The 44,620-nt window shown below is 63.9% G+C and carries 51 protein-coding genes; 46 read left to right on the plus strand and 5 right to left on the minus strand.

All coding sequences use genetic code 11. The features are described from left to right. The first annotated feature begins 632 nt into the window (after positions 1–632). On the plus strand, positions 633–947 hold the full coding sequence (locus tag AC07XM_RS22650) for a DUF736 domain-containing protein (protein WP_014859397.1): 315 nt from the start codon (positions 633–635) through the stop codon (positions 945–947). Between the two features lie 42 nt (positions 948–989). Here AC07XM_RS22650 and AC07XM_RS22655 read toward each other — a convergent pair whose 3' ends face one another. Genes AC07XM_RS22655 through AC07XM_RS22665 form a run of 3 tightly spaced genes read right to left on the minus strand, consistent with a single transcriptional unit; the run spans position 990 to position 2,480 of the window. Next, positions 990–1,886 carry a TIR domain-containing protein gene (locus AC07XM_RS22655; protein WP_062166963.1) on the minus strand — a complete coding sequence of 299 codons (897 nt, stop codon included), beginning with the start codon at positions 1,884–1,886 and terminating at the stop codon, positions 990–992. Beyond that, complete coding sequence (locus tag AC07XM_RS22660; RefSeq protein ID WP_014859395.1) at positions 1,886–2,173, minus strand: YuaX family protein; 288 nt, start codon at positions 2,171–2,173, stop codon at positions 1,886–1,888. Before AC07XM_RS22660 ends, AC07XM_RS22655 begins: the two co-directional genes overlap by 1 nt. Positions 2,174–2,186: 13 nt before the next feature. Beyond that, positions 2,187–2,480 carry a helix-turn-helix domain-containing protein gene (locus tag AC07XM_RS22665; protein ID WP_079390835.1) on the minus strand — a complete coding sequence of 98 codons (294 nt, stop codon included), beginning with the start codon at positions 2,478–2,480 and terminating at the stop codon, positions 2,187–2,189. A 296-nt stretch (positions 2,481–2,776) separates the two neighbouring features. On the opposite strand from AC07XM_RS22665, the gene AC07XM_RS22670 reads away from it, so the two are divergent. The 45 genes from AC07XM_RS22670 to trbK all read left to right on the plus strand — a co-directional run bounded on the left by AC07XM_RS22670 (position 2,777) and on the right by trbK (position 43,991). Continuing rightward, a complete protein-coding gene (locus tag AC07XM_RS22670; protein ID WP_014859394.1) occupies positions 2,777–3,127 on the plus strand; it encodes a DUF2958 domain-containing protein in 351 nt (116 codons plus the stop codon). Between the two features lie 337 nt (positions 3,128–3,464). Next, complete coding sequence (locus tag AC07XM_RS22675) at positions 3,465–4,262, plus strand: DUF2285 domain-containing protein (protein ID WP_102689878.1); 798 nt, start codon at positions 3,465–3,467, stop codon at positions 4,260–4,262. A 75-nt stretch (positions 4,263–4,337) separates the two neighbouring features. Continuing rightward, positions 4,338–4,622 carry a helix-turn-helix domain-containing protein gene (locus tag AC07XM_RS22680; RefSeq protein ID WP_044422143.1) on the plus strand — a complete coding sequence of 95 codons (285 nt, stop codon included), beginning with the start codon at positions 4,338–4,340 and terminating at the stop codon, positions 4,620–4,622. A 26-nt stretch (positions 4,623–4,648) separates the two neighbouring features. Beyond that, complete coding sequence (locus AC07XM_RS22685) at positions 4,649–5,503, plus strand: replication initiator protein A (RefSeq protein ID WP_102689877.1); 855 nt, start codon at positions 4,649–4,651, stop codon at positions 5,501–5,503. Positions 5,504–5,768: 265 nt separating this feature from the next. Beyond that, positions 5,769–6,407, plus strand: a complete 639-nt coding sequence (parA, locus tag AC07XM_RS22690) for a ParA family partition ATPase (protein ID WP_021221525.1) — start codon at positions 5,769–5,771, stop codon at positions 6,405–6,407. Then, the gene (locus AC07XM_RS22695; protein ID WP_031288498.1) at positions 6,404–6,682 is read left to right on the plus strand and encodes a hypothetical protein; all 279 of its coding nucleotides are present in this window, start codon (positions 6,404–6,406) and stop codon (positions 6,680–6,682) included. The genes parA and AC07XM_RS22695 overlap by 4 nt, the downstream gene beginning before the upstream one ends. Then, complete coding sequence (locus tag AC07XM_RS22700) at positions 6,679–7,224, plus strand: DUF2840 domain-containing protein (RefSeq protein WP_021221527.1); 546 nt, start codon at positions 6,679–6,681, stop codon at positions 7,222–7,224. Before AC07XM_RS22695 ends, AC07XM_RS22700 begins: the two co-directional genes overlap by 4 nt. Further along, positions 7,221–7,808 (plus strand): S26 family signal peptidase, encoded by a 588-nt coding sequence (locus AC07XM_RS22705; protein ID WP_102689876.1) that lies wholly within the window; start codon positions 7,221–7,223, stop codon positions 7,806–7,808. The genes AC07XM_RS22700 and AC07XM_RS22705 overlap by 4 nt, the downstream gene beginning before the upstream one ends. A 448-nt stretch (positions 7,809–8,256) precedes the next feature. Next, positions 8,257–10,239, plus strand: coding sequence for a relaxase/mobilization nuclease domain-containing protein (locus AC07XM_RS22710; RefSeq protein WP_003104027.1), 1,983 nt, complete (start codon positions 8,257–8,259; stop codon positions 10,237–10,239). Between the two features lie 110 nt (positions 10,240–10,349). Then, on the plus strand, positions 10,350–10,748 hold the full coding sequence (locus AC07XM_RS22715) for a BlaI/MecI/CopY family transcriptional regulator (protein WP_003104024.1): 399 nt from the start codon (positions 10,350–10,352) through the stop codon (positions 10,746–10,748). After that, positions 10,748–11,743 (plus strand): M56 family metallopeptidase, encoded by a 996-nt coding sequence (locus AC07XM_RS22720; protein WP_020750593.1) that lies wholly within the window; start codon positions 10,748–10,750, stop codon positions 11,741–11,743. The genes AC07XM_RS22715 and AC07XM_RS22720 overlap by 1 nt, the downstream gene beginning before the upstream one ends. 139 nt (positions 11,744–11,882) lie before the next feature. Then, on the plus strand, positions 11,883–13,130 hold the full coding sequence (locus AC07XM_RS22725; RefSeq protein ID WP_010791843.1) for a TolC family protein: 1,248 nt from the start codon (positions 11,883–11,885) through the stop codon (positions 13,128–13,130). Continuing rightward, a complete protein-coding gene (locus AC07XM_RS22730; protein WP_003104017.1) occupies positions 13,127–14,356 on the plus strand; it encodes an efflux RND transporter periplasmic adaptor subunit in 1,230 nt (409 codons plus the stop codon). Before AC07XM_RS22725 ends, AC07XM_RS22730 begins: the two co-directional genes overlap by 4 nt. 10 nt (positions 14,357–14,366) lie before the next feature. Next, a complete protein-coding gene (locus AC07XM_RS22735) occupies positions 14,367–17,510 on the plus strand; it encodes an efflux RND transporter permease subunit (protein WP_010791842.1) in 3,144 nt (1,047 codons plus the stop codon). 177 nt (positions 17,511–17,687) lie between these two features. After that, a complete protein-coding gene (locus AC07XM_RS22740; protein ID WP_228291978.1) occupies positions 17,688–18,353 on the plus strand; it encodes a HupE/UreJ family protein in 666 nt (221 codons plus the stop codon). Positions 18,354–18,374: 21 nt separating this feature from the next. Next, the gene (locus AC07XM_RS22745) at positions 18,375–19,007 is read left to right on the plus strand and encodes a hypothetical protein (RefSeq protein ID WP_010791840.1); all 633 of its coding nucleotides are present in this window, start codon (positions 18,375–18,377) and stop codon (positions 19,005–19,007) included. Positions 19,008–19,133: 126 nt separating this feature from the next. Further along, positions 19,134–19,397 (plus strand): hypothetical protein, encoded by a 264-nt coding sequence (locus AC07XM_RS22750; protein WP_010791839.1) that lies wholly within the window; start codon positions 19,134–19,136, stop codon positions 19,395–19,397. A 74-nt stretch (positions 19,398–19,471) separates the two neighbouring features. Beyond that, positions 19,472–20,416 (plus strand): LysR family transcriptional regulator, encoded by a 945-nt coding sequence (locus tag AC07XM_RS22755; protein WP_010791838.1) that lies wholly within the window; start codon positions 19,472–19,474, stop codon positions 20,414–20,416. After that, entirely contained in the window at positions 20,413–20,691 is a 279-nt protein-coding gene (locus AC07XM_RS22760; RefSeq protein WP_010791837.1) for an EexN family lipoprotein, read from the plus strand. Before AC07XM_RS22755 ends, AC07XM_RS22760 begins: the two co-directional genes overlap by 4 nt. A gap of 236 nt (positions 20,692–20,927) precedes the next feature. Next, entirely contained in the window at positions 20,928–22,937 is a 2,010-nt protein-coding gene (locus AC07XM_RS22765) for a conjugal transfer protein TraG (protein ID WP_003104002.1), read from the plus strand. Then, complete coding sequence (locus tag AC07XM_RS22770) at positions 22,934–23,398, plus strand: ribbon-helix-helix protein, CopG family (protein WP_003104000.1); 465 nt, start codon at positions 22,934–22,936, stop codon at positions 23,396–23,398. The genes AC07XM_RS22765 and AC07XM_RS22770 overlap by 4 nt, the downstream gene beginning before the upstream one ends. Continuing rightward, on the plus strand, positions 23,395–24,447 hold the full coding sequence (trbB, locus tag AC07XM_RS22775; RefSeq protein WP_102689874.1) for a P-type conjugative transfer ATPase TrbB: 1,053 nt from the start codon (positions 23,395–23,397) through the stop codon (positions 24,445–24,447). The genes AC07XM_RS22770 and trbB overlap by 4 nt, the downstream gene beginning before the upstream one ends. Further along, positions 24,444–24,827, plus strand: coding sequence for a TrbC/VirB2 family type IV secretion system protein (locus AC07XM_RS22780; protein ID WP_003103996.1), 384 nt, complete (start codon positions 24,444–24,446; stop codon positions 24,825–24,827). Before trbB ends, AC07XM_RS22780 begins: the two co-directional genes overlap by 4 nt. Then, complete coding sequence (locus tag AC07XM_RS22785) at positions 24,824–25,096, plus strand: VirB3 family type IV secretion system protein (protein WP_003103993.1); 273 nt, start codon at positions 24,824–24,826, stop codon at positions 25,094–25,096. The genes AC07XM_RS22780 and AC07XM_RS22785 overlap by 4 nt, the downstream gene beginning before the upstream one ends. A 15-nt stretch (positions 25,097–25,111) precedes the next feature. Further along, positions 25,112–27,571, plus strand: a complete 2,460-nt coding sequence (trbE, locus tag AC07XM_RS22790) for a conjugal transfer protein TrbE (RefSeq protein WP_010791836.1) — start codon at positions 25,112–25,114, stop codon at positions 27,569–27,571. Next, positions 27,568–28,293 (plus strand): P-type conjugative transfer protein TrbJ, encoded by a 726-nt coding sequence (trbJ, locus tag AC07XM_RS22795; protein WP_003103988.1) that lies wholly within the window; start codon positions 27,568–27,570, stop codon positions 28,291–28,293. The genes trbE and trbJ overlap by 4 nt, the downstream gene beginning before the upstream one ends. A gap of 12 nt (positions 28,294–28,305) precedes the next feature. Beyond that, complete coding sequence (locus AC07XM_RS22800) at positions 28,306–28,638, plus strand: hypothetical protein (protein WP_010791835.1); 333 nt, start codon at positions 28,306–28,308, stop codon at positions 28,636–28,638. Continuing rightward, positions 28,635–30,014 (plus strand): P-type conjugative transfer protein TrbL, encoded by a 1,380-nt coding sequence (trbL, locus tag AC07XM_RS22805; RefSeq protein ID WP_010791834.1) that lies wholly within the window; start codon positions 28,635–28,637, stop codon positions 30,012–30,014. The genes AC07XM_RS22800 and trbL overlap by 4 nt, the downstream gene beginning before the upstream one ends. Before the next feature lie 24 nt (positions 30,015–30,038). Beyond that, complete coding sequence (trbF, locus tag AC07XM_RS22810; RefSeq protein ID WP_003097768.1) at positions 30,039–30,743, plus strand: conjugal transfer protein TrbF; 705 nt, start codon at positions 30,039–30,041, stop codon at positions 30,741–30,743. Further along, positions 30,740–31,732 carry a P-type conjugative transfer protein TrbG gene (gene trbG / locus AC07XM_RS22815; protein WP_010791833.1) on the plus strand — a complete coding sequence of 331 codons (993 nt, stop codon included), beginning with the start codon at positions 30,740–30,742 and terminating at the stop codon, positions 31,730–31,732. The genes trbF and trbG overlap by 4 nt, the downstream gene beginning before the upstream one ends. Positions 31,733–31,734: 2 nt before the next feature. Then, the gene (locus AC07XM_RS22820) at positions 31,735–33,027 is read left to right on the plus strand and encodes a TraB/TrbI/VirB10 family type IV secretion system protein (RefSeq protein WP_003097773.1); all 1,293 of its coding nucleotides are present in this window, start codon (positions 31,735–31,737) and stop codon (positions 33,025–33,027) included. Then, positions 33,024–33,269 (plus strand): DUF2274 domain-containing protein, encoded by a 246-nt coding sequence (locus AC07XM_RS22825; RefSeq protein WP_003097776.1) that lies wholly within the window; start codon positions 33,024–33,026, stop codon positions 33,267–33,269. Before AC07XM_RS22820 ends, AC07XM_RS22825 begins: the two co-directional genes overlap by 4 nt. Positions 33,270–33,609: 340 nt before the next feature. Beyond that, positions 33,610–34,776 (plus strand): phage tail sheath subtilisin-like domain-containing protein, encoded by a 1,167-nt coding sequence (locus AC07XM_RS22830; protein WP_102689873.1) that lies wholly within the window; start codon positions 33,610–33,612, stop codon positions 34,774–34,776. Positions 34,777–34,788: 12 nt separating this feature from the next. After that, a complete protein-coding gene (locus AC07XM_RS22835) occupies positions 34,789–35,298 on the plus strand; it encodes a phage major tail tube protein (protein ID WP_102689872.1) in 510 nt (169 codons plus the stop codon). 45 nt (positions 35,299–35,343) lie between these two features. After that, complete coding sequence (locus AC07XM_RS22840) at positions 35,344–35,634, plus strand: phage tail assembly protein (RefSeq protein WP_102689871.1); 291 nt, start codon at positions 35,344–35,346, stop codon at positions 35,632–35,634. 137 nt (positions 35,635–35,771) lie between these two features. Beyond that, positions 35,772–39,311, plus strand: coding sequence for a phage tail tape measure protein (locus AC07XM_RS22845; protein ID WP_102689869.1), 3,540 nt, complete (start codon positions 35,772–35,774; stop codon positions 39,309–39,311). Between the two features lie 9 nt (positions 39,312–39,320). Next, positions 39,321–40,166: a phage tail protein gene (locus AC07XM_RS22850; RefSeq protein ID WP_102689868.1), complete on the plus strand. Its 846-nt coding sequence runs from the start codon at positions 39,321–39,323 to the stop codon at positions 40,164–40,166. Beyond that, complete coding sequence (locus tag AC07XM_RS22855; protein WP_024717503.1) at positions 40,141–40,347, plus strand: tail protein X; 207 nt, start codon at positions 40,141–40,143, stop codon at positions 40,345–40,347. The genes AC07XM_RS22850 and AC07XM_RS22855 overlap by 26 nt, the downstream gene beginning before the upstream one ends. A gap of 59 nt (positions 40,348–40,406) precedes the next feature. Further along, on the plus strand, positions 40,407–41,450 hold the full coding sequence (locus tag AC07XM_RS22860; RefSeq protein WP_102689867.1) for a phage late control D family protein: 1,044 nt from the start codon (positions 40,407–40,409) through the stop codon (positions 41,448–41,450). Between the two features lie 36 nt (positions 41,451–41,486). Beyond that, a complete protein-coding gene (locus AC07XM_RS22865; protein ID WP_102689866.1) occupies positions 41,487–42,035 on the plus strand; it encodes a glycoside hydrolase family 19 protein in 549 nt (182 codons plus the stop codon). Beyond that, entirely contained in the window at positions 42,032–42,535 is a 504-nt protein-coding gene (locus AC07XM_RS22870) for a DUF2514 domain-containing protein (protein WP_102689865.1), read from the plus strand. Before AC07XM_RS22865 ends, AC07XM_RS22870 begins: the two co-directional genes overlap by 4 nt. Positions 42,536–42,548: 13 nt before the next feature. Further along, complete coding sequence (locus AC07XM_RS22875; RefSeq protein WP_102689864.1) at positions 42,549–42,773, plus strand: hypothetical protein; 225 nt, start codon at positions 42,549–42,551, stop codon at positions 42,771–42,773. A 73-nt stretch (positions 42,774–42,846) separates the two neighbouring features. Next, entirely contained in the window at positions 42,847–43,140 is a 294-nt protein-coding gene (locus tag AC07XM_RS22880; protein ID WP_086977659.1) for a hypothetical protein, read from the plus strand. Further along, positions 43,137–43,442, plus strand: a complete 306-nt coding sequence (locus tag AC07XM_RS22885) for a hypothetical protein (protein ID WP_102689863.1) — start codon at positions 43,137–43,139, stop codon at positions 43,440–43,442. The genes AC07XM_RS22880 and AC07XM_RS22885 overlap by 4 nt, the downstream gene beginning before the upstream one ends. A gap of 300 nt (positions 43,443–43,742) precedes the next feature. Then, entirely contained in the window at positions 43,743–43,991 is a 249-nt protein-coding gene (gene trbK, locus AC07XM_RS22890) for an entry exclusion lipoprotein TrbK (protein ID WP_023047267.1), read from the plus strand. 115 nt (positions 43,992–44,106) lie between these two features. Here trbK and AC07XM_RS22895 read toward each other — a convergent pair whose 3' ends face one another. Together AC07XM_RS22895 and AC07XM_RS22900 are read right to left on the minus strand one after the other, a co-directional pair. Beyond that, the gene (locus tag AC07XM_RS22895) at positions 44,107–44,376 is read right to left on the minus strand and encodes a DUF3077 domain-containing protein (protein WP_016488006.1); all 270 of its coding nucleotides are present in this window, start codon (positions 44,374–44,376) and stop codon (positions 44,107–44,109) included. Positions 44,377–44,397: 21 nt separating this feature from the next. Next, the coding region (locus tag AC07XM_RS22900) for a hypothetical protein (RefSeq protein WP_102690342.1) at positions 44,398–44,620 on the minus strand (223 nt) is incomplete at its 5' end.

Genomic DNA, 44,620 nt, shown 5'->3' on the forward strand with positions numbered 1-44,620 from the left:
CCGCGGGCGCGCGCGCAAGTGTATTGCGCGCGGTACGGCGATCGGTGCCCGCTGGCGCGGGCAAGGTTTCGATGGCTCCCCGCCGCAATGGGCGGAGCTTGTGGGGCTACGCCCCGGCTTGCTGCGGCAGGTTGTGCCAAGGCGTGCCGTCCTCGACGCTGGCGGTTCGCGCCTCTACGTCACGAAGGGCGGTTCACCGACACGCCGCCCGGCCTTGCCTATGGAACTTCCACGCCACGCCTCAAGTACGTCGCCGCAAGCGGCGGCGGGGGCGTTCTCGCCTGTCGTTGGGAGATTGACCTTGCCCGCGTCAGAGCACAAGCCAGTGCAGCCGTCACGCGGGGATGCCGAGTTGGCCACGTCTCCATTCGGGAGCGGGCGGCCGGTGCGTCCTTGGCTTGTCGTGAATCCTGGCGAGGGAACGGCTGCGCCTTGGGCTTCATGGCCGCAACCTTCCAGCGAAAACAATTTCCCCTGCGCTGCGCGCATTCCTCGCGGCAAAAATTGTTTTCGCTTCCAGGTTCTCCACGGTGTTGCGACCGCTGCGCGGTGCGGCCAGCCCATCCCCCGCCGGCCGGATCACAACAAGGACGCACTGGCGCGACCTTGTTCAACCCGAAAGGAGAAACATCATGGCTAACATCGGCACCTTCACCGCAGAGAAAGACGGCTTCACCGGCACGCTTCGCACCCTGACGCTCAACGTCAAGGTCAAGCTGGTTCCCAACGACAAGGGCGACACCGAGAACGCCCCCGACTTCCACCTTCAGGCGGCCGGCCACGAGATCGGCGCGGCGTGGAAGAAGACCAGCCAGGCCGATCGTCCGTACCTGTCGGTTTCGCTCGATGACCCTTCGTTCCCGGCGACGGTCTATGCCCGCCTGATCGAGAACGAGGACGGCACGCACGACCTGATCTGGTCGCGCAGCAAGCCCAAGGCGGCCTGACGGCCGCCCACCGCGCCCCGCCCATTGCGGCGGGGCGCAACTCTATGCACGCATGACCTTATTCCAGTCGATGCTATGACCGGCAGCTTCAAGCTCACGCGCAAGTGCCTGTTTCCAGCCCCCGCCGCTATCCATCGTCTCCCAAACGACACCGGCGAAATCGCTTGGAATTTCCACCGCCCCGCGTTTGAGAGCACATACCTTGTCTCTGCCCAGGCGACCAATGAAGTACCCCAACTCCAAAAGCACATTCTGACGGGCTCTGGGCTCAGGCGTTCCTCCTTTTACGCAGCCCTCATCGTCTGGCGTAAGCAGAACTACTGCGAAACCAACGTCACTGTGAGCAACCACTTTTTCGATAATCGTTCGTCCTTGGTTAGCCTGTTCGTGCAAGATGATGGCTTCAAGCCCGATTCGCTCAAGAAATCGTGCCACTGTTTCACGAGCACCATCATCGTGACCATGAACAATAAAGACCTTACGCGAAAATTGAGCTTTTAACATGGCATCCGTGCTCCCCTTGGCCTGGATATAACTCTTGTAATCTCGCACAAAGGGAATGATTAGCTGACCAGTAAGTGCGTGGATTCCAGCAATGACCTTTTTTCCGGAATAGAAAAAATGGTGTCCGAAGTTGGTAGCGTAGCCGGGATCTGCCGCCAGCTTTTCGATTAAAAGCAACGTCAACCCCAGCGCCTGTTTGGGCTCATCTGGCCAAGCAAGCTGGGCGCTTCCAACCATGCTGCCCCCGGTCTTTTCACTTTCAGCGATGAACGCCTCAACGTCGAGACCTTCCGTGAGCTCGGCGTTGTATGGCTCAAGGTCGGGATGTCGTAGCAGTTGAGCCAATTTTTTGAGAGGTCTTTCGTACGTTTGAAGCTGTGAGGACTGCAAGTCTAGAACTGCATTGTTTATTTCCGAGAATAAGTCTTTAGCCATCACTCATCCCCGTCCGACTTCAATCTAGCTTCGGCCGCTTTTTCAAGAATACTCTCCCGATACTTTTCCTTCATTTGTTCTGCGAGAGGGCCAACGATAGGGTTCGAAGAATATTCCCCTAAGCGCTCGTCGATCATTCGATTGACCGATTGAATTGCGCCCTCAATGCTGGCGGGATCATTTGGATCAAAGTTTACGACTCCCAGTTCGCCGTCCAACTCGCTCAAGGCGCGCTGCGCATCTTTCAGGTTTTTCTGAAGCTTATCCAGTCCGGTAATTTTGAACACGACTCACCTCCTTTTATTTATTCTGAGGATCGGAAAATGATGAGACTTCCCGAGCAATGTGATCCATTAGTTCGTGGACGCTTTTTGGATCACTACCTGCATACGCAAGGACCAGAAGCGTGAGTGGGTGAACATCCAGCACGGCACAAACATCTTCAATTTTATTCAATGTTGGGCTTTTCAGCCCTCGCTCCAGAGAGCTGAGGTAAGTCCGGCTGGACACATCCGAGAACGCCTCCTGGCTCAGACCACGCGCCTTTCTGATCCGCCGCAGTGCATCGGGCAACGATGGCTTGAACGCTGTCATTCTGAACTTTCCCCAAAATCCAGAATGACAACCTGTTGCGCCCTATAGGGCTACAATCTATAGTGTGCATTTTTATGTCTTTGCTGAAATCCGCAACTGCGGATTTCGCCGGAATCGGGAGTCGCGTCCGTGCCTTTCCTGACCGCCACAATTCCGCTTCTGCGTTTCCGTGCATATACGGATTCGATGGCTTGTGCCTTCGTGCTTTCTCGCCAAAGCACGCATCCGCTTCAGCGGTTCCGCGCTTCGGTGGAAAATCGTATCCGTGCATGCTCGGGTGCGTGGGGATTCGAGTCATGACACAGCCGCTCGTCACCGCTGAACAGCGGGCGCAACTGCTCGCCGTCGGCGAGGCACGCACCGCTGGTCGGAGCATCGACCCGATGCCGACGGTACGGCTGTTCACTCCTGACGCGCACGCCACCTGGCTGCTGGCCGCGCTCGATCCGGTCGATGGCGATACGGCATGGGGGCTGATCGACTTGGGAATAGGCATGCCCTGCCTGGGCCATGTGAAGCTGTCCGATCTGGCGTCCATCGTCGGGCCGCACAAGCAACCTGTGATGCGCGATCGCTACTTCCAGCCGGCGCGGCTGCTGTCGGAGTACCTGCGGCTGGCCGAGGAAAACGGCTCGATCACCGACTGACCAACCCCAGCCAACGACAGCGCATTCTGACTATTTCAGTCTTACCCAAGACCCGGAAGGTCTAAATCCACACTCTTGCACCGAAGCGGTGCGCTTCTGCTGGAAACAGTCATGATCTTTGGCGCGGGCTGCTGCACGGTGCTCCATGCTGCGCACCATTTTCGTGGCGGCGCAGCCGTCGCATTCAGACGATTTCCGCAATGCCCTGGAGCGAATCAGTCTTGACACCAGCAGTTACAGCTTACCCCGATCGCGATGACGACTTGATGGCGACTCGATAGCTCCCGCATGGCGGAATCCGTGGCGACGTTCCTGCTGAATGACAGGAGGTTGCGTCATGGCTGACCCGAGCGCCGAACACTGGTATCCAACCGCCGCGTATCTCTACACGCTGCACCTCGACGGCCCCGCGCTGGCGTGGGAATACCTGCGCCGCCACCCCGACTACCGCCGCGACTGGCTGCGCCGTCGCCGACAGCCAGAGGCCGCCGGACGCTGGGGACTGCGCCTGCTGGAAGATCCTGCCCTGGATGCGCGCGACGCGCACCCGACCTGGTTCCCTGACCATGATGCCGTCGTGCAGCTCTACCCGGACGCCGACCCGCCGCCCGATGCGGCGGCCTTCGCGTTCTGGCGCATTCCCGGCCAGAAGCATCTGATCCACGATGGCAAGCGCTTGGTGGTGCTGGCACGCTGGCCGGGCTGCTGCCTGCGGCTGGTGATCGCTCCCGGCCTGGCCGATGGCATGGCCTACGCCTATGCCATCCGCGCCTGCACCACACCTTGCGTCCGCTATCAGGCGCTGGCGGCCGAGCTGGACAAGCTGGCCACCGCTGGCGACGCCTTACTCGCGGGAATGGCACGGCCACGACCGACACTCGCCACATTGCTGGAGTTGAACACGCTCCAGGCGCTCGACGGCACCCTGGCGGGCGCGTCCTTGCGCGACGTGGCCGAAGGGCTGTTCGGCGCCGATGCGGTCGCGGACGACTGGCACGCGGACAGCGCCTTGCGTGCCCGCGTTCGCCGGCTGGTGCGCCGGGGCGATGCGCTGATGCGCGGCGGCTATCGCCGCCTGGCACAGCTTCCGTCTGTTGCACAGGGACGCGCCGCATCCCCTGCAAAACGTCCCTGAACAGGAAGCCTAGCTTTCTTGAAAGTGCCTCTATCCGGCCGCGTGGTGTGGCTGGGCTTGATGGAGGTACATCCCATGCGACCTGCTCCCTTGCGGTCTGCCGCCGCTGCTGTCGCTGCGCCAGCGCAGCCCCAACGCTACCTGACCAACGACGAGGCCGCCGAGTACCTGCGCCTTAGTCCTCGCACGCTGGAGAAGCAGCGCGTGATCGGTGGCGGCCCCAAGTTCCGCAAGTTCGGCCGCCGCGTCATGTACGCGGTGGCCGACCTCGATGCCTGGGCCGACCAGCGCAGCTACGAGGCCACGTCCGACCCGGAATATGCCGAGCGTCACGCGGGCGACTACCGTGATGGCCGCTGATCGTCGGCTCGCCGGTGGCCATCGTCATGTCCAGCCCATCGCTGCCGTCGGGGCAGCGATTGCAGCAGCGCGAACAGCTCGACCTGTTCCGCGCACTGCCCGGCGACATGGCGCCGCGCGACAGTCAAGACCTCATGGCCTTTCCGTTCTTCTCGCTGGCGAAGTCGCGGCGCACAGCGCCGATCGACTTCCGCAGCGGGAACATCACCATCCGCGTGGAAGGCACGGCCGAGCACGGCATCGCCACGATATGGGATGCCGACGTGTTGATATGGGCCGCCTCGCAGATCGTGGAGGCGCGCGACGCGGGCATTCGCCCGTCGCGCTGGATACGCGCCACGCCCTACGAGATCCTGCGCTTCATTGGACGAGGAACATCCCTCAACGACTACCTGCGCCTGAAAGCTGCGCTGGATCGCCTGCAATCGACCAGCGTTGCCACGTCCATCCGCGAAACCATCGGCCGGCGCTTGCACCGCTTTTCCTGGGTGAACGAATGGCGCGAGCTGGCCGACGCCAGCGGCGTGCCGCTGGGCATCGAATTAATCCTGCCAGATTGGTTCTACGCGGGCGTGCTCGACGCCGCCCTGGTGTTGACCATCGACCCGGCCTATTTCCGCTTGAAGGGCGGCATCGAGCGGTGGCTGTACCGCCTCGTGCGCAAGCACGGCGGGCGGCAGGAACACGGCTGGCAGTTCGACTTCCGGCACCTGCACCGCAAGTCCGGCAGCGCGGCGCGCTTCTCGGACTTCGCCTACGACCTGCGCGTCCTGGTGGCGCGGCAGTCGCTGCCCGGCTACGTCCTCGGCATCGAGGCGATGCCGGAAGAAGGATTGGAACTGCTGACCTTCCGGCCCGTGCTGCATACGGCACGGGGATAACTGCGGTAAAGCCTGTGGACGGCCTCGTGCTATCAGGAGTACCGGGTATCGTGCTATCGGGAGTACGCCTATCGTGCTATCAGGAGTACGAAAACGCCGCAAAGCCAGTAACGGCGCGGGTTTGCGGCCCCTCTAACTTACCTAACTATAAATCTCTAACTTTTAGTAGAAGCGCGCCGTTGCGGTGGACAACCACGAAACGGCACAGCGAACAGCGTTTTGCACGGCAGGCGAAGTCCGGCTTTCCAACATGGGAGGCCGCGTCATGATCGTTGCCTTGCTCAATCAGAAAGGCGGCGTCGGTAAGACCACGCTCGCCACGCACATCGCCGGCGAACTCGCGCTGCGCGGCCAGCATGTCGTCCTGCTGGACGCCGACCCGCAGGGTTCCTCGCTGGACTGGACGCAGCGTAGAAGCCAGCAGGGCTTGCCCCGGTTGTTCAGCGCCGTGGGCCTCGCCCGCGAGACACTGCACCAAGAGGCACCAGAACTCGCCAGGCGGGCCGATCACGTCATCATCGACGGCCCGCCGCGCATCGCCGCTCTGGCGCGCTCCGCGCTACTGGCGGCAGAGCGTGTGCTGATTCCCGTGCAGCCCAGCCCGTATGACCTTTGGGCCAGCGCCGAGATGGTGGCGCTGATCCGCGAGGCACAAGTCTTCCGGCCTGCGCTGCGCGCGGCCTTCGTCATCAACCGGCGCGTCAGCACCACCATCATCGGCCGCGAAGCGCGGCAATCGCTGGCGGAACAGCCGCTGCCAGCGCTGCGCGCCGAGGTTCGGCAAAGGATCGTCTTTGCCGACAGCGTGGCCGCTGGCCGGCTCGCCCGCGAAACCGCGCCAGACAGCGCCGCCGCACGCGAGATCGCTGCGCTGGTCGATGAACTGCTGCGGTGGCCGGCATGAGCAGCGACAGCACCACCCGCAACGGTTCGCGTGCCAGCAAGCGCGTCGGCATCGGTGCGCGTCCACCCGCGAATCCGCACGCCGAGGTGTGGATTCGCCAGGGGGATGCCGATGCGCTCAACAAAGGCGACCTTTACACGGCCCGCCTGACGCTCGACGTGACGCCCGCGCTGCGCGCACGCATCAAGATCGCCGCCTTCGGCCAGGGCGTGACCGTAGCCGAACTGCTGCGCGGCCTGCTGGAGCGGGAGTTTCCCCCGGAGAACACGCCATGAACGCATCCGCTTTGCCTGCGGCGAACGCCCCCACGGCTGCGCTGCTGCACGCGCCTTCGGCACCCGCCGGCTTGGCCGGCAACGTGCCGTTAACGCGCGTTTCGCTGGCCTACATCGAACCGCGCTTCAAGCTCTACCTGCGCTTCGGCGAACCGGCGCGCACGCTCCAGCTTGACCGCTGGCGGCGCTGCGCGGTGTTCTTGCCGAACGCGGTTCTGTGCCGCATCCGCTGGCAGGCCAACGACTACGGCACGATCCGCTGGCAGCTCATGGTTATGCAAGCCGCCACGCCGCTCGATGCCGTACAGCGCATCCCTGGCGTGCAGCCAGGCGCACGCCTGCTGCTTCACGCCGAGGGCGAGAACGCCGTGCGCGCCGTGCTGGAACGCATCGACGGCATCGAGGCGCTGGGCATCGCCCCGTCTGCCGTCTCGCCCGCGTACTGGCGCACGCTGGGCAACCGGCTCGCGGCGCGCTTGCGGCTGCCCGAATACACCGCCGAGCGGCACGCCGCTTGGCTCGCCGGAAAGGTGCTGCCATGACGACCGTTTCCGCTTCGTCCGCCCCGCCGCGTCCTCGCTCGCACCTGCGCGCTCGTATCGTGCTCGCGGGTCTGACCGCCTGCGGCCTCGCTGCGCTGGCCTGGGCGGCTTTCGTGTCGCCGCTTCCGCGTCTGACCTACAACCCGTCCGACAGCGTGGCGGTCGGCTGGTATCGCATCGAACCGTTCGACCCGCGCACCGCCTCGCTGCCACGTCCGTTGTCCGTGGACAGCATCGTGCTGGTGCCGCTGCCCGACAGGGCCGCCATGCTGGCTGCGCAGCGCGGCTACCTGCCGACCCGCGTTCCGCTGCTCAAACGTGTGGGCGCAGTCGCGCCGCAACACGTTTGCATCGTCGCCGGGCAGGTACGCATCGACGGCGTGCCTGCGGCCGCCGCGCTGCCTGCCGACCGGCTGGGCCGGCCACTGCCATCCTTGCAGCTTTGCCGCCGTCTCGAACCGGGCGAGCTGTTCCTGTTGAGCGTGACCAATCCGGCGTCGTTCGACAGCCGCTATTTCGGCCCGGTCAGCGCATCCGCCGTGATCGGCGTCGCGCACCCGGTCTGGCTGGAGACACGCCCATGATGGCCGCCGATTCACTGCACGTTGCCGTGCCTCTCATCGTGCCATCGGGAATGCCGTTCCGGCTGCCGCCGCCGTGTCGTCGCGCGTGCAGCGCGGGCGCATTCGCGCCGCGCTTCGCGCAACATTCGGCGCAGCCGTCCAGCGTGCAGGCGTCTTGCCTCGAACGCGCCCGGCCTGCGGCCATTGGCGCGTTCGCCGGCGGGCTGGCTGCAAGCAGCGCAGCGCCGCCGGGCCGCCGACGCCCGGAGCGACAGCGAGGGGCAAAGGCGGAAGGCAAGACAAAAGGACGCGGCACCGGGCCGCGTCGAAAGCCTGTCTGCACATGGGGTTGGCGCGGCACGGAGCGGCTTCGCCGCCGTGCCGCTTGGGGCGCGAGGCCCACGCCAATGCAGGCATGTCCGCGTGCTTCGCACGACCGGACATGCCAGAGCTTGCAGGGGGCGCAGCCATGACCGACCGCCGCGACGATGATTTCCGCATCCGCCCCAGCGCCCCGAAGAACCAGGGCCAGGGCTTCGTCTCCAAGGTGCTCAAGCAGGCGGGCAAGGCCAGTAGCGGCAAGTCGTCGGTGCGTCGTCCTGGGGGAGCTGGCAAGGGCGCAGGAACCGGGCATCGGCCCGGCTCGCGTCTGGGGCGCGGCCACACGGCGGCGCGCTTCGCCGGGGCGAAGCTGACGCCCATGTCGCGGCGCGTGACCATCAAGACGCTGTTGGTCAATCAGCGCCAGGCCAGCCCGCAATCGCTCGCCAAGCACCTGCGCTACATCGAGCGCGATGGCGTGGGCCGCGATGGCGAGCCAGGCCAAGCCTACGGGCCGCAGACCGATGCCGCCGACCTCGACGCCTTCAAGGAACGCTGCGCCGACGACCGGCACCATTTCCGCTTCATCCTCTCGCCGGAGGACGGCGCCGAGTTGGAAGACCTGCGCACCTACACGCGGCACCTCATGGGCCGCATGGAGGCCGACCTGGGCACGGGCCTCGATTGGGTGGCCGTCAACCACTGGAACACCGACAACCCGCACACGCACATCGTCGTGCGCGGACGCGACGACACCGGCAAAGACCTCATCATCGCGGGCGACTACATCGCCGATGGTTTCCGCCATCGCGCCGCCGAACTGGCGACCGAATGGCTGGGGCCGCGCACCGAGCTGGAGATCCAGCAGACCTTGCAACGCGAGGTGGAACAAGAGCGATGGACGAGCTTGGATCGCACGCTCAAACGCGAGTTGGGCGACGATGGCTTGGTGCATGTCGAACGCCTCAACGAGCCGAGATTGCAACGCCAGCGCCTGCTGCTGATCGGCCGCCTGCAACGCTTGCAGCGCCTGGGCCTGGCCGACGAGATGCAGCCGGGCACCTGGGCCGTCCATACCGATGCCGAAAAGACGCTACGCGCCCTGGGCGAGCGTGGCGACATCATCCGCACCATGCAGCGGGCCATGCGCGGCGAGCCGCGCGAACTGGCGGTGTTCGACCCGGGCGACGATGGCCGAACCATCCTCGGCCGCGTGGCCGCGAAGGGGCTGGCCGACGAGCTGCGCGACCGGGGTTATCTGGTCATCGACGGGGTGGACGGCAAGGCCCACTATGTTGCGCTCAACGCCCGCGACGAACTGGCGAACTATCCGACCGGCGCCGTGGTGGAGGTGAAGGGATCGGCCGACGTGCGTGCGGCCGACCGCAACATCGCCGCGCTGGCGAGCGATGGCCTGTACCTCACCGACCACCACCTCGCCATCGCGCAGAGTCAGGCCGTGCCGGGCCGCGATCCGCAGGAAGTCGTCGCCGCCCATGTCCGCCGGCTCGAAGCCCTGCGCCGAGCCGGCATCGTGGAACGTGTCGCCGAAGGTCTATGGAAGGTGCCGGACAACCTGCCCGAGCAGGGCCGTCAGTACGACGCGCAACGCCTAGGCGGCGTGGCCGTGGAACTGAAATCGCACCTACCCATCGAGCGACAGGCCCGCGTGATCGGCGCCACGTGGCTCGACCAGCAGTTGATCGGCGGCGGCACCGGCCTGGGCGAACTGGGCTTTGGTGGCGAGGCCAAGCAGGCGATGCAGCAGCGCGCCGACTTCCTGGCCGAACAAGGGCTGGCCGAGCGACGCGGCCAGCGGGTGATCCTGGCGCGTAATCTGCTGGGCACGCTGCGCAATCGGGAGCTGGCGCAGGCCGCTAAGGACATCACCGCCGATACCGGCTTGGAGCATCGCCCGGTGGCCGACGGGCAGCGCGTGGCGGGTATCTACCGGCGTAGCGTCATGCTCGCCAGTGGGCGCTACGCGATGCTCGATGACGGCATGGGGTTCAGCCTTGTGCCGTGGAGGCCGGTGGTCGAGCAGCGGCTGGGCCAGCAGCTTGCCGCTACGGTGCGCGGCGGCGGCGTGTCCTGGGAGATAGGACGGCAACGTGGGCCTGCCGTCGGTTAACTTCCCGCGATAGCAGTGCCCGGCATGGGGGTTGCACAATAAACCGATTGACGGTCGGTTTTTCGTGGTGGATACTCTTGAGTTCGAGTCAAAGCTCGGAGCCGACAACATTGACCAACCACAGCGTACCAACACTTGGCGATCTCGAAATCGCCGTGCTCGAAGACATCTGGCGCTTCGGCCCGTCCGACACCAAGGCGGTGTACGCGCGCATTGGGAAGTCTCGCTCGATTTCCTTGAACACAGTGCAATCCACGCTGGAACGTCTGTTTCGCAAGGCCATGCTCCAGCGCGAAAAGATCAGCCATGCCTACGAATACTCGGCACGAGTATCTCGCCGGGAACTGATCCAGAAGCTGGTCGAGTCCACGGTGCGTCGTGTCGCAGGCCCGCAGCCGGATGCGTTGTTGAGTGCCTTTGTCGATCTTGCTGCAAGGGCGGATGATGACCAGCTCAAGAGGCTGGAGGAGTTGATTGCCCGTCGTCGCGCTGAATTGGATCAGCCGTAATGATGAGTTATGGCCCACTACTTCAGTTCGCATTGCTATCCGGCTTCGTGCTGGCAGTAACGCTTACCCTGCTGATTGGAACCTGCGAGCGCCCATTACGCCGTGCGCTGTCAGGAAAGAGCCCCTATCAGCGAGCAAGAGTGTCTTGGTGGATGCTGGTAACACCCGCATTGGCGGGTATTGCCTATACGGCCATGACTATCGCCATGCCGTCGATGTTTGATGATTCGGCCAGATTTGCCGCTGCCTGCTCTGCGCACGCTGACACGCTCCTGCACCTGTGCGTTTGGCACCCGAGCGGCAATGGGCAAAGTGCCTGGCTATGGGGAGCATTGGCATTGTTGGCGGGATACGCGGTTTGGCTGGCATTACGGGCCGTAGTGGGCCTTTGGCGTGCTCGTCGAACCCTTGCCTCGATGGTGCGCCTGAGCTGGCGTCCGGGGTATCCAGACAAACTTCGCGTGCTTGATGTCGATCAGCCTATGGCGCTGGCCTGTGGCGTCGGGAATGGCCACATCCTGCTTTCAACCTCGTTGATGCGGCGACTCGACCCAACGCAATTGCGCGTGGTGCTGGCGCACGAACAGGCTCATATCGCCAATCGAGATGTGCTGCATCGCCTGATCGCTGTCGTGTTGTCGAGCATCCAGTTGCCGGGCACTCGTCGCCGGCTGTTGCGCGATCTGGAACTCGCCTTGGAACAGCGTTGTGATTTCGCTGCTGCAAACGAAGTGGGATGCCCTGTCGCCGTAGCCGAAACCATCGTTGCAGTAGAAAAGATATTTCGGCAACACGCCAAGGAACAGATGCCGTTGGCTATGGCGTTCTTTTCCGATTTCGTCCCTGAGCGTGTCGAGGCGTTGCTGTCGTCCAAGCACACGTCTGTCTCATACCTGGGGCCGATGCTAGGCATTCTTGTTCTGGCGTTTTGCAGCCTATCTACCGGCTGGCTGCATTCCGTGACCGAATCTCTCATCACTGTGATGACGAGGTAAGTCCATATGCGCGCGTGCTGTGTTTTTTTGCCTGAAAAACCGATTGATGATCGGTTTATGACGATTCCACTAAGGCGTGTGCGAGCAGCCGTGACGCGGAATCGTTTGCTCGCCACCTGTCGTCGTCGTGAGGATTTTCATGAATTTGATCCGCTTAGTAGCCTTGGTGTTTGTCGGAGCCTGCGGTACATCCACCGCCCTGGCCGCCGAACCCCTGCGATTGGAGGAGGCTGTCTCCCGCGCACTGGCCGCCCACCCATCCATCGCCGCCGAAACGGCGCAGCTCCAGGCCGTTCGAGCGCGCACACAGCGCGAAGCCCTGCCACCGCCTTACACCATTGGCGGCGAGGTTGAGAACGTCGCTGGGAACGGCAACCTGCGAGGTATCCGCTCGGCCGAAACGACATTGCGCATCGGTCGGGTCATAGAACTCGGCGGCAAGCGCGAGGCTCGCCAAACGCTGGGACAAGCCGAGCTGAGAGAACAAGAGCACCAAGCCACCAAAACACGGATTGACTTGGCTAGTTCAACTACGGCCCGCTTCATTGAAGTGCTCGCCAGGCAACAGCGATTGACCTATGCCGAGGAACGCATCAAGCAAGCGGAGCGCACGCGGCAAGAGGTCGCCGCATGGGTCAAAGCCGCACGCAATCCTGATTCAGATTTGCAGGCCGCCGAAATTGCGGTCGCGGAGGCCCAACTGAATCGTGAGAGTGCTGAACACGAATTGGCAAGCGCCAAGATGACTTTGGCCGCGAGCTGGGGGGCAACGATCCCCGACTTCGGCGAGGTCGTCGGTGACCTCCAAACCTTGCCGACCGTGGCGCCATTCGAGACGCTGGCTGCCCGTTTGCCCATGACGCCGGAACTGTGGGCTTCGCGTTTGCAGGCCGACACCATCGGCGCCCGCCGCCGGCTCGCGGAGGCCGAAGCCAAACCCAACATCGACGTCAGCTTGGGCGTGCGGCGTTTGGAAGACTACAAGGATCACGGCGTAGTGATGTCGATCTCGGTGCCGCTGGGCAGCCCGACGCGCTCTGGATACGCGGTGTCCCAGGCCAATGCGGAGCTTGCTGCGCTTGAAGCGCGGCGTGACGCCGAGCGCTTCGAGCGCCACCAGGCGCTGTTCGACAAATATCAGGAACTCACGCACGCACGGACAGAGGCTGACTCGCTACGCGCACGAATGCTGCCTATGGCTGAAAGCGCTTTGGCAACGACTCGTCGCGGTTTCGAGCAGGGCCGATTCTCCTATTTGTCGTTGGCTCAAGCGCAGCGAACGCTATTCGATCTGCGCGCGCGCGCTGTGGAAGCCGCCACTCGCTATCACCTTCTGCTGGTCGAGGTGGAACGCCTCACCGCCACCGTTGAGGACACCGCACCATGATTCGCATTCTTTCCCTGTTGCTACTTTGTGTGTTTGCCGCTGCATGCAGCCCTGGCGGCGACAAGCCCAAAGAGGCGGCCAGCGCCCAAGCCAGCGGAAGCTATGAGCGCGGCCCAAACAATGGCCGGCTACTCCGCGATGGAGACTTCGCTTTGGAAGTCACCATCTACGAAACCAACGCCCCCCCACATTACAGGCTCTACGCCTATCGTGACGGCAAGCCAGTCGCCCCCGCTGATGTTGCCGCAACGATCAAGCTCTCCCGTTTGGATGGCGAGGTCAACCAATTCACGTTCAGGCCAGAAGGCAACTATCTGGTCGGCAGCGGTGAAGTGACCGAGCCGCATTCTTTCGATGTCGCCGTGTCCGCCGAACACGCCGGAAAGAGGTCCACTTGGTCTTATGAATCCTATGAGGGCCGCGTAAGCATTCCGGCTGGTATCGCCAAGGATGCCGGCATCAAAACCGAATCAGCGGGGCCGGCGGTCATCCGAGACGTTGTGCGGCTGATGGGAACCGTTGTTCTGGATGCCGACAGACACGCAGCGGTTCGCGCACGCTTTCCTGGCATCGTGCGATCAGTGAACGTGCAGCAGGGCGAACGAGTCCGCCGCGGCCAGACACTGGCCATCGTTGAGGGCAACGACAGCATGCGCACCTACCCGATTACCGCACCATTCGACGGCGTGGTACTCGCACGCAACACGAACGTCGGTGATGTGGCCGAAGCAGGTGCGCTGTTCGAGCTGGCTGACCCGTCCTACGTATGGATCGACCTGCGCGCCATCGGCACCGATGCCGAAGCCCTACAGCCAGGGCAGCCGGTACGAATCCGGTCAGCCACCGGGAAGACCGAAGCCAGCGGAAAGATCCAGCGATTGTTGCCGGTGGCTGGCAGCGGCCAGAGCGTCATTGCCCGCGTCAGCATCCCGAACCCGGAGGGGCGCTGGCGCCCCGGCATGACCGTGGCGGCCGAGGTCACAGTAGGCACGCGCAACGTACCGCTGGCGGTAAAAGAGTCCGGGTTGCAGCGATTCCGCGACTTCACCGTGGTTTTCGCACAGGTTGGCGAGACATACGAAGTCCGAATGCTCGAACTTGGCGAGCGTGATGGTGAATACGCCGAAGTGACTAGCGGACTCAAGCCCGGCACGAACTACGTGGCCGAGCAAAGTTTCCTGATACGCCAAGACATCGAAAAGTCTGGCGCAAGCCACGATCACTAAGGACGCGGACATGCTCGAACGTATCATTCGCGCGTCCATCGCGCATCGCTGGCTCGTGCTTCTATTGGTGCTCGCCCTGTCCGGGCTGGGCGTCTGGAACTACAGCCGCTTGCCGATCGACGCGATACCGGACATTACCAACGTCCAGGTACAGATCAATACCGAGGCACCAGGCTACTCGCCAATGGAGGCGGAGCAGCGCGTCACTTTCCCGGTTGAGACGGCGCTCGCTGGCCTCGCCCGGCTGGACTACACCCGCTCGATTTCCCGCTACGGCCTGTCGCAAGTCACTGCGGTCTTTGAGGACGGCACCGACATTTACTTTGCCCGCCAGCAGGTTGCCGAACGCTTGCAGCAGGCATCTTCGCAACTTCCGGCGGGCCTGAATCCTTCTCTCGGCCCGGTGGCAACCGGCCTGGGCGAGATATTCATGTACACCTTGGAACCCGAGAAGGGCTACGAGGAAATCTGGACGCCGACGGCGCTGCGCACATTGCAAGACTGGTCGGTGCGTCCGCAGCTCCGCAATCTGAAAGGCGTCACCGAGGTCAACACCATCGGCGGTTACGTGCGTCAGTTCCACATCACACCCGATCCGGTCAAGCTGCTGGCCTACGAGTTGACGATGAACGACGTGCTGAACGCCGTTGCGCGGAACAACGCCAACGTCGGTGCCGGCTACATCGAACGTCACGGCGAGCAGTACCTGATCCGCATCCCCGGACAGGTAGGCGACATCGAGCGACTGCGGAAAATTGTCGTGGCAACGCGCGATGGGCTGCCACTCCGAATATCCGACGTGGCGGAAGTTCTGGAGGGTAGCGAACTACGAACCGGCGCGGCCACGAAAGACGGCAAGGAGGTCGTGCTGGGAACGGCATTCATGCTGATTGGCGAGAACAGCCGAGCGGTTGCACAGCGCACGGTGGAAAAGCTCGCTGAAATCGACGCGACACTTCCCGAGGGAGTCCGAGCACACGCGGTTTATGACCGCACTCAACTCGTTGACCGCACCATCGCAACCGTGCAGAAGAATCTTCTGGAAGGCGCGTTGCTGGTGATTGCCGTGCTGTTCATGTTGCTAGGCAACCTGCGTGCAGCCCTGATAACCGCAGCGGTCATTCCGCTTGCCATGCTGCTGACGATCACCGGCATGGTGCAAAACCGAATCTCGGCCAACCTGATGAGCTTGGGCGCACTGGATTTCGGCCTGATTGTCGATGGTGCGGTCATCATCGTGGAGAACTGCTTGCGCAGGTTCAGCGAACGACAGCACCAGCTCGGTCGGCTGTTGACCCGCGATGAGCGTTTCTCGCTGGTTTCGAGCGCCAGTGCAGAGGTCATCAAGCCTGCCCTGTTCGGATTATTCATCATCACGGCGGTTTACCTTCCAATCTTCGCGTTGTCGGGTGTGGAAGGAAAGATGTTCCATCCGATGGCGCTTACCGTCGTGATCGCATTGACTGGTGCGATGGTGTTGTCCCTGACTTTCGTGCCCGCTGCGGTCGCGCTGTTTGTCACCGGCAAGGTTTCCGAGAAGGAAACCAAGGTGATGCGCGGCATCAGCCGCTTCTATGCGCCACTTCTCCAGAAGGCAATCAGGCTAAGGGTCGCCGTTGTCGCGGCGGCGTCAGTGTTGGTAGTGCTGTCTGGTTTGCTTGCGACGCGCCTGGGCACCGAGTTCATCCCCAATCTGGATGAAGGCGACATCGCCTTGCACGCGATGCGGATTCCCGGAACGAGTCTGACCCAGGCGATTGGCATGCAGCGCCAGTTGGAAGCGCGGATCAAGGAGTTTCCAGAGGTTGAGGAAGTCGTTGCCAAGATCGGTACTGCCGAGGTTGCGACTGATCCCATGCCTCCTTCGGTGGCTGACACCTTCATCATGCTCAAGGATCGCAGCGAATGGCCTGATCCGCGCAAACCGAGAGCCGTACTGCTTGCCGAACTGGAAAAGGCGGTGAACACCATTCCCGGCAACAACTACGAGTTCACTCAGCCCGTGCAGATGCGCATGAATGAGTTGATCGCGGGTGTCCGTGCCGAGGTGGCGATCAAGGTGTATGGCGATGACATGGAGCAACTGGCCCAACTAGGCTCCAAGATTGAAGCCGTGGCCGAGAGTATCGAGGGATCTGCCGACGTGGCACTCGAACAGATTACGGGCCTGCCGCTGATGACAATCACGCCGAACGTGGATGCACTGTCCCGGTACGGCCTGGCGATCGACGACATACAGCAGACGGTGGCAATCGCTCTTGGTGGTGCCGTCGCTGGCCAAGTGTTTGAGGGCGATCGCCGCTTCGATATTGTGGTTCGGCTGCCCGAAGCGCAGCGCCAAGACCCTAAAGCACTGGCGACACTGCCCATTCCCGTTCCGACCGGCGCTGCTGCCGCACCGGGCCAAGCCGCTTACGTGCCGCTCGGCCAGCTTGCGTCAATCGAAGTGGCTCCCGGCCCCAATCAGATCAGCCGCGAGAACGGTAAACGCCGGATCGTCATTACCAGCAATGTGCGCGGACGCGATCTAGGGTCGTTCGTGGAAGAGCTGCGTGAGCGCGTAAGCCGCGAAATCACACTGCCAGAGGGCTATTGGGTCAACTACGGGGGCACGTTCGAGCAACTCATTTCGGCGAGCCAACGGCTGTCCGTCGTCGTGCCGGCTGTACTGGTTCTGATCTTCGGCCTTCTGTTCATGGCCTTCGGCTCGGGCCGGGACGCCACGGTCGTCTTTAGCGGCGTGCCATTGGCACTGACAGGCGGCATTGCCGCATTGTGGCTGCGCGATATTCCGCTTTCGATTTCGGCAGGGGTTGGATTCATCGCCCTATCCGGTGTGGCGGTGCTCAACGGCCTGGTGATGGTGAGCTTCATTCGCAAGCTGCACCACGAAGGCGCGCCGATTCACGATGCCATCGTGAACGGAGCGATGACGCGGCTACGCCCGGTGCTGATGACTGCGCTGGTTGCAAGCCTTGGTTTCGTACCGATGGCCGTCAACGTCGGAACGGGCGCGGAAGTGCAACGACCCCTCGCAACTGTCGTCATTGGCGGCATTGTTTCCTCGACGCTGCTGACGTTGCTAGTGCTGCCGGCCCTATATCGCCTCATTCATCGGGGGCGCAACGAAAGCCAGGACACCGCGCCGGCGTAAGCACGACGCCAATTTCAACAGTTCGCATGGTGCGGCAAACAGGAAAGGTGCTTGCCGCACCCGAACCGCAAGGGTTTTTAGGAGAGTAATTGAGGTATGAAATTCATGCGTGAAAGATCACTTGAAGTAATGCCGGATCACCATCGACCGACCTGGCAACGGACTTCTTTATTTCTTATGGCGACGATTATCCTGCTGTTCGCGTGCGCGAATCAGGCGCTCGCCCATGCCGTTGCGGAGGGCGATAAGGGCTACATCCAGGAAATATCCGGCGTCAACCTCATCCCTTTTATGTATCTAGGGGCGAAACATATGGCGACGGGATACGACCATATCCTGTTCCTGCTTGGCGTGATCTTCTTCCTGTACCGGATGAAGCATATCGCCCTGTATGTGACGCTATTTGCCATGGGCCACTCAACCACGATGCTGCTTGGCGTGTATTTCAACGTCGGGATAAACAGCTACATCATCGACGCGATCATCGGTCTTTCGGTGGTTTACAAGGCGCTCGACAACATCGGCGCATTTCAGCGATGGCTCGGCTTCCAGCCCAATACGAAAGTCGCAACAGTCGTATTCGGACTCTTTCACGGATTCGGTCTGTCAACCAAGATTATCGAATACAACATCTCGCCTGATGGCCTGATTCCAAACCTGTTGGCATTCAATGTCGGCGTTGAAATCGGGCAGTTGATCGCGCTCGGCACCATTCTGATTGCAATCAGCTACTGGCGCCGAACAGCAAGTTTCTGGCGCCATGCGTACACCGCCAACGTAGCGATGATGTGTGCCGGATTCATTCTGATCGGCTATCAGCTCACCGGCTATTTCGTTTCCTGAATCAAACACGGAGAAAAACCCATGTACAACGTATCCAAGCCAACCCTCGACGACCTTCCATCATCGAAACAACTGCTGCGCTCGACGCTTATTGCACTCGTCGCCGCCATCGCAATTTTGGTCGGCATCGTCCTTCCCTCCGAGTACGCGATCGACCCAACAGGGATTGGTCGCGTACTCGGCCTGAAGGAAATGGGGGAGATCAAGACGCAATTGGCCGAAGAAGCCGCTGCGGATGCCGCGAAGGATGCGGCCAAGCCCGCTGCCGCAACGGCAGGGAACGCAGGCACCGCCGCGCCTGCACAAGCACAGAACGCCGCGCAGGCGGAGAACGGCGCCGCTTGGCGCGATGAAATGCGCGTCGTACTCAAGCCCGGCCAAGGGGCGGAGGTGAAGTTGAGTATGAAGGCCGGCGAGCAGGTCGAGTTCAATTGGGTTGCCGAAGGGGGCGTTGTGAACTTCGATACCCACGGCGATGGTGGCGGCCAGTCCATCAGTTATGAAAAGGGTCGCGCGGTGCCCGCTAGCAATGGCGTTATCCAGGCGGCCTTTAGTGGAAATCACGGTTGGTTCTGGCGGAACCGTGGCGACGCTGACGTGACGGTGATTGTTCGCACTCGCGGTCAATACATGGAAATGAAGCGCGTCTTGTGATTGGCAAATTGGTTACGGGCACATGTCCCATGCACTCCGGCTTTCCTGCCATGCCAATTGCATGGCAGGAAGTCGAAGTTTCCCGCCCTGCCACGTAGGCCGGGCCTTACCCCAGGAGATATTGAAATGAACATTCGTCCGGTTTTGATTGCAGCTCTAGCTAGCGCCTCGCTCGCTTCGCCATTCGTGATGGCCCATACCGGCGGGCATGACGACGATGCGAAGGCCATACCGAAGACATGCGAGCAATTGGCAGATACGAAGCGGTATATCAGTGACGTGGCTTATCCCGAAGTAAAGAAGCTGAAAGAGCAGTGCGACGCCACGAAGAAGAAGCCAAACGTGGCGCAATCTTCTGCGGAACGCCGCCCGTCCAACGGCGGCAACTGATTGTTCAGGGCGTAGCCGCGACTCACAGGTCGCGGCTACCGCCTGCGATGCGCGCTCGTGGGAGCTATTCGTCTATGGAGTTAAGACATCTAAAATACTTTCTCGCCGTGGCGGAGGAGCTTCACTTCGCTAGAGCTGCGGAGAAGCTGCACATTGAACAATCTCCACTTTCTCGCGCCATTAAGGAGCTAGAGGAGGAACTGGGTGTTGTACTGTTTGCCCGTACCACACGCAGCACTCGACTAACACGTGCAGGTAAGTTATTTCTGGAGCATGCCCGCCGAGTATTTGCTGTTCTGCAACAAGCGCGCGACAGCGTAAAAGCAGCGGCCAATGGATTTCACGGTCAGTTGCGGGTGGCCTTATCGGACGGCATTACACCGTCGCGCCTTCCGGCAGTGCTCGCCTTATGCCGACAGGAAGAACCTGAAGTCGAGATTCGCTTCTCCGAAGTGCCGTTGTCGCAACAAATCAAGGGGCTACACGACGATCTTTATGACGTAGGATTCGCGCAATCAGACGAAGTGGGCGAAGGCATCGTCGCTATACCCGTCTGGAGCGATGCACTCATGGTCGCTGTACCTGCTCGACATCCTCTGCTAGCGCATAAGCGCATTCCGTTGGAGGAACTGCTCCGCTACCCTCTGGTTCTGTGCGATCCACAGGTTTGCGAAAGCCACGCGAAACACGTTGATCGGGTACTGCGCCGTGCGGACATGGAACCCCTGATCGCGGAGCGTGTGGCCTCCTGCGATTTGATGATGGCGCTTGTATCGGCCGGCTTCGCGCTTGGCCTTACGGGTGCAGCACACATTACAGCTAGCAGAGAACCGGGCGTGGTGGCTCGCCCCTTGGCATCACGTGTCCCACCCCTGACAACCTATCTGCTGCGCCCTATAGGCGAACCAGCGGAGGTTCTGGCTCGATTCATTGAGCGCGTACAGGCCATCGAATCTCTGGAATCTCCCAGGCCCATGCTGGGCCGCAATCTCGATCCCCCGGAGGAACCTGCGCCATGAAGAAGATCATCCTTTTCTTGCTGGTGGCGGTGTTGACCGCCTGCGGCCAGTCCGAAACGCCTCAGAAGGCCAACACATCGGAAGCGAATATCCCAACGATGGAGGAACTGGCAGCCAATCCCGAACGGTTGAAGGAACTACGCCAGCAGTGCAAGACGGATCGGCCCAAGCTGGGTGACGTGCTCTGCAACCGGGTGGCCGAGGCCACGCGCAAACGGTTCTATGGTGACGGCGAAACGCCCTACACGCGGCCGAAGGAATCGCCCAAGTTCTGATCGTTGGCAGTTCGCCGCATCGGTTTCAATTTTCTGTTCGACACGCCGCAATGCGCTATCGCTTGCGGCGTTTTTCTTTGGTTCGACGCCGCGCGAATTCTGTCTTTTTGCTCGACGTTTCTGCTCGAAACGGTCTTTGACCGGCACCGACCCGGCACCGATTCTGACGCTTGCGGCACGCCTTTGTGCCGCTTCTTCCATGAGGAATCAGCTCAGGAGAAATCGGAGGCCAGGTCATGCAAGGGACGAGCGTGCTGTTCGGTCAGATCGCCGTGGTATTTGGCATCGTGATCGCCGGAGTGTGGGGCGCCACACAATGGACAGCAGCAGCCCTTGGCTACCAGCTACGCCTTGGCTCGCCCTGGTTCGATCTTCTCGGCACGCCGATCTACCACCCATGGCGCCTGTTCGAGTGGTGGTTCTTCTTCGACGCCTACGCGCCGCGCGTGTTCGACACCGGCGGCGCCATCGCGGGCGGCAGCGGCCTGCTGGCGGTGGTGGTCGCCATCGGCATGTCGATCTGGCGCTCGCGGCAGTCGCGCCTGGTCACGACCTACGGCTCGGCCCGTTGGGCGAACGCGGATGACATTCGCAAAGCGGGCCTCACGCTGCCGGCCGGCGTGTTCCTGGGCCAGCACGACCGCCAGTACCTTCGCCACGAAGGCCCGGAACACGTCCTGACCTTTGCGCCTACGCGATCGGGCAAGGGTGTCGGCCTCGTGGTGCCGACACTGCTTTCCTGGCCTGCATCCGCCGTCGTCCACGACATCAAAGGCGAGAACTGGCAGATCACCGCCGGCTGGCGCTCGCGCTTCTCTCATTGCCTGCTGTTCAACCCCACGGATGCGAAGTCGGCGGCCTACAACCCGCTGCTGGAGGTGCGGCGCGGCGCGCATGAGGTGCGCGACGTTCAGAACATCGCGGACATTCTGGTCGATCCCGAAGGCGCGCTGGAGCGCAGGAACCATTGGGAGAAAACCAGCCACGCGCTGTTGGTCGGTGCGATCTTGCATGTGCTCTACGCCGGCGAGGACAAGACGCTGCGCGGCGTCGCCAACTTCCTGTCCGACCCGGCCAGCCCGTTCGAGCTGACCTTGCACCGGATGATGACCACGCCGCACCTGGGCGATGGGCCGCATCCGGTCGTCGCCTCTGCGGCGCGCGAAGTGCTCAACAAATCGGACAACGAGCGTTCTGGCGTGTTGAGCACCGCCATGTCGTTCCTCGGTCTGTACCGCGACCCGACGGTGGCCGAAGTCACCTCGCGCTGCGATTGGCGCATCGCCGACCTGATCGCTGCCGAGCATCCGGTGTCGCTGTACCTGGTGGTGCCGCCTTCGGACATTTCGCGGACGAAGCCGCTCATTCGCCTGATCCTCAACCAGATCGGCCGGCGCCTCACCGAATCGCTCGACGGCTCCGACGGCATCGAGCGCCGCCACAAGCTGCTGTTGATGCTCGATGAGTTCCCGGCGCTGGGGCGCCTGGACTTCTTCGAGACGGCGCTGGCCTTCATGGCCGGCTATGGCATCCGCAGCTTCCTCATTGCGCAGTCGCTCAATCAGATCGACAAGGCGTATGGGCAAAACCACTCCATCCTCGACAACTGCCATGTGCGCGTGACGTTCGCTACGAACGACGAACGCACCGCCAAGCGCATCTCCGAGACGCTGGGTACGGCCACCGAGCTGCGCGCCCAGCGCAACTATGCGGGCCACCGGCTGGCGCCGTGGCTCGGGCATCTCATGGTGTCGCGCCAGGAAACGGCCCGACCGCTCCTCACGCCCGGCGAGGTGATGCAGCTTCCGCCCGACGAGGCCGTGGTGATGGTGTCCAGCGTGGCGCCGATCAAGGCGAAGAAACTGCGCTACTACGCGGACGCCAATTTCAAGCGTCGCGTGCTGCCACCGCCCACGCTGGCGAACCAGCAGTACGCCGACGCGCCGCCGTCGCGGCCCGACGACTGGAGCGGGCTGGCGATTCCGTCCGTGCCCGCTGCACCTGCCACGGCATCCGCCGATGGCCTGGAGAACTCGGCTTCGGCCGACGACGGCGGCCCGCGCCGTCAGCCCGAACTCTCCGAAACCGTCGCCTACGACCCCGAGCTGGCCGCGCCCGCGGCCGACCTTGGGCTACTCGATGACGACGACGATTTGCCGCTTCCCCTTCCTCGCCAGCTCGATCCAGCCATGCAGCGCACGGCCCGGCTGGCTTCCCTCGACCCCAACGACGGAATCGAGCTATGAGCCACTACCGCCTCAACTTGTTCATCCAGCCGGAGCACGCCAAGCGCCTGGACGAGCTGGCCGCCAAGAAAGGCGTGTCCAAGTCGTCCATTGTCGCGGCGGCGCTCGCATCGTGGCTGTCGCCCGACGCTGCCGACCAGCGCGAGGCGGCCATTGCCAAGCGGCTGGATCGCCTCTCGCGCCAGGCCGAGCGAATGGAGCGCGACCAGAACATCGCCATCGAAACGCTGGCGCTGTTCATCCGCTACTACCTGACCGTGAGCACGCCGGTTCCCGAGGCGCACCAAGACGCGGCACGCGCGCAGGGCAAAGCGCGCTTCGAGCAGTTCACCGAGAAGCTTGGCCGCCACCTGCTGCGGGGCCGCAGCTTGGTGCGCGACGTGGTGGAGGAACTGCATCCCGATCCGATGCGGATGGAGGACGCGGCGGCAGCCGCCCAAGCGCGGGAGCGTGCGTCATGAGCGCCGTTCCCCAATCCATAACCGCCACGTCGCTCGACCGCCGCATCCAGATGCTGCGCACGGCGATGGGGCCGCTGATCGCCGCCGCGCTCGAAGACCCGGACGTGGTGGAGGTGATGCTGAATCCCGATCGCACCCTTTGGGTGGATCGGCTTTCCAGTGGGCGCGCGCCGATGGGCGTGGAACTGCCCGAGGCGGACGGCGAGCGAATCATCCGCCTCGTGGCCGCCCACGTTGGCGCGGAAGTGCATCGCGGCCAGCCGCTGTTGTCCGCCGAGTTGCCCGAAACGGGCGAACGCTTCGAGGGCATCTTGCCGCCGGCAGCGCCGGGGCCGGCCTTCGCGCTGCGCAAGCGCGCCATCGGCGTGATTCCGCTGGAGCGGTACGTCATCGACGGGATGATGACCAGCGCGCAAGCGGGCTTTCTCGTTCGCGCCGTGCGCGAGCGGCAGAACGTGCTGATCGCCGGCGCCACCAGCAGCGGCAAGACCACGCTCGCCAATGCTTTGCTCGCCGAAATCGCCGCCACCGGCGACCGCGTGCTGGTGCTCGAAGACACGGTGGAGCTGCAATGCGCGGCCCGCGACCACGTTCCCCTGCGTACCCGCGCAGGCGTGGTGTCGATGACCGAGCTGGTTCGCTCGTCCATGCGCCTGCGGCCTGATCGCGTCGTCGTTGGCGAAGTGCGCGGCGCCGAGGCACTGGATCTCATCAAGGTGTGGGGCACAGGCCATCCGGGCGGAATCGCCACGATCCATGCCGGCTCCGCGCTCGGCGCGCTGCAGCGCCTGGAGCAACTGATTCTCGAAGTGGCGGTGAATCCGCCCCGTGCGCTGATCGCCGAAGCGGTCAACGTGGTGATCCACATCGCCGGGCGCGGGCGCAAGCGCCGCATCGAGAGCATCGCTCGCGTCGTCGGCTTCGACGGCGTGGGCTACCAACTGGCGGACGCGCTGGAAACGCCGTTTCCCGAGCTGCCGCCACTTCCCGATGCCGCACCCGCTGCGGCGACTTCCCCATCCCCTGACTCACTTGGAGAACTGCCATGACGCAGATGACCATTCCTGCTTTCCGTTTTTCTGCAAATCCGGCTTTGCGTCTTGCGCGGCTGCGCTGCCTGGCCCGCCCTGCGGGGCAAGGGCTGCTGCTGGCCGCGCTGCTGCTGTTCCTGGCCGGAACCGCACAGGCCGCCGGTTCCTCGATGCCGTGGGAAGGCCCGCTGCAATCCATCCTCGAATCCATCCAGGGGCCGGTGGCGCGAATCGTCGCGGTCATCATCATCATCGCCACGGGCCTCGCGCTGGCTTTCGGCGACACATCCGGCGGATTCCGCAAGCTGATCCAGATTGTCTTCGGTCTATCCATCGCCTTCGCCGCTTCGAGCTTCTTCCTGTCGTTCTTCAGCTTCTCCGGCGGGGCGGTCGTATGAGTGCCCCAGACACCTTCGCGGACGGTTTCGAGGTGCCGCTGCATCGCTCGCTGACCGAGCCGATTCTGCTGGGCGGTGCGCCGCGCACCGTGGCGATCGCCAACGGCACGCTGGCCGCCGCTGTCGGGCTGGGCCTGCAACTGTGGATTCCCGGCGTGGTGCTCTGGATCGTCGGCCATTCTTTGGCGGTGTGGGGTGCGCGCGTCGATCCGCAGTTCATGCAAGTCTTCGCCCGGCACATCAAGCATCGCCCGCTGCTGGACGTGTGAGGGGAGGACGCCGCGATGCTGAACCTCGCCGAATACCGCCAGCGCCCGGCCTTACTTGCCGACTGGCTGCCCTGGGCCGGGCTGGTCGCGCCGGGCGTCGTCTTGAACAAGGACGGCAGTTTCCAGCGCACGGCCCGGTTTCGCGGGCCTGACCTCGACAGCGCGACGCAAGGCGAGCTGATCGCCACATCGGCGCGGTTGAACAACGCGCTGCGCCGTATGGGATCGGGCTGGGCGCTGTTCATTGAAGCCGAGCGCCGTCCCGCTGCCGACCATCCGCACTCGGAGTTTCCTGAGCCGCTGTCGTGGCTGGTGGACGAGGAACGCCGCGCCACCTTCGAGGACTCTGGCAATCACTTCGAGAGTGGCTATCACCTGACGCTGGTGTACCTGCCGCCCGAGGAATCGCGCGCCCGCGCGGCGGGGATGCTGTACGAGAACCGGCCCACCGATGGCGTGGACTGGCGCGAGCGCCTGACGGCCTTCGTGGCGGAAACAGATCGCGTGTTCGACCTGCTCGATGGCGTGATGCCGGAAATCGCCTGGCTCGATGACAGCCAGACGCTGAGCTACCTGCACGCCACCATCTCGACGCGGCGCTACCGCGTCGGCGTGCCCGAAGTGCCGTTCCACATCGACGCGCTGCTGACCGACTCCGCGCTGGTCGGTGGCCTGGCACCCATGCTGGGCGACCAGCACCTGCGCGTGGTGTCGGTGCGGGGCTTTCCGACCTCGACCTGGCCGGGGATTCTGGACGACCTCAACCGCCTCGGTTTTGCCTACCGCTGGAGTACGCGCTTCCTCTGCCTGGACAAAGCCGAGGCGGAAAAAGAACTTTCCCGTCTGCGCCGCCAGTGGTTCGCCAAGCGCAAGAACGTCATCGCGCTGCTGCGCGAAACGATCTTCCAGCAGGAAAGCCCGCTGGTCGATACCGACGCCAACAACAAGGCCGCCGACGCGGACGCCGCCCTGCAGGAGCTGGGAAGCGATCAAGTCGCCTTCGGCTATCTGACGGCGACCGTCACCGTCATGGACGAGGACGCCGCCGTCGCAGACGAGAAGCTGCGCATGGTGGAGCGCGTCATCCAGGGGCGGGGCTTCGTGACTATCCCCGAAACGCTCAACGCCGTGGATGCGTGGCTGTCGTCCATTCCGGGCAACGCCTACGCCAACGTGCGCCAGCCCATCGTCTCGACACTGAACCTGGCTCACATGATGCCGGTGTCGGCGGTATGGGCCGGGCCGGAGAAGAACGACCACCTCGACGGCCCGCCGCTGATCGTCACGCGCACCGATGGCGCCACGCCGTTCCGGCTGGTGACGCACATCGGCGACGTGGGCCACACGCTGGTCGCGGGGCCGACTGGCATGGGCAAGTCGGTTCTGCTCGCCACGCTGGCAATGCAGTTCCGCCGCTATCGCGGCTCGCGCATCTTCGCGTTCGACATGGGCCGCTCCATGCGAGCCACGATCCTCGGGCTGGACGGCGAGCACTACGACCTGGGCACGGATGGCGAAATCGCCTTCCAGCCACTCGCGCGCATCGACCGTGAGGGCTACCGCACCTGGGCCGCCGAATGGATCGAAGGCCGCTTGCTGCACGAAGGCGTGGCGGTTGGCCCCGACGAGAAAGCGGCCATCTGGTCGGCGCTCGGCAGCCTCGCCGGTGCGCCGGTGGAGCAGCGCACGATGACGGGGCTTTCCGTGCTGCTGCAATCGAACGCGCTGCGCCAAGCGCTCGCGCCCTATGTGCTGGGCGGCGCGCACGGCAAGCTGCTGGACGCCGATCACGACCGGCTCGGCATGGCCGACGTGCAGTGCTTCGAGATGGAGGAGCTGATGCACAGCAAGGCCGCCGTCATGGCCGTGCTGCATTACCTCTTTGCGCGTTTCGATGAACGCTTCGACGGCGCGCCCACGCTGCTGATCCTCGATGAAGCGTGGCTATTCCTCGATGACCCGGTGTTTGCCGAGCGTATCCGCCAGTGGCTCAAGACGCTGCGCAAGAAGAACGTCAGCGTCATCTTCGCCACGCAGAGCCTCGCCGACATCAAGGATTCGAGCATCGCGCCCGCGATCATCGAGAGCTGCGCGAGTCGGATTTTCCTGCCCAACCCGCAGGCCACCGAGCCGCAGATTCGCACGATCTACGAGGGCTTCGGCCTCAACAGGCGGCAGATCGAAATCGTCGCCACCGCGCAGCCCAAGCGCGACTACTACTACCAATCCCGTCTCGGCAACCGCCTGTTCGACCTCGACCTGGGGCCGGCGGCGCTGGCCTTCGCGGGCGCGTCCACGCCGCAAGACCAGCGCGACATAGACCGCCTGCTGCTGGACGCCGGCGCACCCGGCTTCGCGGGCGCTTGGCTGCGCCATCGCGGCCTCGATTGGGCGGCCGACCTGCTGCCCTCGTTCCCCGGCCTGGCGCCGGGTTCCCTCCGTACCACCGACCACCCACAGGAGAGCCTGTCATGAAGAAGCGCCTTATCGCCGCCGCCGTCGCGGCCATGCTTTGCACCGCCACCGCTCATGCGCAATGGGTCGTGGTCGATCCCACGAACCTCGTGCAGAACACGCTGACCGCGATCCGCACGCTGGAGCAGATCAACAACCAGATCCAGCAGCTCCAGAACGAAGCACAGATGTTGATGAACCAGGCGCGCAACCTCGCCAGCCTGCCGTCCAGCGTGGTCGGCCAGTTGCGCGCCAATCTGGCAACGACCGAGCGGCTGATCGCCCAGGCCCGAGGCTTGGCCTATGACGTGACGAATCTGGATCGGGAGTTCGCACGCCTGTATCCCGAGCAGTACGCCGCCACCGTCAGCGGCGACCAGATGTACCGCGACGCACAGGAGCGTTGGCGGAACACGCTCAACGGCTTGCAGACCACGATGCAGATGCAAGCTCAGGTGTCGCAGAACCTGGGTGAAGACGAGAGCGTGCTGGCCGATCTCGTTGGCAAGAGCCAGTCGGCCGAAGGTGCGTTGCAGGCGATGCAGGCCATGAATCAGTTGCTGGCCTTGCAGGCCAAGCAGTCGATCCAGTCGCAGCGGCTCCAGATCACGCAAGACCGGGCGGCGTCGCTGGAGCTGGCGCGGCAGGCGGCGGCCACGGAGCGCGCCCGCGAAGTGCGGCGGCGCTTCCTGGGCGAAGGGACGCCGTACACGCCGCAGTCCGTGAACTTCTACGGCAACTGACGGGAGGCCGCCATGCGATGCGTCCTCGCCCCGTCTGTTGTGGTGCTTGTCGTGCTGCTGGCCGCTTGCGGCAAGCAGCCGGCCGACAACCTTGCCGATGCCCTGGCCGTCGATCCCGTGCGGCTCAAGGCATTGCGCGCGCAATGCGCGGCCGACCGGCAGGCCACGGGCGAGGACGCTTGCCGTGCCGCCGCCGAAGCCTTCCGGCGGCGCTTCTTCTCCGGCAAGGCCGGGCCGGATGAATACCAGACGCTGGCCGACCTGCCGCCGATCCCGCCGAGCTTCGATGAACCGGCCGATGGCATGGCGCCGGCCGTTCCCGCCGAGCCGGAGAACACGCCATGAATGACGTGACCATCATCGACCAGTTCCTCAACACCTTTGCCGCGTATATCGACTCGGGTTTCGGGCTGCTGCGGGGCGAAGTGGCGTTCCTCACGGCCACGCTGATCGTCATCGACATGACGATCGCCGGCCTGTATTGGGCCATGAGCCATGCCACCGGTCAGGGCGAGGACGTGATCGCCAAGCTTCTGCGCAAGGTGCTGTACGTCGGCGCCTTCGCCTACATCATCAATAACTTCAACTGGCTGGCCAGCATCGTATTCCGCTCGTTTGCGGGATTAGGCATAACCGCCACCGGCTCGGCCATCACGATGGAAAACTTCTTGCAGCCGGGCCGGCTGGCGAAAACCGGCATCGACGCCGGGGCGCCGATTCTGGAGCAGATCGGTGAGATGGCGGGCTTTCCCGAAGTATTCGTAAACCTCGACCCCATCGTGGTGATGTTCCTCGCGTGGCTGGTCGTGGTCTTGTGCTTTTTCGTGCTGGCGATCCAACTGTTCATCACGCTGATCGAGTTCAAGCTGACCACGCTCGCCGGATTCGTGCTGGTGCCATTCGCGCTCTGGAACAAGACCGCGTTCCTCGCGGAAAAGGTCTTGGGCAACGTGGTGGCCTCCGGCGTCAAGGTTCTGGTGCTGGCCGTGATCGTCGGTATCGGCTCGGGCTTGTTCGCTCAGTTCCAAGTCCATCCCGCCGAGCCGTCTATCGACCACGCGCTGGTCATCATGCTGGCCTCGCTCACCTTGCTGGCGCTCGGGATCTTCGGCCCCGGCATCGCCACGGGCCTCGTGTCCGGTGCGCCGCAGCTCGGCGCTGGCGCAATGGCCGGTGCTGCTGTCGGCGCTGCCGGCACGGCCGTCGCCATCGGCGCCGCCGCGACGGGCGTGGGTGGCGCCGTGGCTGCTGGCGCGCGCATGGCCCCGGCTGCCGCCAAGCTGGCCGGTAGCGGTGCGCGCGCCGCCACGTCGGCGGCCAGCAGTGCGAAGTCGGCGTTCCAGGCCGGTTCCGCCGCCGCTGGCGGCGGCGCAAAGGGCGCGATGGCGGGCCTAGGCAACGTCGCCAAGACCGGCGCGCAGTCCGCCGGACGCGCCGCAGCATCCCGTGCTTCCGCTGCCGGGCAGCGGATGGCCGCTCCGTTCCGTGCTGGCTGGAATGGCTCGACGGCCGACGCTGGCGCGTCAACCGGTCAAGCCTCCGCAGGAGAAGCCCCCGCAGGCGGCGCCGCTGCACAGAAGCCGGAACAACCCGCCTGGGCCAAGCGGCTGCATCGCCGCCAGCAACTCACCCACGCCGCGACCACCGCCGCGCACACGCTGCGCGGCGGCGACGGTGGCGGCTCGGGGCAAGGCCCGAGCCTGCGCGGCTCCGACGACTAAAGCGATTCACAAGGAGAACTGACCATGCGATTCAGAAAACCGCAGGTGCGCTATGCCGGCACGCCGCAGCCTGCCACGCCGTACCAAGCTGCCGGCCAGGTGTGGGACGACCGTATCGGCTCGCCGCGCGTGCAGGCGAAGAACTGGCGCCTGATGGCCTTCGGCTGCCTGACGCTCGCGCTGCTGATGGCCGGCGGCTTGGTGTGGCGCTCGGCGCAGTCCATCGTGACGCCCTACGTCGTGGAAGTGGACAACGCGGGCCAGGTACGCGCGGTCGGCGAAGCCGCCACGCCGTACCGGCCCAACGATGCGCAGACGGCGCATCACATCGCGCGTTTCGTGACGCTGGTGCGCTCGCTGTCCATCGACCCCATCGTCGTCCGCCAGAACTGGCTCGACGCCTACGACTACACGACCGACAAGGGCGCGGCCGTGCTCAACGACTACGCACGGGTCAACGACCCGTTCGCGCGCATCGGCAAGGAGTCGGTGACGGTGCAGATCACCAGCGTCGTGCGCGCCAGCGACACGTCTTTCAACGTGCGCTGGACGGAACGCCGATACGTCAACGGTGCCGCGGCGGGCTTGGAGCGGTGGACGGCCGTGGTGTCCATCGTGCTCCAGCCGCCACGCACCGAAGAACGCCTGCGCAAGAACCCCCTGGGCATCTACGTCAACGGCCTGTCGTGGAGCCGTGAACTGGATTCTTCCGAAGGAGCCAAGCCATGAATGATCTTTTCCGCAAATACGCGTTGCCGTTGATCCTGCTTTCCCTCGCGGGCTGCGCCACGCAGGGCAAACCGCCGCCGACCATCTCGCTCGATGAGCCAGTGCAGGCCCAGCCGCTGCCGGAGCCGCCCGCGCCGGTGGAAGTGGTCAAGGTGCCCGAGCCGCTGGCGCTGCCGGCGCAGTTGAAGCCATTGCCCGAGGCAGAGGACGCCAAGGCCGCGCCGGAACCGGCCGACGAGAAGGTGCGCGTCTCGCGGGCCAATACGGAGGCGCGCGTCGCGCCCACGCGCGAGGGCTACGTCAATGCGATTCAGGTCTGGCCCTTCACTGACGGTGCGCTGTATCAGGTCTATGCGGCCGTGGGCCGCGTGACCGTGATCGCGCTCCAGCCGGGCGAGGAACTGGTGACGGTGGCCGCCGGCGATACCGTGCGCTGGATCGTGGGTGATACGTCCAGCGGTAGCGGCGCCGACCTGCGCGTGAACGTGCTGGTCAAGCCAATCCGTTCGGCCCTAAAGACCAATCTCGTCATCACCACCAGCCGCAGGACGTACCTTCTGGAGCTGGCTTCTACGGAAAAGACGTGGATGGCGTCGGTGTCCTGGGAGTACCCGCGCGACCGGATGCTGGCTTTGCAGCGCCAAGCGCAGGCGGCCAGCGCCGCCGCGCCGGTGGACTCCGGCTTGTCGCTGGAAAACCTGCGCTTCCGCTACGCGGTCAGCGGTAGCAACCCGCCGTGGAAGCCGCTGCGCGCGTTCGACGACGGGCAGAAGGTCTATATCCAGTTCCCCGCCGGCATCGCGCAAGGCGAGCTGCCGCCGCTGTTCGTGATCGGGCCGGAAGGCGACGGGCAACTGGTCAACTATCGCTTCCGCTCGCCGTACTACATCGTGGATCGGCTGTTCGGCGCCGCCGAACTCCGCCTGGGCGGAGACAAGAGCGACGTGGTGCGAATTGAACGCACGGACGGCGTTGCGCGGAGGAACTGACCATGAGCCAGGACGACACCCCCGACCTCGCCACGCCGCAGGCGGGCAAGGTTGCGCCGGAGGCGGTGGCGCTGCGCGCCCAGCCACGCCCGGTCACGCGCCTGAATCGGCGCACGCTGGCCATCCTCGCCGGCGGCCTGTCGGTCGCCGTGCTTGGGGCCACCATCTGGTCGCTGCAACCGCAGCGGCGCGGAGCCAACGAGCAGACCGAGCTTTACAACGTCGATCGCGTCTCGAAGTCCGAAGGGCTGGATGCGCTGCCGACGGACTACTCGAAGCTGCCGCCAGCCTTGCCGCCCGATGTGCCCGAACTGGGGCCGCCGTTGCCCGGCGACCTTGGTCCGGCCATCGTCGCTTCGCAGCAGCCGGTGACGCCGGGCTATTCGCCGCCAGGCCATGATCCCGAAGATGCCTTGCGCAAGGAGGCGGACGCGGCGGCGGCCTCGTCGGTGTTCTTCCGCTCGGGCGGCCAGGGTCAGGGCCAGGCCGCCGCCACGGTCGCGCAAGCTGCGCCGGGTGCGCCTGGTGTTGCAAACACACTCGCGGCCTTCGATCCTCTCGCTGCCGGGCCTGCCTCGACAGCGGCCCAGCCCGCCGACCCGACCGCCGTGCAGAACCGGCAAGACCAGAAAGAGGCATTCCTGAAAGCCGGTTCTACGGAAACCCGCAATTCCGGCCATCTGGCGCTGCCCGCATCGCCCTATCAGGTGATGGCCGGAACGGTGATCGCGGGTGCGCTGGTGACGGGCATCCAGTCGGATTTGCCGGGCGACGTGATCGCCACGGTGACGGAGCCGGTCTATGACACGGCCACGGGCAAGTTTCTGCTGATCCCGCAGGGCTCGCGCATCCTTGGCAAATACAACAGCCAGGTCAGCTACGGACAAAGCCGCGTGCAGGTGGTGTGGAATCGCGTCATTCTGCCCGACACATCCTCGCTGACGCTGGACAACCTTGTCGGCACCGATCCGGCCGGCTACTCCGGCCTGGAAGACGACGTGGACTGGCATTGGAATCGCATCGTTGCCGGCGCGGTGCTGACGACGTTGCTGGGCGTAGGTGCCGAGCTGGCCGCGCCGGAGAACCGCCAGGATGGCAACCGCATCGTCATCGCCGGGCGCGATGGCGCACAGGACAGCATCAATCAGGTCGGCCAGGAAATCACCCGGCGCAACATGAATATCCAGCCGACGCTGACCGAGCGGCCGGGCCTGCCCGTGCGAATCATCGTCAACCGGGATCTGGTGCTGCGGCCGTACCAGCCGCTGTTCTTCAATCGGGGAGCTTCGCAATGAGCACGACCAAGAAGCTGCGGCTCGGGCCGCTGCCCAAGACCGAAAGCGTCAAACTGACCTTTGCCTGCCCAGCCAGCTTGAAAGCCGACCTCGACCGCTACGCCGCGCTGCACGCGCAGACCTACGGCGAGGCGGTTGATGCCATGACGCTGATCCCGCACATGCTGGAGGCGTTCATGGCGGGGGATCGGGGATTCAGGAAGGACACGGCGACCCGGAGCGCGCCATCGAAGCCGACATGATGGCGTCGCATACCAACGGCATCCATCGAACGCGCAGCCCCAGGCTGCGCGTTCTTCATTCTGGATGCCGCTATGTCTCTTGGGCTATGATGACGCGACAGGCCCGCCGTTCCTCGGCAATCCAGCACGACACAGTGCGATGCGGCTTTCTCCCCCGACGCTCTTATGTGGCTCCTAGCCGACGAAGCCGTGGTTCTGCAAAGCGGCCGCGAAAAGAGCTAACCTACTGTCCCATATATGGTTTCAAGCCTTACGTGCTTTGCACGCAAGACTTGACACCGGCACTTTTTTGTGTCCGGGCCGCGCATTGTCGCGGCCTGGTGCTTTCTGGAGCATTCCCATGGCTGGATTCTTTCACGGCGTTACCGTAACGAACGTCGACACCGGTGCGCGCAGCGTTGCGCTACCGTCCTCCTCGATCATTGGCCTGGTCGACACCTTCACCGAAGGCGCGGGCGCCACGGCTAAGTACAACGACCTTTACCTCATCACCAACGACCGCGAGGCGGTCGCGGCCTGGGGCCCCACTGCAGCGATCACCAAGGCTTGCCAGGCCATCTTTACCCGCGCTAAGGCGGTTATCGTTGCCTGTGGCGTGGCCAAGGCCACCGATGCCGCCGCACAAACGTCCTCGATCATCGGTGGCGTGCTGGCCAGCGGCAAGCGTACCGGCCTGCAGGCGCTGCTGGACGGCAAGAGCCGCTTCAACGCCCAGCCGCGGCTGATCATCGCACCCAAGCACAGCGCCACTCAGGCGGTGGCCACCGCAATGGATGCGCTGGCCGGCAAGCTGCGCGCTGTGGGCATCCTCGATGGTCCCGGCACCACCGACGAGGCCGCCATGCTCTACGCCAAGAACTTCGGTTCCAAGCGCTTGTTCATGGTCGACCCTGGCGTGCAGCAATGGGACACCGTCGCCAACGGCACGGTCGACGCGCCGGCCTCGGCCTGGGTAGCCGGTCTGTTTGCCTGGACCGATACCGAATACGGCTTCTGGGCCTCGCCGTCCAACAAGGAGTTCGTCGGCATCACCGGCACCACCCGCTCGGTCGAGTTCCTGGACGGCGACGACACCTGCCGGGCCAACCTGCTGAACAACGCCAATATCGCGACCATCATCCGCGACGACGGCTATCGCCTGTGGGGTAACCGCACCCTGTCGAGTGATGCGAAGTGGGCCTTCGTCACCCGTGTGCGGACCATGGATATCGTCATGGACGCGATTCTGTACGGCCACAAGTGGGCGGTCGACCGCTCGATCACCGCGACCTACGTCAAGGACGTGACCGAGGGCCTGCAGGCGTTCATGCGCGACCTCAAGAACCAGGGCGCGATCATCAACTTCGAGGTCTACGCCGACCCGGTGCTCAACACGGCTAGCCAGCTGGAGCAGGGCAAGGTGTACTGGAACATCCGTTTCACCGACGTGCCGCCGGCCGAAAACCCCAACTTCCGCGTCGAGGTCACCAACCAGTGGCTGACCGAAGTCCTCAACGCTGCCGCCTAAGGAGCCCCCGACATGGCATTCATTCCCCAAATTCTCGCCAACACCAACCTGTTTGTGGACGGCAAAAGCTTCCAGGGCGATGTGCCCAGCCTGACCCTGCCCAAGCTCACCCTAAAAATGGAGGAGTACCGCCCAGGCGGCATGGATATGCCGATTGAGATGGACGTGGGCATGGAGAAGATGGAAGCCAACTTCACCACCACCGGCGTGCGCAAGGACTCGCTCAAGTTCTTCGGCCTGGCCGACGGAAACGCCTTCAACGGCGTGTTCCGTGGCTCGTTCAAGATCCAGAAGGGCGAAACCCTCGCGGCCGTGGTCACCCTGCGCGGCACCCTCAAAGAGGTGGACATGGGCGACTGGAAGGCCGGCGACAAGGCCGAGTTCAAGTACGGCATTGCCGTCACCTACTACAAGTTCGAAGTCGGCGGCGAAGTCATCTACGAGATTGATCCGGTCGGCATGAAGCGTGTCATCAACGGCACCGACCAACTGGCCAGCCAGCGCGCCGACCTCGGCCTGTAACCCCCTTTCCCCTCACAACCCTTTCCGAATCAAGGACACCCTTTCATGAGCAAGCCAACCCCGAAGTACCTGACCCTGACCGCTGAGAACGTCACCGTTCGCCTGTCCAAGCCCGCCACCCTCAATGGCGTTGATCAAGCCACCATCACCCTGCGCGCGCCGACCGTGAAGGATGTTCGAGGCGCGGGGCAGACCTCGGACGGCGACGATGAGCAGCGCGAGCTGAACCTGTTCGCCTCCCTAGCCGAGGTCGGTGTCAAGGATCTGGAAGACCTCACTTACAAGGACTACAACCGCATCGCCACCGGTTACAACTTTCTGGTGCTCGAGGACTAACTGTAATCCCGCGACCCTCAAGCACGCCGCCAAGCGTCTCGCGGCCGAGCTGCATTTCTCGGCTGCTGAAATCATGGCCATGTCGTATGCCGACATGGTCTGGTGGCTGACCGATTGAGCTTGCATAGGGGGTACCGATGGCAAGCAAGGTAGCGTTATCGCTGGTGATCGGCGGCGCGGTCGCGTCGTCGCTTGGCGCCGCGTTCAAGACCGCCGAAAACGGCATCCAGAAGCTGGAAGCCAAGGGCAACAAGGCCAAGGTGCTGAAAAGCACCATTGGCGAAACCATCAAGCTGCGCGAGGAGTGGAAGCGCGCGCACGACAGTGGCGCGGCCGGTGCCGACAAGCTGCAGCGCAAACTGGACACCAACCTTGATGCCTTGCGCAAGCAGGGTATCGAGGTCGGCAGGCTTGGGCGCGAGTATCAGCGCCTGGGCCGCGAGGCGCGGGCCGCCGAGTTGCAGATGAAGGGCCACCAGCAGCTGCAATCGGGTAAGGAATCGCTCAAGTCGAATATCGGCAAGGCGGTGGTGGCCACGGGCATGGCCGCTGTGCCGACGATGATCAGCGCGAACTATCAAGCGGTCATCCGTGACATTGCGATCAAGGCCGACATTGCCAACAAGCCCGAAGAGCAGCAGCTTAGCCGGACGGTGATCGACACGGCCAAAGACACGGGCATGTCGCGCAATGACGTGGCCGACCTGGTCAACCAGCTGGTCGGTGCCGGCATGGAGCTGGACAAGGCGCTGTCGTATGCGCCGGTCGCGGCCAAGTTCGCGGTGGGCCAAGGCGCCTCGGGCGTCGACACCGCGTCGATGATCCAGGCGCTGGAGCAAAACGCCAAAATCAGCGATCCGAAGGTCATGCAGCAGGCGCTGGAGGCTATCGCCTACCAAGGCCAGGCGGGCAGCTTCGAGGCCAGCGACATGGCCAAGTGGTTCCCGCAGCTGCTGGCCGGCATGGAGAAAAACGGCATCACCGGGCTGGATGCGGTGACCTCGCTGGGCTCCATGCTGCAGGTCCAGATGAAGACCGCCGGCAGTTCCGACGAAGCGGCCAACAACTTCAAGAACTGGATGGAGAAGATTGGCGCCGGCGATATCAAGAAGGCTTACAGCGATGTGGGCATTGATTATCAGGCGTCACTGAACACCGGCCTGCAGAAGGGCATGAACGTCATTGAGGCGTCCATGGCCTTGGCCATGCGTTACGTCGAGAAGACCGACCCCGCCAAGGCCAAGCAGATCAAGGACGCCCAGGCCAAGATCGACAAGGAGGTCGACCCGGAGAAGGCCAAGGCGGCGCTGGAAGCCCTGGAGAAGACCCTGCGCACCGGCGATATCTTCGCCGACATGCAGGTCAAGGCGGCGCTGACCGCCTACGGGCAGAACCGGGGCCTGTATGAGGAACTTAAGGCCGACTCCAAGAAGGCCTCGGGCATCCTCGACAAGAACCTGGCCGAGCGTCGTGAAACGTCGGCGCAGCAGTGGGCCGAGCTGGGCCAGGCGGTGGACGACTCCATGCGCAGCATTGGCGATGCCATCCGCCCGGCCACCGATCTGGCGGCGCAGGGGCTGACCAAGGTCGCCCGTGGCATCACCTCGCTGTCGGATCAGTTCCCGTCGATTGCAATGGGTATTGGCGGCATCACGGCAGCGGTCTTGGCGTTCATGAGTGCGCGCAGCGCCCTGCGGATCGGCCGGGGGGTGTTCAACATCGCGCGCGGCCGTGGCCTGGAAGGCATGGCGGGGCGCGTGGGGCGTGCTGAGCGGGCGCCGATCGAACTGCCCAAGACCGGTAACAAGGTGGTCGACACCGGCCTGGGCCTACTGGGCAAGGTGTTTTCGGCGGGCTCGAAATCGCCTGGCCAAGCCGATGACCCCGGCGCCGCCGCCAACGACACCCAGCGCGTTTTCGTGGTCAACGCCGATGCTATCGGCGGGATTGGCAGTAGCGTTGCAAATAGCGGCCCTGCAGGGCCTGCTAGGGGTAGTCGCAGAAGTCGGCGCCGGGAGCGTCGGCGCGCAGGTCGGCAGGGTGCTGTGGTACGTCCCGCGCCGGCTGTCGAGGCCCCCAAGCCGTCCAAGGCAGCCGTGGCCAAGGTTCGGCCGGTGCCTGCAGCGTTGTCGGCCCTGACCGCCACTGATGACCTGGGCAAGGTGGCGCGCTCGGTGCGGGGTATCACCCGCCTGACCAAGCGTCTGCCAGGTGGCAACATCATGGATGCCGGCACGGCCGCGCTCGATGTTGCGCTGAACGCCAAGAGCCAAGACGAGAAGGCCGAGGGTTATGGCGGCGCCGCCGGCAGCCTGGCGGGCACCCTTGCCGGTGCTGCAGCCGGGGCCGCCATTGGCTCAGTGGTGCCGGTGATCGGTACCGCTGTGGGTGGTGCGGTCGGCGCTGTCCTGGGTGGTATGGGGGGCGAGTCTTTTGGTGGCTGGCTGGGCAAACGCTGGTTTGGTGATGAGCCGGCCGACGGCCAAGCCGAGCCGGAATCGCCGCCGGCACTCGGTGAATCGTTACGCGTAACGATGATGCCGGCCAAGGAAGTCGAGCCTGAGGCCGCTACGGCGCCGACCAAGGCTGATCCAGCGCCTGCAGTGGGCGATACGGTGCGCAATACGACCAAGCCCGCACCGGCGCCGGTGGAGCCGCTGGTGTCGGACGGTCCGCGCGACCAAGCGTCGACAGACCCATTCCAGGTGCCGGCACTGACGGCCGGCAAAGTGCGGTTCCCTGGTGCTGATCTGGTGCCGCCGAAGGCTGAGCCCGAATCACCTGCAGCGCCCAAGGCGCAACCCGAACCGTCTGCGCCGAAGTTGGGCGATACGGTGCGGGCGACCACCACGCCGCCCCCGGTGCTGGATAGTCCGAGCGATGAGGGGTCGAAAGATCCGTTCATGGTGCCGGCACTGACGGCCGGCAAAGTGCGGTTCCCTGGTGCTGATCTGGTGCGGCCGCAGACTCTACCCGATGCCCCAGCAGCGCCCGAGGCGCAACCCGAACCGGCGCCGCCGAAGTTAGGCGACACGGTACGGGAGGCGATCACGCCGACCCCGGTATTGGATAGCCCGAGCGATCAGGGGGCGAAAGATCCGTTCATGGTGCCTGCACTGATGGCCGGAAAAGTGCGATTCCCTGGTGCTGATCTGGTGCGGCCGCAGGCTAAGCCCGAACCGAAACCCGAGCCCCCGGCGCCCAAGCTGGGGGCGGCAGTGCGGGAGGTGGCCACCCCGGCACCGGTGGAGCCGGTGGTGTCGGATGGTGCGCGCGCCAAGGCGTCGAAAGACCCGTTCCTGGTGCCGGCACTGACGGCCGGTAAAGTGCGGTTCCCAGGTGCCGACCTGGTGCGGCCGCAAACGCAAGCCCCGCCGCCGGCATCTTCCGGGCTGGGTGATGTGGTGCGCGAAATGGCCAAGGCGGCGCCACCGGTACCCAAGCTGCCCGAGGTAGTCCAGCCTGCTAAGACGGCCGGGCCACCGCCGGCGCCGAAGGTGGATCAGGCGTTTTCGTTCTCGCCAACCATCAAGCTGGATGTGCAAGGCGATGTGAAGGACCCGTCCCAGCTGGTGCGCGAAATGGAAGCGCCTTTGCGCAGTATGTTCGAGGCTTTCCAGCGTGAAGTTGCATCGCGCATGTCCTCGGCGCAGTTGTTCGATCAACCCCACGTTTAAGGAGGACCTATGGCCTACATGGAGCAGCTGGAATCTTCCCTGTCCAGCCTGGTTGCAGCGGGGGAGGCCGGCCGGAAAAGTGCCGACGGCATGCTGGTACCGCTCAACGGCGCTATCAGCAGCATCACCGGTGCCGCGTCCGAGCTGGAGGGCATCCCGTTTCTACCGCCCGAGCTGGGCGCCAAGGCAGGCCGATTGGTGCGCAGCATCGGCGTTGCGCAAGCCCGTGTCGGGCAGGTGACGTCGATGTACAGCCGCGGCGTATCGGGCATCAATCAGGTGCAAGAACGCCTCGGCACGTTCAAGCAGATGGCCAGCAAGGTGTCGTCGGAGGTCGGCCGGGTGGCTGGCAAAATCAGCCCCTCCCTGTCCAACATCCTGCCCAGTGGCGGGCTGTTGGCCTCGGCCACGCCGACGCCGGAGGCTGTGGCGCCGTTCCCGCACCTGCTGATCATCCAGCCGCATGAGCCGAATGCCCAGCCGTATTACTTCAACCTCGGGACGGCCGCGTTTGACGAGTTGCGCCGGCAGGCGTCGTTTCGTTGGGCGGGGCAGGAGCGCCTGCGCCGCAGCGTGGCGCAGCAGGCCGTGGGCCTGGGGGAGGAAAAGATCACGCTCAAGGGCGCGATCTTCCCCAACCACAAGGCCGGGCTCAAGCAGCTCAACACCCTGCGCTCCATCGGCCGCAACCTGCGGGCGTTGAACCTGGTGACGGGCTACGGCGAGGTGCTGGGCGACTGGTGCCTGGTCAGCATTGAAGAAGAACAAAGCCACTTGTTGCCAGGCGGCACCCCTCGAAAACAAGGCTTCACCCTGGAGTTTGTGAGCTATGGCAACGACCTGCAGAACGTCTGACGGTGATCTGCTCGATGTGATCTGTCAGCACCATTACGGGCACCTCAACGGCACGGTCGAGGCCGTGCTCGATGCCAACCCGGATCTGGCCAGGCAGGCGCAGCCATACCGCGCCGGCCTGCTGATCCTGCTGCCGGATCTTCCGGCGCCTACAGTCGAGCTGCTGCAGCTGTTCGGCTAACCCGCGTTACGCGTAACGGACCCCGCCAAGTGCGGGGTTTTGCATTTCTGGAGCCCTGCATGAAACCCACGTATCAAATCGTCGCGGATGGCAGCGACATTACCGCGCTGATCAATGACCGGCTGTTGCTGCTACGCACCTCGGACAAGCCCGGCATGGAGTCGGACGAGTTCGAGCTGCGCATTGACGACCGCGACCAGGCTGTTGCGCTGCCGGCACGCGGTAGCAACGTCGTGGTCATGATGGGCTACGAGGGCCAAGGGCTGACCCGCTTGGGCGCCTACACCGTCGACGAGGTGGAATTGAGCGGGCCGCCCGACACCATCGTGATTCGCGGCAAGGCCAGCGACATGCGCGGCAGCGGCAAGACCGTGCGTAGCGGCAGCTGGGAGAACGTGCCGCTTTCGCAGATCGTTGGCGAAATCGCCAAGCGCAACGGCTGGGAGGTGTCTTGCCCGGTCGACACCAAGGTCGAGCGCGTCGACCAGCGCAATGAGTCGGATTACAACTTTGTCACCCGTCTGGCCAAGCAGTACGACTGCACCGCCAAGGTGGCCGAAAGCAAGCTGCTGGTCATGCCGCGCCAAGGCGGGCAAAGCACCACCGGCAAGGTGCTGGCGGTAATCACCATCAACAAGACGGACGTTTCCCGCTACCAGTTCCGCCTCGGTGATCGTAATTCGCAGAAGGCCGTGAAGACCCAGCACCAGGACCCGAAGACGGGCAAGTTGCAGGTGGTCGAGCTGGCCAACGACGAGTCGCCGGACGGCCTGCCGCCGGTGCACACCGACCGTCATGTCTACCCCAACAAAACCGCTGCCCAGCAGGCCGCCAAGGCGCGCCTGGCTGCGTTCAACCGCAGCACCGCCGGCGTGCGGCTGGAAATGCCCGGCCGCACCGACCTGTTTGCCGAACGCTCGATCAACGCCCAGGGCTTCAAGCCGGGGCTCGATGGCGAGTACCTGGTGGACGGGGTCGAGCAGGTATTCACCCAGTCCGGCTGGACTACGACCGTCGAGTGCAACGGCGGCAAGAAGGGCAAGGCCAAGGCCTCGGGCAAGAAAAAGAAAGACACCAAGCCGCTCAAGGTTGAGCAGCTGTAACCCCACGGCCGCGCGCGGCCGACACTGGAGCAAGCAATGGCATTATCCATACAGCAACTGCAACAGATCCTCCCGAACGCCGGCCCGAAAGCCGGCGTTTTTGCACCCGTCCTCAATGCCGCCATGGGCAAGTTCGGCATCGTCACGCCGGCGCGGCAGGCGGCGTTTATCGCTCAGGTCGGCCATGAGTCCGGCCAGCTGCGTTACGTGCGCGAGCTGGGCAGCGACAAGTATCTGGAGAAGTACGACACCGGGAAGCTCGCGGTGCGCCTGGGCAACACCCCGGTAGCCGATGGGGATGGCCAGAAGTACCGGGGGCGGGGCCTGATCCAGATCACCGGCCTGGACAATTACCTGCGCTGTGGCGAGGCGTTGGGGCTGGACCTGGTCAACCACCCCGAGCTGCTGGAGCAGCCGCAGTACGCGGCCGCCTCGGCGGCGTGGTTCTGGCAGCAGAAGGGGCTGAACACGCTGGCGGATCGTGGCGACTTCGAGACCATCACCCGTCGGATCAATGGCGGCCTGAACGGCCAGGCCGAGCGCCTGGTGCTGTGGGTGCGGGCGCGCAAGGTGCTGGGCGTATGACCGACCTTAATCCACGCTTGGCGCTGCTGATTCTCTTGTTGGCGCTTGTGTCCCACTGGGCTGCCTACCAGCACGGCCGGTCGGTAGAGCGGGCCGTTGCCAGCCAAGCAAAGGCACAGCGAGACAGTGGTGATCGTCTGGCTGAAGTAATCGGCGAGCGAGATGCCCGCCAGGAAGAACAACGACGCGCCACGGCGCAGGAGGAGGCGAGAGCCCATGCCCAGGAAGAACGAACGATTGCTGATAGTGGCGCTGCTGACGCCGATGCTGCTGGCCAGCGGCTGCGCAGTGACGCCGCCCAGCTCGCCGCCACCGTCAGTTGCCCCGGCCCGGATACCGCCGCTGTCGCCAGAGGCGAGACAGCCACCCGCGCCGCCATGGTGCTCTCCGACCTGCTCGCACGGGCTGACGAACGAGCGGGAGAGCTGGCGCAGGCATATGACCGCGCCCGAATAGCGGGGCTGGCGTGCGAAGCGTCCTATAATGCCCTGATCAAGTGAGAGGGGTAGGGCAGTGGACAAGCGCACATTCATTGGGATGGTCGAGGCCGGCGAGCCGCTGATACAGCAGGCTGTCGACGCCATGCGTGAATACCACCAGGCCCAGGATCGCGGCGCGTCGGCAGAAGAGATCGAGCGCCTGCGCCTGCTGGCCGAGTCGCTGTTCCAGGCGGTCTCCGATTACCAGCTTCGTGTCGTGGCCAAAGCCCGAGGCAAGGAGTTGCCACCGCTGCATTAGGCCGCCGGTCGGTCGTTGCCTGCAATGCTGAGGAACTATACGATACTGTTTATCTATACAGTATTGGTGCCGCATGTACTTTCTTCTCGTTCGACGCCGCGAGCATGGCGTGGCCTTACCCTCCGACCGCCTACGGAAAGTCCAACCACTCCGCGCGGATGTCCACATCGGTGATCACCACAGCGAGCCCCTGGGGCGTGTGTCGACTCAGGCCTGGGTGTTCAACCCTACACCTGGACCGGACATCATTCCGCGCCTGCACGACGCAAAGGTCAACGGCATGGCCCAGCTCGGCATCAACATCAACGGGGTCGAGGAAATCGACGGCGTGCTGTATGCGCAGTCTTGGTGGTGCAGGGCAGAATGATGACCAGGATACCGCAGGCATGGATGGACGAACTGAACGACCGGTTCGCCTTGGTGACCGATCCCGAAGGGCGCGCTTCAGTGCTTGATGCGATGGCGTATGCCGCCCACCGTCGGGGAGAGGTCAGCGACGAGAACCTCGTTGACATGCTGGAGCTGTCGGAGGCTGCTAGGGCGTGGGGGTTGGTAGAGGTTGATGAGGCCTATCACATCGGTCTCTTCAGTTACGAGATTTCGAATGGTTGGGATGGTGACGAGCCAGGACGGGTCGTCGTCGGCAGAACGCCTGGATGGGGGTGTTGAGGGAGGCTGGTGGTGTGCGAAATACGGCCAAAATCGATTCCAAAACTGAAACGGCGACCCTTGCAGCATGCGGCTTGTAGCCGTGCCGTTTCTGGTTTGTTTTGGAATCGATTTCGCCTTACAATCCGCATGGGGCGGGGCTTTGTCCTACGGTCTTGAAAACCGTCGATGGGCAACTATCCTAGAGTTCGAATCTCTACGCTTCCGCCATATTCAAAGCCCTGATTATTCAGGGCTTTTTGCGTTTTTGGGGCCTGTAAAACGGGCTTCTGGAGCGGGTCCATTCAAAGGAGTGAGTGAATGCCCAGTGTGCCTTTTGCACGTCTGGTTGCAGCGCTTGGCGTTGCCGTGAGCCTTACAGCCATTGCCGAAGACAGGGTGCCTGAACCCAACGAAGCGAATTGCTCGGGTGAAACCTATGAGCAAATCCTGGCGAGCCTCTCCAGGGAGTGGGACCGCAATGAGTTCATCGCCAACTGCAAGAGCTTCCACGCTGCCAAAAAGATGACCAAGTGGAAGTTCGAAAAGAGCCCACCTGACAGCTTCTGAGCCCAGCCAAAGCCCCGGCAGAGATGCTGGGGCTTTTTGGACTGGGTTGGAGCAGTAGGTGCTTAACGAGCCAACGTGAGAGGCTTTTTGTACCCCGCCTGGCTGGCCAGGCAAGTCAGCGCATCATGCCCAGCTCGGCATCATCCATCAGTGCCTTGGCCAGCGCACTCAGATAATGAGCAGCCCAGATCATCATCGGTTTCTCATCCATCAACCCGATAATCGTCAGCTCCCGCACGTACCCCATCAGCTCCGAGGATTGCTCCCGAGCGCTTTTGCAGGGAATCCCGGCTTCGATGCGAAACAGTGGGTGTGTCTGGTTTTCACCCTGGTAGAACGTGGTCTTGCCTACTGTGGTTTGTTCGGTCGATTCGTCAGTAGTCATGTGTCCATCTCCCGGATCGGCTCAGTGCTGCATTCGCAGCTCGTTCGGCACCTGTACCTGAATCAATGCGGACTCAAGTAACGAGCGCAGGGACTCAAGTTCATGGGTCGTCGCCATCATCAGTACCGCTGCAGGTGACTTGGGCTGCATCAGCATCGCTTGTTGCGAAATGGCTAGCGCGCAGACGGCATATTCCGCAGCTTGGATGAGGGTGTCTTCGAGGGAGTGGAGGGTGTGGGGTGGG

The organism is Pseudomonas sp. GW460-LB5 (assembly GCF_059423245.1).

Coding starts and splice junctions, on each gene's coding strand:
- trbG (WP_010791833.1), top strand. CDS start 30,740: ATGAATGATCTTTTCCGCAAATACGCGTTGCCGTTGATCCTGCTTTCC.
- AC07XM_RS22855 (WP_024717503.1), top strand. CDS start 40,141: ATGGCAACGACCTGCAGAACGTCTGACGGTGATCTGCTCGATGTGATC.
- AC07XM_RS22785 (WP_003103993.1), top strand. CDS start 24,824: ATGAGTGCCCCAGACACCTTCGCGGACGGTTTCGAGGTGCCGCTGCAT.
- AC07XM_RS22845 (WP_102689869.1), top strand. CDS start 35,772: ATGGCAAGCAAGGTAGCGTTATCGCTGGTGATCGGCGGCGCGGTCGCG.
- AC07XM_RS22820 (WP_003097773.1), top strand. CDS start 31,735: ATGAGCCAGGACGACACCCCCGACCTCGCCACGCCGCAGGCGGGCAAG.
- AC07XM_RS22755 (WP_010791838.1), top strand. CDS start 19,472: ATGGAGTTAAGACATCTAAAATACTTTCTCGCCGTGGCGGAGGAGCTT.
- AC07XM_RS22705 (WP_102689876.1), top strand. CDS start 7,221: ATGACGACCGTTTCCGCTTCGTCCGCCCCGCCGCGTCCTCGCTCGCAC.
- AC07XM_RS22865 (WP_102689866.1), top strand. CDS start 41,487: ATGGCATTATCCATACAGCAACTGCAACAGATCCTCCCGAACGCCGGC.
- AC07XM_RS22665 (WP_079390835.1), bottom strand. CDS start 2,480: ATGACAGCGTTCAAGCCATCGTTGCCCGATGCACTGCGGCGGATCAGA.
- trbB (WP_102689874.1), top strand. CDS start 23,395: ATGAGCGCCGTTCCCCAATCCATAACCGCCACGTCGCTCGACCGCCGC.
- AC07XM_RS22765 (WP_003104002.1), top strand. CDS start 20,928: ATGCAAGGGACGAGCGTGCTGTTCGGTCAGATCGCCGTGGTATTTGGC.
- AC07XM_RS22860 (WP_102689867.1), top strand. CDS start 40,407: ATGAAACCCACGTATCAAATCGTCGCGGATGGCAGCGACATTACCGCG.
- AC07XM_RS22650 (WP_014859397.1), top strand. CDS start 633: ATGGCTAACATCGGCACCTTCACCGCAGAGAAAGACGGCTTCACCGGC.
- AC07XM_RS22880 (WP_086977659.1), top strand. CDS start 42,847: ATGTACTTTCTTCTCGTTCGACGCCGCGAGCATGGCGTGGCCTTACCC.
- trbK (WP_023047267.1), top strand. CDS start 43,743: ATGCCCAGTGTGCCTTTTGCACGTCTGGTTGCAGCGCTTGGCGTTGCC.
- AC07XM_RS22760 (WP_010791837.1), top strand. CDS start 20,413: ATGAAGAAGATCATCCTTTTCTTGCTGGTGGCGGTGTTGACCGCCTGC.
- AC07XM_RS22745 (WP_010791840.1), top strand. CDS start 18,375: ATGTACAACGTATCCAAGCCAACCCTCGACGACCTTCCATCATCGAAA.
- AC07XM_RS22830 (WP_102689873.1), top strand. CDS start 33,610: ATGGCTGGATTCTTTCACGGCGTTACCGTAACGAACGTCGACACCGGT.
- trbJ (WP_003103988.1), top strand. CDS start 27,568: ATGAAGAAGCGCCTTATCGCCGCCGCCGTCGCGGCCATGCTTTGCACC.
- AC07XM_RS22710 (WP_003104027.1), top strand. CDS start 8,257: ATGACCGACCGCCGCGACGATGATTTCCGCATCCGCCCCAGCGCCCCG.
- AC07XM_RS22800 (WP_010791835.1), top strand. CDS start 28,306: ATGCGATGCGTCCTCGCCCCGTCTGTTGTGGTGCTTGTCGTGCTGCTG.
- AC07XM_RS22825 (WP_003097776.1), top strand. CDS start 33,024: ATGAGCACGACCAAGAAGCTGCGGCTCGGGCCGCTGCCCAAGACCGAA.
- trbE (WP_010791836.1), top strand. CDS start 25,112: ATGCTGAACCTCGCCGAATACCGCCAGCGCCCGGCCTTACTTGCCGAC.
- AC07XM_RS22735 (WP_010791842.1), top strand. CDS start 14,367: ATGCTCGAACGTATCATTCGCGCGTCCATCGCGCATCGCTGGCTCGTG.
- AC07XM_RS22695 (WP_031288498.1), top strand. CDS start 6,404: ATGAGCAGCGACAGCACCACCCGCAACGGTTCGCGTGCCAGCAAGCGC.
- AC07XM_RS22870 (WP_102689865.1), top strand. CDS start 42,032: ATGACCGACCTTAATCCACGCTTGGCGCTGCTGATTCTCTTGTTGGCG.
- AC07XM_RS22780 (WP_003103996.1), top strand. CDS start 24,444: ATGACGCAGATGACCATTCCTGCTTTCCGTTTTTCTGCAAATCCGGCT.
- AC07XM_RS22740 (WP_228291978.1), top strand. CDS start 17,688: ATGGCGACGATTATCCTGCTGTTCGCGTGCGCGAATCAGGCGCTCGCC.
- AC07XM_RS22750 (WP_010791839.1), top strand. CDS start 19,134: ATGAACATTCGTCCGGTTTTGATTGCAGCTCTAGCTAGCGCCTCGCTC.
- AC07XM_RS22670 (WP_014859394.1), top strand. CDS start 2,777: ATGACACAGCCGCTCGTCACCGCTGAACAGCGGGCGCAACTGCTCGCC.
- AC07XM_RS22770 (WP_003104000.1), top strand. CDS start 22,934: ATGAGCCACTACCGCCTCAACTTGTTCATCCAGCCGGAGCACGCCAAG.
- AC07XM_RS22885 (WP_102689863.1), top strand. CDS start 43,137: ATGATGACCAGGATACCGCAGGCATGGATGGACGAACTGAACGACCGG.
- AC07XM_RS22895 (WP_016488006.1), bottom strand. CDS start 44,376: ATGACTACTGACGAATCGACCGAACAAACCACAGTAGGCAAGACCACG.
- AC07XM_RS22680 (WP_044422143.1), top strand. CDS start 4,338: ATGCGACCTGCTCCCTTGCGGTCTGCCGCCGCTGCTGTCGCTGCGCCA.
- AC07XM_RS22720 (WP_020750593.1), top strand. CDS start 10,748: ATGATGAGTTATGGCCCACTACTTCAGTTCGCATTGCTATCCGGCTTC.
- AC07XM_RS22850 (WP_102689868.1), top strand. CDS start 39,321: ATGGCCTACATGGAGCAGCTGGAATCTTCCCTGTCCAGCCTGGTTGCA.
- trbL (WP_010791834.1), top strand. CDS start 28,635: ATGAATGACGTGACCATCATCGACCAGTTCCTCAACACCTTTGCCGCG.
- AC07XM_RS22840 (WP_102689871.1), top strand. CDS start 35,344: ATGAGCAAGCCAACCCCGAAGTACCTGACCCTGACCGCTGAGAACGTC.
- AC07XM_RS22685 (WP_102689877.1), top strand. CDS start 4,649: ATGTCCAGCCCATCGCTGCCGTCGGGGCAGCGATTGCAGCAGCGCGAA.
- AC07XM_RS22700 (WP_021221527.1), top strand. CDS start 6,679: ATGAACGCATCCGCTTTGCCTGCGGCGAACGCCCCCACGGCTGCGCTG.
- parA (WP_021221525.1), top strand. CDS start 5,769: ATGATCGTTGCCTTGCTCAATCAGAAAGGCGGCGTCGGTAAGACCACG.
- AC07XM_RS22730 (WP_003104017.1), top strand. CDS start 13,127: ATGATTCGCATTCTTTCCCTGTTGCTACTTTGTGTGTTTGCCGCTGCA.
- AC07XM_RS22725 (WP_010791843.1), top strand. CDS start 11,883: ATGAATTTGATCCGCTTAGTAGCCTTGGTGTTTGTCGGAGCCTGCGGT.
- AC07XM_RS22655 (WP_062166963.1), bottom strand. CDS start 1,886: ATGGCTAAAGACTTATTCTCGGAAATAAACAATGCAGTTCTAGACTTG.
- AC07XM_RS22835 (WP_102689872.1), top strand. CDS start 34,789: ATGGCATTCATTCCCCAAATTCTCGCCAACACCAACCTGTTTGTGGAC.
- AC07XM_RS22675 (WP_102689878.1), top strand. CDS start 3,465: ATGGCTGACCCGAGCGCCGAACACTGGTATCCAACCGCCGCGTATCTC.
- trbF (WP_003097768.1), top strand. CDS start 30,039: ATGCGATTCAGAAAACCGCAGGTGCGCTATGCCGGCACGCCGCAGCCT.